Raw genomic sequence first — 57671 nt, forward strand, 5'->3', positions numbered from 1 at the left:
GTTCATGGCTCTGAGCGTATCGAGCGCGTGAAACAACGAAAAGAGCACCACGCCGCAGGGTGTGGAACCTGCGACATCAAGAGGCCCACGACCATCCAAGCCATCGTCAGAGCGTGTCGGCGGTCCCGCCATGGGGCTGACCGGAGCAGATCGAAGACCCGGCTGAATAGAATGACGGCGTCCCCATCGGTGCGTTGTTCTTGTGTCATCGCAGCTCAAGAATGCCCCGACGGGGGCATTCTCATCTGTTTTGTCAGTCCCTCAGCGGACTCGGCTTAATTACTGCGCACTCAGAAATTCACAGGTTGCATCTCCATATCGCAGATTCCGTATGACCTATGACAAAGAGTCGGAAGTGTTCCATTCCCGACTCTTTGTCTTTTTCGAGAATTGCTTCGCTCGATTCAACCCAATCTGAACTTTGACCGACTTAAATAGAGTAGTAGCTGCGGATCTTGCCGCGCAGGAAGTCCTGGGTGGGCAGCCAGATCAACGGATTGCGCTCCTCCACTTCGGGCGGCGGGCCGTAGCGCACCAACGCTTCCACCATCTCGAAAGGAACCCATTTGACGCCCACCACTTCGGGGTCGGTGGGATCGAGTTCGCCGTGAAACTCGGCGGTAAAACGGGCAAAGGTGGCGTAGCACTCGTTGCGCGTTCCCGTCAGCAGTTCACCTTCCAGCAGGCTGACGAACATCAGGTCGGTGACGGTCAGGCCCGTTTCCACCAGCACTTGACGCACGGCGGCAGCGGCCAACGTTTCGCCCGCCTGCGCCTTGCCGCCCGGAAGTCCGTAAAAGATACTGCCGTCGTCCATCCGTTCTTCGACCAGCAGCAATTGGCCTTCGCGCACCAGATAGACGTGTGCGGCGCGCTTGATCGGCAGGGTGCGCGAGAGGTGACTCATGTGCCGCGCAGTCTAGAGCATTGGCGTGTAGGTGGGTGGTCGAGGTGCTTGCTGCCTTCCTTACCCCCCTTGCAGGAGCTTCAGCACCTCATCCGGCAGACGCGCTGGGCGGTAGGCCTTGTCGGTAGCGATGTGCTGGGTTTCTCCGGTGGCGATCAGTTCGGCGGGCAGGTCGGCAGAGCCTCCAAGCACGGCCCGGTGCAGTTGATAGGTGAATTTCAGGGTGCGGCTCCTGACTTCCGACACGTGGGTGGTGAGGGTCAGGCGGTCGTCGTAGCGGGCGGCGCGGCGGTACTGCACGTTCAGGCCGCTGAGCATCAGGTAGTAGCCGCGTGCCTCCACTTCGGCATACGGCAGCCCCAGCGCGTGCATCAGGTCGGTGCGGCCCACCTCGAACCAGACCGGGTAATTGGCATGATGGGCCACCGCCATCGCGTCAGTTTCGGCGTACCGCACACGGATTTCGGTCTGGATGCTGGTGGTCTGGGAAGAATGCACGTCGGTCATCTCAGACCACCATCAGAGGGGCACGTCTGCCGCAGAATGAAATTCCAGCACGGGCGTCCGCCTCAGCTTGACCTGCGCCGTCACCTCGCGCTGAAGGTGGCCGCGTGCGTGGTTCAGTGCGTCCAGCAGGGCAGGCATGTCAGCATTCAGCGAACTGACGTAGATCCGGGCAATGCCGTAATCGGACGTGACCGCCACCCGCTCCACGGTCACGATCATGGGCACACGCGGGTCACGGAGCTGTGAAATGGCGTCGCTGAGCACGCGCAACAACTGAGACTGAACCTGTTCGGGCCTCATGGCTGCACCGGGCGGGAAAAAGAGAAAGCGGAAGAGATCATCTGGACATGGTACGGGATGCGTTACCGGGCGTAGCGCCGCCCCGTGTAATCGGTAAATACGCCGATGCCGTAGCTGACTTTGCGGGTGCTGTCAAAAATGGCCGTGCCGTTCCAGGCCACGCCCGTACTGCTGCCGCCGTCCAGGAGCAGGGCGTCGCGCACGCCCAGGCGGGCCATGACTTTGCCCATTTCGGTGGTGGTCAGGCGGGCGTGGGTAGACACGAACACCAGATCGCGGTTGCTGCTGAGGCCCACGGCACTCCTCGCGGCGCGGCCAAAGAGGGCGGGGTCGCGGAAGGCCACGTTATAGCGCGTCTGCACCCGGCCCCCCAGCAGGATGCGTGGCCCGGTGGCGATCACCGTTTCCATGCCGTTCCAGGTGGCGTCCAGCGGGCGGCCCAGAAGTCCGGTGGTGGTGACGGCGAAGGCGGCGCGGTTGTCGGGCGTGATCGCCAGGGCAGCGGGAATGCGGCCCCAGGTCAGCAGGCGGCCCTGCATCACCAGGTCTCCGGCGGGGGCGTAGGTCTGGGGGTGAAAATAGCTGCCGTTGATGACGGCCCGCGCTCCGCTCTGCTGGGCCAGCGTGCCCACCCGCGCTCCGTAACCCAGACCCGCACGCGGCAACACCGGGGCCACCAACACATCCCGGTGGCGCAGATCGACCCGGAACACCTGCACCGGAATATTCAGCGGCTTGAAGCGTTTGAAGGTCACAGCGGCCCCGCGTGCAGCGGGCGGAATCGGCACAGGTATCCGCTGAGGCACCAGCAACTTTTGCCCCGGCATCAGGCGCGTGCTCACGTTCAGGCGGTTCAGTTTCATCAGGGCGGGGCGCGTGGTGCGGTAGCGGGCAGCGAGGCTGTCGGCGGTGTCGCGCAGGGCAACCCGCACGTAGGTATAGATGATCCGGACCTCTGTGGTGGGACGAGGTGCAGGGCGGGCCGCTGCCGGGGCGGTGCCTATGCCCGTGCCCCGCGTCGGCACCCGCAGCCGCTGACCCGGTTTGATCACACTGCCGCGCAGCCCGTTGAATACCTGAAGCGACCCCACGCTGACGCCGTAGCGGGCGGCCACCTTGCTCAGAGAATCGCCGGATTTGACCGTGTACACGCCCTGACCGCCAGAAACTGAACTGCGCGGTGTGGGTGCGGGGCTGTTGCCAGACCCAGCCGCACTCAGGCGCAGCACCTGGCCGACCCGGATGGTATTCGTCGTCAGGCCGTTCAGGGTTTTGAGACGGGCCACGCTCAGGCCTGCACGGGTGGCGATCCTGAAGAGGGTATCTCCAGACTTGACCTTCACGGTAGCGGGCGCGGCCAGGCTCCCACCTAACAACATCAGGGCCAATACAGCAGCGGAACAGACACGGGGTACCATCGCCCCTAGCTGAGCATGCCAGCCCCGGCAGCGGGTGAGCCGAAGCTGACGCAGAGTGAGGAAGAAGGGCTGGGGGCGCTGGAACCTCCAGGCGGCGAAAACCTCAGGTACCCGGCGTGCTGCCCGGCAAGACCGCCACGCGGCCTACCATATACGCCACACCGTACAGAAATAACGTGACCACCGGCAAAAAGCGCAGCCCTACGCGGTGTTCGATCAGCTTGCCGCGCACCAGAATTTCCAGGACATACAGGCTCATCAGGGCAAACAGGCTGTACATCCAGTGTTCCCAGTTACGGCTAGGGTCGGGTTCAAAGCCGTATTTGGTGAGTCCTCCCGCAGCGGCAGTGGCGCTGGGAACCTTGAGGCCGTTCAGGGCCAGCAGTATCCCCGTGACCGCAGGCAGCAGCGTAAAGAACCAGGTCACCCGCAACCCGGCAGTGAAACTGGAATGCACCGCGCCTCTGATGGCCGGAAAGATACTCCAGACGAACAGCACCAACGTGACCAACGCGTAAGGCGTGGGCGTCAGCTTGGCCCACGCACCAAAGAACTGATATCCGTGAACCGCTTGCAGCAACTCCATGGCGCTAGCCTAACGCGCCTGGGTCGGGACATAGGGGCAGGGGGCCAAAGCGCCCTTGCCTCCCCTACTCCTCATCAATTTCTGTTCCTGGTCAGTCATTCGAAAACGTCAGTTCCGATGCCGGGGGCAGGTAGGTGCCGGGGCGCAGGGGGGCAGCGTCTTCGGAGCGGTGGAGCCTCAGGTGGCTGGGCACGTCGGCCAGCAGCACACGCGGGCCGCTGGAGCTGACGCGCACGCCCGCGAGGGCCGGAGCCTGAAACGCCGCCCCCAGATCGGTGATGCCTGCTCCCAGCGTAAACGCGTGGTCGCCGTATGGCCCGGTGACGTGCAGCGTGACGCCGTCGGCCAGCAGACGCAGGGGCAGACCCAACCCCACCAGCGACCCCAGCGGCGGATGGGGCGCACGCGAGAGCCGCGCGACGGCCACGCCCAGCAGGGTGCCAGGGCGCACCACGTCGCCCGCTTGCAACAGGCGTGCGCCCTGACTGACTTCTAGATCAGCAGGCACAGTGATGATGCTGAGGCCGTCGCGGTGCTGTTCGGCCCGGAATCCGCTGAGGTGCGGCACACTGGCAATCTGTCCCAGATCGAACGCACCCCCCAGCGGCATCTTCACGCTGCTCACGTCGCCTGTGGCGGTCACGAGGGCCAGCGTGCGGTCTTCGCGGTATTCCAGCCCCTCTACGGCAGGCGGTGGGGCCGACACGGGAGCGGCAGGCACCACGCGGCGGCCCCGCCTTCTGCGCCAGAACACGAACAGCAGACCCAGCAAGGCCGCCCCGCCCAACAACCCAGCGGCCAGAAGTCCAGCAGCGGAGCGCCCCGAGTCACCGGAGACAGGGCCACTGGAAACAGGGCTGGCAGGCGTGGCGGTGGCCGCAGACCCCACCGGGTTGACAGCAGCCACCACGCGTCCACCCTCATCCCCTGTGATAATGGGGAGGGCCAGCCGCCGCCCGCCTGCCAGGGCCAGACTGGGACTCAGGATTCGGCCCGGCTGTACCCCTCTGTTGGTGAGGCGCACCGTGAATTCCCGGCTGCCGGGTTGATGTTCCAACACGCCTTCCAACAGTGTGCCGTTCAGGCCCTCCACTGCCGCACCGTCCAGATTCAGGTCGGGGGCAGCCCGGTAGCGCAGGTTCACTGTTTCGCCTGCTGCGAGGGTGCGGTCAGCGGCAGGATTGAGCCAACTCAGCGCCGGATCAGTGCCGATATTCAGGCGCAGCAGCACGCGGCGGGCCGGAGCGTCGGCGCGGGCAGACGGGGCACACAACAGGGCCGCCGTGCCGTGCGGCAAACGCGGGGGCACACTCAGGCGGGTGAGGCCGCCCTGTGCGGTGGCCTGCGCCAAGGTCACGCCAGTGGTGCCGGAAGACAGGGCCAGCGGTGTGCCGTCCGGGTAGGGGGCCGACACCTTGCCCACGTCGGTCACGGTTCTCAGGCCGTCGCCTGCGGCAACCAGTGTCAGGTCGGGCACCTCTCCGACAGGCACGGTCTGGGTATCGGCATAGGCACTGGCCGCCAGAGCACGGGCAGCGTCGGCAGGCACGGTAGCCCCCAGCGCCACGTAATGCAGGGTATCCAGTTGGCCACGCCCGGTAAAAGCCGCCAACGCGCTCTGGGCTGTGGCGGCGCGGCTGCTGTCGTTGTCGATGCCATCGGTCAGCACGAACACGCGGGTCAGGTAGCGGTCCGCACCCGTCAGCGGGGTCAAGGCCGCCTGCAAACTGCGGTACAGATACGTATTGCGCCCATCGGCACGCAGGGCGGCCAGGTCGCCGTTGAAACGTCCGGCGGCTCCCGGCAGATCGTATCCGCGCTGCGTTCGCACACCACTGTCGAAGGTCACGAGGTCAACGTGGTCAGGCTGCTCGGCCCGCACATAGACATTGATACTGACCTTGACCCGCTCAAAAATATCGGCCTGACCGTCGCCGATACCGCGCATACTGCCGCTGGTATCCAGCAGAAACACGGCCCGCGTCTGGGTGGGCAGTGGCCCGGTGGGCAGGGCGCAGACAGGAGCGGCGGCGGGATTGGGCAGACTCGGCGTGGCTGCACGGGCCACAGACAGAGAACCGGTCAGGCAAAGGAGGGTGAGAGAAACGCGGCGCATCGCGTGCCCATTCTGACCCCTACAGAGGCCCAACATGCAACCCTGACCCCGGCACTGAAAATTAGAAGCAAGCAGAAGGGCGCTGGGACGGATTTTCTACCTGCGCCGCTGCTCAAGAAGACTGATCATATATTACGCTTATAACATAATTTATTTGACCCATTTCAGCAAAGGGAGTATACTGAGCAGACTGATGGGGGCGCATTGCGTGCCACCTCACTCCACTTCTCCACCCTACCTTTCCACCTCTGGCTCCCCCTGCTTTCTATATTCATCAGCCAGAACCAGCGAGACGCCCCACGTGGGCCGATCAGGAGGAACATGACGACCATTAAACCCAAAGCTATGGATGCCGTGCTAGACGACAGCGCCACCGAGAATGCCCAGCCTGAAACCCCCGCCTCCGAGGGCACCGTGTCCAAGAGCAACGTGTCCGAGAGCACCGTGGCGGGCGGCCCCAGCGGAAGCTACACCGCCGCCGATATCTCTATCCTCAAGGGCCTTGAAGCCGTTCGCAAACGCCCCGGCATGTACGTGCAGGGCGGCACGGGCATCGACGGCTACCACCAGTTGCTGACCGAAATCATCGACAACGCCATCGACGAAGGTCTGGCGGGTTTTGCCAATGAAGTTCACGTGATCATGCACGCCGACGGCAGCGCCACCGTGACCGACAACGGACGCGGCATTCCCGTGGACATCATGAAAAGTGAGGGCCGCTCGGCCATCGAAGTGATCTTTACGGAGCTGCACGCGGGAGGCAAGTTCGGGCAGGGCGCGTATAAGGTGTCCGGCGGGCTGCACGGCGTAGGCTCCAGCGTGGTGAACGCGCTCAGCTCCTACCTCGACGTGACCGTGAACAAGGACGGCCAACTGCACCACATCCGCTTTGAACGCGGCGACGTGGTGACTCCGCTGGAAGTGCTGGGCGACACCCCCGCCGACGTGACCTGGGCCACGCAGGTCAGCTTTCACCCCGACGCCGACGTGTTCAGCGAATTTGCCAACCTGTTCGACTATGACCGCATCCGCCGCCGCCTGCGCGAACTGGCCTACCTGACCGGCCTGAAAATCGTGATCCGCGACGAGCGCACCGAGCTGCACGCGGGCGACGTGAAGGAAGAAACCTTCTACGAGCAGGGCGGCATCGCCAATTTTGCCCGCGCCCTCGTGACCGACGACAGCAAGCTGCTGTACGACCAGCCCATCGTCATGCGCGGCACCCACAGCGATGTGGAAGTGGAGGTGGCGTTTATTCACGCCAATACCTACAACTCCGACAACATCCTGACCTACGCCAACATGATCCGCACCCGCGACGGCGGCACGCCCCTGACCGGACTGAAGACGGCCTACACGCGCATTCTGAACAAGTATGCCCGCGACAAGAACCTGATCAAGAACGGCAACCCGGTTCCCACCGGAGACGACCTGCTGGAAGGGATCTACTGCGTGGTCAGCGTCAAATTGGGCGAGCCTCAGTTCGAGTCTCAGGCCAAGGTGAAGTTGCTGAACAGCGAGGCCCAGACCGCCGTGAACGCCATCGTGGGCGAGAAGTTCGCAGAGTTCCTCGAAGAAAACCCCAAGATCGGCAAGACCATCGTGGAGAAGGCCGCCGAGGCTGCCCGCGCCCGTGAAGCCGCCCGCAAGGCCCGCGACATCGTGCGCCGCAGCAACCCGCTGGAAAACGACGACCTGCCCGGTAAGCTGGCCGACTGCTCCTCGCAGGACCCCGCCGAATCCGAGCTGTTTATCGTGGAAGGTAACTCGGCAGGCGGCAGCGCCAAGGGTGGCCGCGAGCGCCGCTTTCAAGCCATCTTGCCCCTGCGCGGCAAAATCCTGAACGTCGAGAAATCCGAACTGAACAAGATCCTGAAAAACGCCGAAATCCGGGCGCTGATCGGGGCCATCGGTGCGGGTGTGGAGGGCACGGGAGACCGGATGCACTTCGACCTCAGCAACCTGCGATACCACAAAGTCGTGATCATGACCGATGCCGACATGGACGGCGGGCACATCACCACGCTGCTGCTGACCTTCTTCTTCCGGTACATGCGCCCCGTGGTCGAACAGGGCCACCTGTACATTGCCCAGCCGCCCCTGTACCGCTTTACGCTGGGCCGCGAGAAGAAGGGCACGTACCTGTACGACGAAGAAACCTTGAAGCAGCATGTGGCCCGCGCCAACAAGGAAGGCAAGAAGTACGAGATTCAGCGATTCAAGGGACTGGGCGAGATGAACGCCGACCAGCTCTGGGAAACCACCATGAATCCCGAACTGCGCGTGCTGAAGCGCGTGAACATCGAGGACCTGATCGTTGCCAACGAAGTGTTCGATTCCCTGATGGGCACCGACGTTGCGCCCCGCAAGGAATTCATCCGCGAAAACGCAAGGTTTGCCGAAATCAGCGTGTAACCCCAGCAGCAGTGTTCAAACAAAATTAAACAAAGCCGCCCCTTGTGCATAGGGGCGGCTTTGTTGTGGGTGGGTTTCTTTTTCACTCTTGATTCTTGCGGAGAGTGGCAACACCTTGAAGGCTAAACCCCCCCGTTGCTGACGCAACGCCCCCCCTTAAGGGGAGGACAAGGGCTGTTGCGCTCTCCTTCAAGGAGGGTTGTACGGCCCCGGAACCTTGCTCAGCCCAACAGGAATCAGCAACAGGTTACGGGCAGCCTCCCAGTGCCGCCAGATTCAGCGGGGCCACGCCCGGCGTCAGCACCAGCGGCAAAAAGGGCACGCCAGGTTTGCACTGCTCCCAGAGGGCCAGCCCGCCTGCCACCACCGGAGCCGCGAAAGACGTGCCGAAATAGGGCTGCCCGCCAAACCAGAATTCGCCCGGAGCCTGCACGCTGGGCGGCGGCGCAGTCACTCCTTTGAGGCGCATGGCGCGGTTGTAGGTCGCCATCTCCTGAGTGCCGATGTCCCAGCCTGCCACGCTGAGGAGCATGGTGGGGCGGGGCTGCGCGACCAGACTGGGCAAACCGGGCACCGAGAATTCGGCGTGCCAGTCGGCGGGATAGTGCCAGCAGCGATCTCCGGGAATCAGACCTTCGCAGTCGTCGGTATTGCCGTAAGAGGCGGCAGTGGGCACGCCCAGGGAGGCCACTTCTTGCAGGGCCAGCCGTAACCCAACCAGCGGCACCGGGCCACCCAGGCTGAAATTGACCACATGCCGCCCGCCCTGCCGCGCCGCAGAAGCCACCGCACACAGCGCCTGCACGGTCTTGAGGGTCGAGCAGTTGCCCGCACCATCACACACCGCCTGATAACGCAGCGCCGCGCCGGGGGCCACCGTCTGCGCGATCTGACCCGCCACGCTGCCGTGACCCGACACGCCCGGATAGATCTGGTTGTAATAGTTGATCGGCTGGCCCATCACAAACGGGTCGGACACGCGGCTGCCTGCGCCGCTGGCCGTGTCGAGGATGTGAATAGTCACGCCTTTGCCCGTGCCTGCGCCTGCGCCGATCAGCTTTTCCAGCACCGTGCCCGGACGTTCGTTCTGGTAGGGGACGTCTGCCTGGGTCGGGTGAGAACCTGTGGCGGGATCGACTTGCAGATCATCTCCGAACAGAGCGCCCAGGAAGGCCAGCACGCGCCCGCTTGGTAAGCCGGAGGTTGGCAGGGTGGTGCCCAGCCAATTGCAAAAGCTGCTGCTGCGGGCAGCCACTACAGCGGCGCTGCTTAGGGGAGGAAGCGTCAGATTCTGGATTCTCAGTTGTTGGAGGTCGCGGGCAGGCACGCCCACAGTCACCGCACCCGGATTGATCCGCACCGGAGGCAGGGGCACTGCTGCGGGCGAGGGGCGCACCGTTCCGGCAGACTGCCCACCCAACGGCTGTAAGGCAGGCAAGGTCAGCGCCGACAACCGGCTCAGCGTATCGGTCAGTTCGGCGGGGCAAGCTCGCTGGCAGGCCACCTGAACACGCTTGAGGCGCTCATTGAAACCGCTACGAATCCCGTTCCCGGCGGCTGGATTGACATAGACCACCACGTCGCCCGCCGCCGCTTCAGCGGGCAAAACATTCAGAACAGCTCCGCCCTGCCGCGCCGGAGCATTTACACCCAGCCATTGGGGGCCACCCGCCGCCTCTTTGGGCACCTCAAAGGCCAGCCAGCCCGATACTGCATCGCGGCTCAGTGTGGCAGGACGCCCACCGACCCACAGCGTATCGCGCTCGGTCAGGCGGGTCGGCCTCGGAATCCACACGCGCTCGCCGGGGGCCGCCGTGCCGGGAAACACCGTGCCGATGCTGGGAATGGTGGCCGCCACCGTGTTCTGTGCGTGGGCCGCAGAAAGCAGAAGCAGGGCCAGCAGCACCAGCACGAGCATGAAGGCGTGCGACACGAACGAAATTGGGGCGGGAAGGGCTGCCGTGCCGATCTGCGTCTTGCTCTGAAGTTTGCGGTGGTATGGAGAAACAGGATTCATGGCCGAACCTCCTGAGTGCAGGGTGAATCTTGCGAGCCTGTGGAGACAACTCTGTACACAGTGTGAATCTCAACCCATGATCAGGGCATGACCGGGAAGCTGGATCACGGCTGCACCATCAGGACTGTAAAGAGCTGGGCGGAAAGCGCGAGACCACCTGTGCAGTGCGGCGAATAGAGGCCACGAGTTCATGCTGTCCGGCCCGCTCCAGCATCTCCATCACGTCCTCGAAGGCGCTGAGGTCGCCTTCTATTTCGCTGAGATTGCTGAGGGCCAACCCCAGTGTGCGGATGCTGCCGGTGCCCTTAAGACGCGTTATGGCCTGCTTGTACAGCTCAGCCGCCGCTTTCAGATTGCCCTGCAAATGTAACCTGACCCCCAGATTGATCAGTGTCTGAGCCAGACCCAGGGTATCTCCGGCAAGCGTCAGTTCTTCCACAGCTTCCCGCAAGGCTGCTTCGGCCTGTTCCCATTGGTCATGCTGCCCCAGCATCTGGGCGTAGTTCACCAGCATGGTGCCGCGCACGCTGGGTAGCCCTCTGGCACGTTCCAGCAGGGGGCCAAAGGCTTCGGCGGGGGCCGCGCCGAGGCGCACGCGGGCCAGTGCCACAAAGCCCAACTCACTGAGGTGCTTCTCTTCGTCGCCGTTCAGTTGCCACAGGTCGGCGGCGATGCGGCTATAGCGGCGGGCTTCTTCCCACTGTTCCCGGATACGGGCGGCGTGGGCCAGCACGCTGGCAGCCTGCGCTCCCTCTGCGCCCGTACCGGTGACGCGGCCCGCCAGCGCGGTGGCCTCGGCATGGCGGCCCATGCGAACCAGCGCGGTGGCGCGGGCGGCGAGGGTGGCAGGCGCGTCGGCGTAAGGCGTCGTGAGGGCGTCCAGCCGCTTCAGGGCATCGGCATACTGGCCCGCCCCCAGCAGCGCCCAGGCGTGCGGCACCCCCAGTTCGGGCCAGGCCGGAAGGCTGTCCAGCAGGGCGCGGGCTTCTCCGGGGTGGCCCCGCCGGATCAGCACTTCGGCACGGGCAGCGGCCACCGCAGCGATCCGCACTTCGTCGGCTCCTTCCCACAGGTCGCGGGCGGCGGCGTAGTGCGGCCAGGCCGTTTCGGGCGGCAGGGCACGGGCCAGACGCAAATGCAGCAACTGAGCCTGCACGTAGATGGCCGACAGATATTGCCGAATGGCGGCAGCGGCATACACCCGGCCCGTTTCGCTGGTCAGCCCTTCCACTGTCAGCGCCGAGAGGAGGCGGGCAAAAGCATCGGCGGGCAGGTTCAGGGCGGCGCGGGTGGCCCGCAGATCGGGATCGTCTTGCAGGGCCAGCAGCAAAAAGGTGTCGCGCAGTTCGGGGGGCAGGGCACGCACTTTGGCTCCCTGCCCCAGCTCCAGCGGTTGCCCACGCAGGGCCGCGCCCACCAGAGTCGGGTGGCCGTCGGTGAGGGCGTGTAGCCCCGGCTGCGCTATATCGGTGCTCTCCAGCAGCCCCAATCTCAGATGCGTCCGAACCTCGAAGGGGGGATGACGGCGCGACGTGACCACGATCACGGCCCCGCCCAGTTCCGGCGAAACGGCCTGCCGCGCTGCCACGGTCAGGACCTCGCGGGTGGCCGTGTCTACACTTTCCCAATCGTCGATGGCAACTTTGAGCCGAGCAGTTCTGAACACGCTCAGGGCCTCTTGAATCGTCCTGACCGGGTGCGGCAGCAGGGGCGCGAGCGTGGCGTAAGGCTCGGGGCTTCCCGACAGAATCTGCCAGCCCCCGGCCCGCCTCAGGGCGTCCAGCAGCGCGGTTTTGCCCATGCCGCCGGGGCCGCTGATCCAAGCAAAGCTGCCGGGGGGCAGGGCGGCCAGATGGCCCAGTTCGGCGGCGCGGCCCACAAACGGCGCGGCAACGCTCCACAGGCGAGAGTCTGGATTTCCCAGCGGAACTCCCAACGTCCGGGCGTCGCGCTCGACCTGTGCGGCCAGCGGGTGGGCACTCAGGTTCAGCAGGTGATACAGCCGGGGCAATTCGGTTTCGTCGGGTGGAGGCGCACCGGGCAGCATCAGGGCGCGGGCGGCCAAGGCTCCGGCTTCTGCGGAGTTGCCCCGCGCCGCCGCCTGCCCGCCCAAGGTCAACAGCGCTGAGCGCAGGTCCAGCGCCAGTGCCTCACGGGTATCGAAAACCCATTCTTCGAGGTCTGCCCCCAGCGGAATGGTCAGGCTGTCCAGGAAGGGGCCGCCGTACAGAGCCGCCGCCTGTTCCTGTTGACCGCTGGCGGCTGCCGCACGCATCAGCACGGCGTCGCAGGGCAGGGCCGCTTCCACGCGGCTGCCCTCCTCGTGCAGCGCCCCCGGCAACGTCCGCAGATGCACCAGATGTTGCGCGAGGCTGTTCATGGGGTTGGCGGCCTCGGGCCAAAATAAATCGGCCAGGCGGCGGCGAGGCTGCGGCCCTTCCAGACACAGATACGCCAGCAGCAGCAACACCTTTTCGCGTTTCAGGGCGGCTCCCTCCACGGCCAAGGTTCCCAGCGTCCGCAGTCTCATGTCAGCAGTCCCATGGGATCAGTCTCATGGGATCAGCGGTGGCCCAGGGGCATTGAAGTGAAGCGAATCCCTCTCATACGGGCATTCTTGACCAAGCCAGGAGAGGGCGCAAGCAGGACGCGAAAAAACTCATTGGTCAGCAGACCAGGGAGGGGGGCGGCGGAGCGTCTTCTGAGCTGAAACTCAGAGAAATGCCTACTGGCACGGGCTTTTTCTACCAGGACTCGTCGGCCGGGTCAGGCGACTGTCTGAACCCGGTGCAAATCAGGCTTCAGCGGCGCGGCTCCTCCACCCGGCCCCGGCGGTTTATGGTGAGGACATGTCCACTGTGCCCGCGCTTTTGCAAGACATCTCCCGCGCCCTGACCCCCGGCCATCCGAGCTGGCCCGGCGACCCCGAATTCATGCTCCATCCCCGCGCACGTATGGCCGCAGGCGACAGCGTGAACACGGGCGAACTGGCCCTGAGTACCCACACCGGAACCCACGTAGACGCGCCCTGGCACTATGCCGACCACGCCGAAAAGCTGGACGCCGTGCCGCTGAGCCGCTATGTGGGCCGTTGCCGCGTGATCCGGGTGCAGGGCGTGGGCAGTCCTGCGCGGGTGGGGCCAGAAGCCCTCACGGGACTGCCCGAGCAACTGCCGCCCCGCGTGCTGCTGCATACCGGGCAGCCTGCCCACTGGGACGCCTTTCCCGAGGATTTTACGGCGCTGCATCCCGACCTCATCGCGGAACTCGGGCGGCGCGGCGTGACGCTGATCGGCACCGACAGCCCCAGTGTGGACCCTCTGACCAGCAAGACGCTGGACGCCCACGCCGCCTGCTTTGCGGCGGGCATCCTGATTCTGGAGGGACTGAACCTCAGCAGCGTGCCGGACGGAGAATATGACCTGATGTGCCTGCCGATGCCGCTGGCAGGTGGCCCGGACGCCGCCGGAAATCACATCGGTGTAGACGGCGCACCCGCCCGCGCCGTGCTGCTGCCTGCCGGAACTCTGGCTGCGTTGGAACCGACGGAACTGGAGACTGCGGCGCTGGCTGGACTGGGAGAATGACCGTGCCGACAACCAAACAGAGCACCCCACCCGTTCACCTCAAACCTGCTCTTATGGAACTCCGATGAGACGCGAACTTTTTGCGATGCCCCCCGGCATCTACATGGACGGCAACAGCCTGGGCGTCATGCCCCACGCGGCGCGGGCAGCGGTATTACGCCGCCTGGACGACTGGCAACACGATTCTGTACATGGCTGGGAAAAGTGGTTTGGGCTGGCCGAAAGCCTGTCGCCGGGAGTGGCGCGGCTGGTGGGGGCGTTGCCACACGAGGTCATGGCGACGGGCAGCATCACCTCCAACCTGCATTCCCTGATGGCAACCCTGTACCACCCGCAGCCCTCCGACGTGCGGCGGCATCTGGTGGCAACGTCGCTGGATTTTCCTTCCGACGTGTACGCGATGCAGAGCTGGGCCGACATGCATGGCGCAGAACTCCGGCTGATTCCCAGCCATGACGGCAGGACACTGACCACCGAAGACATTCTGGCGACCCTGACCGACGATGTGGCCGTGGTGCTGCTGCCCACCGTGCTGTACCGCAGCGGCCAACTGCTGGATATTGCGGGCCTGACCGCAGCGGCGCAGGCACGCGGCATTCTGATCGGCTGGGACGCGGCGCACTCGGCAGGCAGCCTGCCGCATGACCTGCACGGCAGCGGCGCAGATTTTGCGGTGTGGTGCCATTACAAGTACGTGAATGCTGGCCCCGGCGCACCCGGCGGGCTGTTCCTGCACGAACGCCACCACCACCGCATGCCCGCCCTGCGCGGCTGGTGGGGCCACGACAAGACCACCCAGTTCGAGATGGCCCATGCCTTCCGGCCTGCGGCGGGCGCGGGCGCGTACCAGTTGGGCACGCCGCCTGTGCTGGCGCTGGCTGGGCTGGAAGGAGCGCTGGAAGTCTTCGCGGGCGTAGACATGGCAGATGTTCGTACCCGCAGCCTTGCCCTGACCGACCACCTGATCGCCCTTGCCGACCAGCATCTGCCCGAATTTCAGATGGTCACGCCCCGCGAGCATGCCCAGCGCGGTGGCCATGTGGCGCTGGCCCACCCCGACGCCCTCGCCCTCAGTGTGGCCCTGCGTGAACGCGGCATCATCCCCGATTTCCGCCAGCCGGACATTCTGCGTCTCGCACCCGTAGCCCTCTACACCACCGAAGCCGAGATAGAAGAAACCGTGCGCGTGCTGCGGGAGTTGCTGGATACAGGCAGCTATCAGGCGGTGCGGGAAGTGGGACTGATGACGTAGGGGGGCAAACATAAGAATGAAACCAGCCCACCTATTGATTCTTGTGGAGGTTGGCAACACCTTGAAGGCTGGGCCAGACAACCCCCCCGTTGCTGACGCAACGCCCCCCCTTAAAGGGGAGGACAAGGGCTGTTGCGCTCCCCTTTAAGGGGGGCTGGCGGCGAAGCCGACTGGGGGGTTGGGCGTTGCTGAGCCACACAAGAATCAATAAGTCCCCCTATTCCCGCTGCACCCCGCCATCGGCCAGCGCAATCAGCCAGGCAAACAACTGGATAAAGGCCAGCGCCAGGGCGGGCAGTCCGGCCAACATCATGATCCAGCCGCTGAGTTGCTGATTGTCCAGTGGGGTCAGATTCCAGAGGCACAGGGCATTGACGTAGGGCGTGTACAGCACCTCCGGCGAATACAGCCAGACCATGCCCACCGTCATCATGGGCAGGGCAGCCAGCAGGCCAAACCAGCCACGGGAACCGATGGTGGCGGGCTGCACGGCGGGCAGGGGCCGCAGCACCACGGCCCAGACCATCAGGCTGCTCAGGAGGTACAGTGCGGGCAGCAGGGCCGCCGCCGTATTGGTGACGACAGAAGCGTTGAATCCGGCGGGAACATTCCAGAAGATGATGACCGCCGCCCATACGCCCAGCGCCACCCACGGATCAAGCAGCACGCCCAGCACGCGGCCCAGGCCCCGGCGGGCGTCCAGTTTCACGTTCCACGGAATGCCCAGCATCAGCAGCGGCGGCACGACTTCGGCCAGCACCATCAGGCGGCCCATGTAGAGCGCCATGCTGCCCGAGGTCAGGCCAGCGGCGCGGCTCTGGGTGGTCAGCAGCAGCAGCACCATGCCGAGGCCAAACAAGATGGCCTTCCAGATCGGCCAGCGCTGACGGCCTTCCGGGGTGCGCCGCGCCTGCACGTACCGCCAGAAATACAGCGCCGCCACGATCAGCGCCGGAATCAGCATCAGCGGATCGGGGCGCAGGGCCAGCAGATCGGCCAGCGTGGGATTCAGGTTGGCAGCCACCTCGGAGGCGGGAAGGATGGGGGCGGTCATGGCTGTTCTCCGGTCTGGTGTGCTCCAGCTTGGGCCAACGGTTCAGCCCGGTTCGGCGTTCCGGCCTGAGCCGCACTGCCCAGCACGTAGCGCACGTCTGCGGCCACGCGCTCTATCTGCGGCAACTGGGTGTAATCCCAGATCACGCGCAGGCGGCCCGCCGCGTCGATCAGGTAGGTGGCGGTGGTGTGGTTGATCTGGTACTCGCTGGCACTCTTGATGTCGGCCTTCTCATAACTGGCCCCGTAGTCCCGTGCCACCCGGCTCAGGGCAGGTTCAGGAATCCGGACGCCCTGCGCCTTGCCGAAAAATGTGACGTACTCGCGCAGCCGCTCGGTGGTATCGCGGGCCGGGTCCACGCTGACCAGCAACACCCGGAAGCGGGCCTGCTCGGCGGGCGTGAGGCTCAGGCGCACTTTGTCGAGGTACGCCAGAGATAGCGGGCAGATGTTGGGGCAATGCGTGAAGCCGAAAAACAGCGCCGTGACCCGCCCGTCAGTGGCCGGACTGAAGGCGAAGGCGCGGCCATCCTGATCCGTTCCCGCAAAGGCGGCGGCCTGCACAGGTGTGTCGTAAGCCGTGCCGTAAAACGGAAACGGGCTGCGAATCCGCGCAAAGATCCACGCGCCGCCCAGCACCAGCGTGATGGCGCACACGGCCAGAATTGCAGATACATACCAGGGCCGTCCGGCAACATCTTTGGGGGATTCGGCGGTGCTGGCGGCGGGTTGGGCGCTTTGGTCGGTCATGGGCAGAGCCTCTGGAGTGAGCTTGGTGCAGCGTTCTGGCAATGGACAGACGGGATGGATCAGCCGTGAATGATCAGTGGAAACTCAGTAGAAAGCAGGGAGAACAGCGCGAACACAGCGAATAAGCGTGCTGAACGTGCCTGAGAAACTCCCTGGAAACCCTCTCTCAAGGCTTACGAACGACTGCCGTGACTTTCAGGCTACGCCCATCCGAGGTACGGAGCGTGAGGGGCAAGCGCTCACCGACTTTCAGCGGGCGCTTGAGGCCCATCAGCATCAGGTGATCTCCGGTGGCACTGAGGCTCAGGCTGCGTCCAGCGGGCACGGTCAGGGTGCGGGTTTCCGACATTCCGGTGCGGCCCTGCGCGTCGCGGCGGGTAACCATCAACATGCCGTGGGCCGCCACAGAGGACGTGACACCGCTGAGAATGACCGGTTTGCTGCCCGCATTTCGGAGGGTCATGAACACGCTGGTTTCGGTGATGCCCGGCGGTACGGCGACGATGGTGGCGTTCTGGGCCGTCAGGGGCAGGGCCGCCATACGTGTGGCAGTTGGGGGTGTGGCAACCGGAGCGGCAATCGGCACGCTCAGGGGGGTGGACATGGTATGGCCCGGCATATGGCCCTGTTGGGCAGCAGCCGTATTTTGCGCCAGGGCCACCGACAGCACGAACGCCACGGATGCAGCAGCCAGAGAAAGCGCGAGCGCCGTGGGCTGACGCACAGGTCGATTTGAGGGTTGAGAAGATGACATAAGGACTCCAGTGGGGGCCGGGAAGAGATGATGCACGGCAGGAAACAAGCCGCTCAGAGCCGCCACTACCAAACAGTTTAGGCGCTGAGGCGGGGCTAAATTGTCCCTGCATTGTCTCTGTACGCGGTCAGGACAGTATCTGGCAGGCCAGATCTTCTGCCCACTGTCCCGCTTGCTTAGACGACTCAGTATCCAGAAAACGGCGTGGCCTATGGAACCCGTTCCACGCTACGCGGTATGGTGGCCGGTATACCTATGCGTAAGCCCACCATTCAGGATGTCGCACGTCAGGCGGGTGTGGGAGTCGGCACCGTGTCACGCGTGCTGAACAACCACGCTGCCGTGCGCGGCGCGACCCGCGACACCGTGCTCAAGGCCATTGCCGACCTTGATTACACGCCCAACCCTCACGCCCGGCGCATTGCAGGCGGCAAGAGTTACACCATCAGCGTGCTGCTGCCTGTGGTCACCACTGAATTTTATGTGCGCCTGCTGGACGGCCTGGAAACGGCTTTTCAGGAAGCGCGGTACGACGTGGCAATTTTTCCGCTGCTGGATCGTTCGCGGCTGGAACGCTACCTGGGCTCACATACGCTGGCGTATCAGGCCGATGGGTTGGTCATGGCGACCTACAACCTCACGCAGATGTTCAATGAGCACCGCCTGCGAACGCAGCAGCCCACCGTGCTGGTGGATGCCTATGCCGAGGGCGTGGACTGCGCCTATATGGACAACGTGACGGGCGGGAAACTGGCCGGAGACTACGCCGCCACGCTGCCGGGAACGCTGCACGCCATCTGGGTCGAAACCGAGTTGGATCAGTTGTTCACCACCCGTGTCTTCGAGGATCGCCGCGCCGGATTCCTGAAGGCGGTGGCCGGGGCAGGGCGGGAAGTGACAAGCGAACACACCTCGTCGTTCGATCCGCTGGCAGCCCGCAACAGCGCCTGCACGCTTCTGGACGAGGTCGCGGCAGCAGGCAACCTGCCCTGCACCGTATTCGCCTCTGCCGATCTGCTGGCGGGAGCACTGCTGGACGAGGTACGGGCACGCGGCCTGACACCGGGACAGGACGTGCGGATCATCGGCTTCGACGATCAGCCCTGGGCCGCCGCACGCGGCCTGACCACCCTGCACCAACCCGTAGAAAATATGGGCTATGAGGCCGCCCAGTTGCTCCTCTCGCGCCTTGGAGGACACCGAGGCCCCGCCCGCGCCCGCCGCTTTGAACCCAAGCTGATGTTGCGCGACACCGCCTGATACGGACCTCGCTCAGCGGCCCCCTTCCTTCAGCCCCGCGCCCGCAGACCCACCAGCAGCGCCGCCGTGAACGCTCCCGCAAAAGGCAGATTGGCGGTCAACAGGCGCGAAAGCCACGCCGCACCCTGCTCGCCGCCCTGCCTGAGCCAGGGTTCACTGAGGGCCTGCACCCGTGTCCAGTGCACCGTGATCAGATCGAACCAGGACAGCACCTGCAACAGGATGAACGACAGGCCGACCAGCAGCAGCACGATGCGGCCCAGTTTTTTGAGGGCGTAGCCGGTGGCAAAGCCCAGCACCGCGCCCAGGCTCAGGTCGGGCAACAGGGAAGCCAGCAGGCCGCCAGTGAGGGCTGGCTCGGCAGACGTGGGATCAGGAACAGGCGCAGGCATGGATGGGGGCGCATGCTAGAGCATCTGGCCTGTCAGAGACCTGTCACGGCGGGCCGGAGTGTTGGGACAGGTCATGAAGATAGGCCAGGTCTCTGAGCCGGAATGAAAGAGGGGTCTTCGGGCGCGTTCCCAACGCTGAGTATTGTGGCCTATCCACCGATTCGCGTGCCAGAACGTGTGCCGGGGCAGTATGGTATAGGCAACGTGGAACCTGTCGCGCCCCCGCCCCCCACCCCCTCTGACCTGCTGTCTGCGGAACTGCTGGCACGACTCACGGCGGGCGAGGAAGCTGCGTGGCACGCCTTTGTTACCGAATACGAGGGCCGGATGTACGGCTACCTCTACCGGCTGGAAGGCAACAGTGAAGACGCCCTCGACCTGACGCAGGAAGTGTTTTACCGGGCGTGGCGCTCCATTCGCACCTTCCGGCCCGGCGAGCGCGTGTTGCCCTGGCTGTATCAGGTGGCCCGCAACACCCAGATCGAATCTCACCGACGACGCCAGTTGCAGCGCTTCAGCCTGGAAGAAGCCCGCGAGGACGTGGGTTTTGAGGTCACCAGCGCGGCACGCAGCCCCACCCAGGTGGCCGAGAGTGCACAGGCGCAGGACAGGGTGCAGCGTGCCCTCCTGCAACTGCCCGAGGATTACCGGGAGGCCGTCGTGCTGCGCTTTGTCGAAGACCTGCCCTACGATGAAATTGCCCGGATTCAGGGCGTGGCGGTGGGAACGGCCAAAAGCCGCGTGTTCCGGGCCAAAGAGCAGCTGGCCGCACTGCTGGCCGACGTTGCCGACGTGCATTGAAGGCAGGCATTGAGTCGGGAATCCGGCAAATGGGCCGAAGTCTGAAGGCTGGGAGCAGAGGGGAAATCTTCTGATGGCCTCTCCCATGCCTGGGACCCAATACCCCCACCGTACCCCCATTGGGGTGCGTGGATTCCTTCACGCTGTCTTAAGATTCACGCCTCTAAGCTGAATGGGTGACCGCAGGGAACAGGGGGAACATGAAGCCCAAGTGGGGCCGGGCCGCGCTGCTGGTGGGCCTCAGCTTGGTGTCGTGGACAGATGTAGGCCGTGGACTGTCGGCGGTAGCGCAGGCACTCCAGCCGCAGCGCCCCGTCAGCTATAGCGTGCGCCTGAGCGCAAGTGCGGAAGGCCGCGCCCCACTGGACGTGACCATGACAGCCACCGTTCCGGGCGGCTACCGCGTGGCCTGGGACTTTGGCGACGGACAGGAAGGCGCGGGCGCAGACGTGCAGCACACCTATTACCGCGCCGGAAGCTACACCGTCAGAACCCAGATTCTGGATGGGGAGGGCCGCCTGGTCAGTACGGCCACCGGGCGGCTGGACGTGCAGAGCAGCGGCGCAGAACGGGCCGAAGTCACCCTGCTGCTGGGTTCGGGCGAGGTGCGCGTAAGTGCGGCAGGCAGCGTGGTTTACGGCCCCGGCACGCCCCGTTTTCAGGTGGATGGACGCGAGGTGGCGGGACCAAAAGCAGTGGCGCTGGCCGCCGGACCCCACCGCGTCACGGTGCGCGTGCCGGGCAGCGCGGGCATGCTGGAACGCAGCCTCAACTTTACGATGGCTCCGCTGGGAGGCAGCGTGCCCTTCGATACCGAGGTGCTGCGCCTGACCAACCGCGCACGGCAACTCGGCTGGAACTGTGCCACACAGCGCGGAGGTGGCCCTGCCCTGCCGCCGCTGGCCCGCAATCCGCAGTTGGATCTGGCCGCCACCGCACAGTCGGCAGGCATGGCCCTGGGCGGATACTTCGATCATCAGAGCGCCCTGGACGGCAGCACCCCCTACCGCCGTGTGCAGGCCACCGGCATGAAACCCCGCAGTAGCGCCGAAAATATTGCCGCTGGGCAAACCTCACCCGAGGAAGTGGTGGACGGCTGGCTCCGCAGTCCGGGCCATTGCCACAACATCATGGGCAACTTCAGTTTCATCGGCCTGAGTTACGTGACCCGGCCCGGAACCAAATACAAGACGTACTGGACGCAGGTGTTTGCACAGCTCTAGAGCAGTTCTCCGAATTACGGCCTCGCCGCAACAGCACCGCCGACGCCTCCATTCTCCGTTCTGCTCGCCAAATTCACTCGCTCCGCTCGGTCAGAAAAATGGAGAACAACACGCCATTTTTCTGACAAATGCTCTAGGGCAGATTCAGAGGACGTGGGGTGTGGGAACGGCACTCTGAGTGGCTTTCCGGCTTGTTTTCCCAGTGCTACTGTGCTGTTAAATGCTTCAGAGCATTCCTAGGCCAGAAGTGCCCAGTCAAAAACCTCTGAATGACCGCGTTTTAAGATTTTTCTGTCCAACATCACAGCTCTGAGTTCCGGCGATCACCACTCACAAAATGCCGGCGTTATGCTCTCTGCTCGGCCAGGAGTGGCGTACCGAAACGCACCCGCACCAGCGTTCCTGGGCCGCTTTCGGGGGTGTGCAGGGTCACGTCGCCGCCGTGAGCGCGGGCGTAGCGGCGCACCAGAGACAGCCCCAGCCCATGCCCCTCGGTCAGCCCCCGCGGGCCGCGTTCGTAGGGTAAAAATACTCGCTCGCGCAGTTCTGAAGGAATGCCGGGGCCAAAATCGCGCACGACGATCTCTGGCTGGCCGCCCTGCTCCCGAAGGGTGAGATCGACTGGGCCGTCGGTATATTTCAGGGCATTTTCGACCAGATTTTCGATCACCTGCCGGGTACGGTTGGTATCGACCGGCCAGACCAAAGGCATGTCGGGGACATGAGCAGTGACGCGGCCCCCAGCTTCGGCAGCGCGGCGCACCAATGGCCGCAGATCCGTCCGCATGACTTTTAGCGTCACGTCCAGATACAGGTCGTTCAGGCGCGTCAGGTCAGCGCGGCTTGCCAGTTGGGTCGCGCTGTCTTCGATCAGGGTAAGGAGATGTTGACGCTGTTCAGGCGTTTCGGCATGCCGCAACAGATCGCTCGCCAGCATCAGGCTTTGCAGCGGGCGGCGCAGTTCATGGCTGGCTAAATTCAGGGCTTCGCGCTGGCGGGCTTCGCGTCTGCTGCGGCGCTCGCGCTCGGTGCGCCACAACCACAGCGCCCTGCCTGTCAGCAGCATACTCAGCAGTCCTGTGATGATGGCCGTGACGATCAGGGCGCGGCGCATATCCGAAAAGGCCTTGAAGTACTCGCCGCCCGTTTCCTGCCCAAAATTGTTGGCCTGAGAATTCAGCAACAGCGCTTCCTTCCCGGCGGCGGCCACCGATTCGGAGGTGTCTTGCCGAAGCAGGCGGTTCACCGTTTCCAGCCTCGCATCGCCGTAACTCTCGACCTTACGCAGCGCCGTGAATTGACCGGGATTCTGGGCGCTGGAGCGGGCGCGGTCACGAATATCAGGCAGGTCGGCAGCCGACTGGGCCGGATCAAGGCGGGCCACCTGATAACCCAGGATGTCCTGCACCAGCGCCTGATAGGCGTAGGGCGACCACCCGTTGTCGTTTTCCAGCAGCTTGGTATAGGCGGGCCGCGTGACCAGAGTCAGCAGCAGAACGGTCAGCAGGGCAGGCAGGGCCGCCAACATCACTTCCCGCGCAGTGACCGTCGGGGTCATTCGCTCTGGCCGGGCAACGTCTTTTTCTCTGCGTGCAGACCGGGTGCGGTTCATGGTGCAGGCGAAATTTTGACGGCGTACCACACCCAGTAGCGTGAATACAGCCGGGCCGGAAACTGCGTGGCATCTGGCGGAAGAACCACCGTCAGCGGGCCTTTGTCCAGCACGGAGATGGGTTTCCCGCCCGCCACGTAGGCCAGCATCATGGGGGTGCTCAGGTAGTCGCTGGCACGGATGACGGTCATGAAGCCGTTACTGGCATACACGCGCAAATCCTTGCCCACAAATCCACCCAACCGTGCCAGATCGCGCAGCGGCACCCCCTCATAGGTGAAGGTGCGGTGCAATTGGGGTTGCTCGGTGGTGTAGCGCATCGTGGGAAGCGCCAGCAGTTGCCCCCGCGTGAGCTTCAGGCTGTGGCCCGGACTCTCCAGCGTCAGCATAACCCGCTCACCGGGTTTGGGGGCAGGCAGAGCGGCCTTGCCAAAGCGCAGATACCGGAAGGGAAGTGGTGAGGAATTGGTACTTGGCAGCGCTGGAATGGACGCCGCCTGACGGGAGGCAGGCAACGAAGGAGCGTTCTGGGAAAAAGCCACCGACCCCACAGCAGACAGCCCCACCGTCATGATCAGCGCGGCAGCGGACCACCGCAGGAGCCTCCCTTTCGGTTTCACCACGGCAGAGGCCATCTGGCAAGGGGCGACTTTATGGCGGGTCACTTATGCAGTCTAGAGTATTGGAAGACTGGAAACGTTGGCTGAGTTACGCCACAACGAATGATCAGTCAGTTATAAGGCTGCTCCTGACGTTTGTATGAGAAGAGCGTCATGGTTGCCGCGCTGTACGGGTCAGGCCGGAGTCACGCGGGAGCGCCAAGATAGGCCCATGAAGAACAAGTTGACCCTCACTGCCGGAGTCACCCTCGGTGCACTCCTCACTGCCGCATCGTTGGGCAATGTCGAGGCCGCGCCTCAGATCAGCGCCCAGAGCATCATCGTGAACCCGGTGCCTACCACCGTGAATGTGCGCGTCTGGACTGACCGCGACGCCAGCGGCACCCAGACTCCCAACTACTACCCCGGCGAGAATATTCGCCTGTACACCAGCGTGTCTCAGGATTCGTACGTCTACCTGTTCAACGTGGATCCGCAGGGCCAGGTCGATCTGATCCTGCCCAACGGCTATGCAGGCGGAGCCAACTTCCTGAAGGCCAACACGGTCAAAGTGTTTCCCAGCAATGGTGATGCCTTCACCTTCACCATCGCCGCTCCTTACGGCCTGAACAAAGTGTTGGCCGTTGCCAGCCGCACTGCCCTGAACATCGATCAGATCGCCAAGGTGCGGGCAGGCCAGAACAGCTTCGCGCCCGTCAGCCCCACCGCGCAGGGACCGGAGCGTCTGGCGCAGGCCCTCAGCATCGTGGTGAACCCCGTGCCCCAGAACACCTGGGATTCGGCCACCGCCTTCTATAACGTGGCTCAGGGCAACGTGGCCCCCGTGCGCCCCGTTCCTGTTCAGCCCGTGCAGCCCGCTCCTGTGCGCCCCATTCCCGTCCAGCCTGTGCAGCCCGGCTACACCGTGGGCGTGACGCGCAGCAGCTTCAGCAGCAACCGCTCGCTGGCCGACGTGAACAACGAATACGTGAACCGCCTGCGCAATGAAGGCCTGACGCTGATCAGCAGCCGTCAGACCGGAAACCATATCCGCAGCGAATTTCAGGGCCGCCGGGGAACGGCCAGCCTTGAAGTGAAGCAGCGTGGCAACCGCTTCGACGTGACCATTACGCGCCGATAAGCCTTTAATCCACCTCACCGCCGCCTTCCTGAATTCAGGGGCGGCGGTTTTTTCGTTTGTGGGAGGTGGGGAAGTGATGGTGGACTGCACCGTCCCACCTCCCCAAACGGGCGTTAGGTGGGTCTGCTAGGCTGGGGGCCTCAAGCAGTCAGACAAGTCGCAGCCACATTCAGAAGGGAACACGGGTCGGGTGAGGGAATGACGGTTCATACACACAGCGTTCAGAGGCAGCACCTGACCGAATCGTCGGTGTGCGGCGGCAGCAACAGCGCCAGCACACGCCTGATGAACCAGCGCCGCGCTCCCTGACCCGTCCGATCCGGCCTGCCCCGCCAATTTCTGACCCCACCTTAGTTTCTGATCCCGTCTCCCCTTTCAGGAGTTCCTATGACTGATCTCGCCTCCGCGCCCACCAACTCTGCGCCCACGACTTCTGCGCCCCAGACGGCACTGCCGACTGCCGATTCTTCAGCCGATTTCCCCCGGCACGCGCCCGCCACCGACATTCCCTTTCAGTTGCTGGCCCCGGACGGCAATGCCCACGACCCAGCCGCCCTGCCCGACCCCCAGACCCGCCTGAGCCTCTACCGTCACATGCGCCGGATTCGCCACTTCGACGAGCGCGGTTGGGTGCTCTACCGCACCGGACGACTGGGCGTCTTTCCTCCGTTTAAGGGCATGGAAGCCAGCCAGGTGGGCACGGCGGCGGCCCTGACCTCCGACGATTGGCTGTTTCCGACCTACCGCGATACGGGCGCGGCCCTGACGCTGGGCCTGCCGATTGCCCGCACGCTGGCCTACTGGCGCACCAGCCCGCACGGGTGGCACATGCCCGAACACCTCAAGGTCTTGCCCTTCTACATTCCGATTGCCACCCAGTATCCGCACGCGGTGGGCGCGGCACTGGCCGAGCAGCGCAAGGGAACCAACAATGTGGCGATGGCCTACATCGGAGATGGGGGCAGCAGCGAGGGCGACTTTCACGAGGCGCTGAATTTTGCGGGCGCCCTGAACGCGCCGTGCATCTTTATTTTGCAGAACAACGGCTGGGCCATCAGCGTGCCCACCCGCACCCAGACCCGCGCCGTGAACCTGGCCCGCCGCGCCGATGGCTACGGCATTCCCGGTGTGCGCGTAGACGGCAATGATGTCCTGGCGACCTATCAGGTGACGGCGGAGGCAGTGGCCCGCGCCCGCGCCGGAGAGGGGCCGACCCTGATCGAAACCGTGACCTACCGGATTGCCGCGCACACGGTGGCCGACGACCCCACCCGCTACCGTACCGACGCCGACACCGCAGGCTGGGCCGAAAAAGACCCGATCACGCGCCTGCGCCTGCATCTGCTGGCCGAGGGAATCCTAACCGAGGAGAGCGACGCCGCCCTGCTGAAAGAGATTGCCGAGGAATTTGAAGCCGCGCTGAACGAGGCCGACACCTACCCGGAACCCGAACCCGCCGAGATTCTGGATCATGTGTTTGCCGAGCCGACCCCGCAACTGGTGGCCCAGCGGGCCGAGATCCTGCGCGAGGTTGGGGAATGAATCGGGAGTGTAGAGGGTGGATCGTGGATCGTAGAAACAGCGTTCAGACCATCCCCAGTCTTGCCCTTCAATCCACGATCTACCCCCCACGATCCACGTTCCCAACAGAGGTTCCCGCATGACTGCTCTGCAATCCCCGCCCAGCCAAACATCCACCACCCGCACGATGGTCGCTGCCATCAATGACGCCCTCGCCATCGCGCTAGAACGTGACCCGACCACCTATCTGTTTGGCGAGGACGTGGGCGTAATGGGCGGCGTGTTCCGGGCCTCGGACGGCTTGCAGGCGCGGTTCGGCACAGAGCGGGTGTTCGATACTCCGCTGGCCGAAGCGAGCATCGTGGGCATGGGCATCGGCATGGGCCTGGCCGGACTGCGGCCCATCGCAGAAATTCAATTCGCGGGGTTCATGTATCCGGCGCTGGATCAGATCCTGTCGCATCTGGGCCGCTACCGCCACCGCACCCGCAGCCGTTACCACCTGCCGATGGTGATTCGTGCGCCCTATGGCGGCGGCGTCCATACCCCAGAGCAGCACGCCGACAGCCCCGAGGCGATTCTGGCGCATGTACCGGGCGTCAAGGTGGTCATTCCCAGCACGCCCACCGACGCCAAGGGCCTACTCCTGGCCGCCATAGAAGACCCCGATCCGGTGTTTTTTCTGGAAGCCATCAAGCTGTACCGCAGCACCAAAGAAAGCGTTCCAGACGGCCATTACACCATTCCGCTGGGCAAGGCGAGGGTGGTCACGGAAGGCGACGATGTGACGGTCATCACTTACGGCGGCATGGTGGAGGTCAGCGTGAAAGCTGCCGAAGCCGCCCGCGCCCACGGCATCGGCGTGGAAGTCATCGACCTGCGAACATTGGTGCCGATGGATCTGGAAACGGTGCTGCACTCGGTGGCAAAAACGGGCCGCGCCGTGGTCGTGACCGAAGCCCCGCGCACGGGCGGCTTTCACTCTGAGATCAGCGCCAACATTGCCGAACACGCCATAGACAGCCTGCGTGCCCCGATCCTACGCGTGACCGGCTATGACGCACCCTACCCGCCGTTTACGGCCATTGAGGACGTATACCGCCCGAACCCAGTGCGGGTGGCGCGGGCCATTCGGACAGTGATGGGGTACTGAGGTGGGTGTGGGGAGTAGGAAGGGCGAAAAAGATTGAGTCCCCACCTCTAAGGGGGGGCGTTGCGCCAGCAACGGGGGGTTCACCTTCCAACTCAAATTAAAGCTGCGTGTAGACCCCCAGTCTGCTTCGCAGCCAGCCCCCCTTAAGGGGAGCGAAAGGGGGGGCGTTGCGCCAGCAATGGGGGGTTCACCTTCCAACTCCACTTCCCAGTCCTCATGAAGACCTGAAACGATAGAGAGCATGAGCCTGCGCTCTCTGTCGTTCGGTCTGTTCCTTGCGTGTTCCAGCCTTGCTGGGGCGGCTTCCTCTTTACCCCCTTCTGCCCAGGTGACCGGTATCCGGCACGAATATCAGCGCCTGAACAACTGCGGCCCGGTCACGGTGGGCATGGCCCTGAGCCGCTGGGGCGGCACGCTGACGCAGTATCAGATCGCGCCGGTGCTCAAGCCCAACAAGGGAGACGTGAACGTGACGCCGCCCGAACTGGCCGCCTATGCCCGCACACAGGGCATGCAGACACACCTGGGCGTCGGGGGCAGCCGCGCTCTGCTGAAGCGCCTGCTGGCCGCCGGATTTCCGGTGATCGTGGAAACGTGGTTCGTGACCGCCGACAGCGGAGGCATGGGCCATTACCGCATCCTGAATGGGTACGACGACGCCAAACAGAAGTTCACGGCGCTGGATTCCTATCTGGGCAAACTGAGCTTTACCTACGCCCAGTTGGACGAACTGTGGCGGGCCTTCGGGCGCACCTATCTGGTGGTGTCGCCGCCCGAACAGGAAGAAAAATTGCGCGGGCTGCTGGGCTTCCGGGCCGATCCGGTACTGGCAAAGCGGGAAGCCCTGCGCGTGGCGGTGGCTGAAGCAGGACGCAAAAGCGACGCCGTGGCGTGGATGAATGTGGGCAATGCGCGGCTTGCTCTGGGCGACTCACGCGGGGCGACCCGTGCCTACGATCAGGCGTTTGCCAGCGTTCCAGACGCCGCACTTGACCCCACCCGCCCTGCCCGCACGGTGGGAGGACTGCCCTGGCGAACCCTCTGGTATTCGTTTGGGCCGCTGGAAGCCTACACCCGCACGGGCCGCACCGCCGAGGTGCTGCGCCTCACCAACGCCGTGCTGCAAGACGCCCCCAACCACGAAGAAGCCCTGTATTGGCGGGGCCGCGCTCTGGCCGTGCAGGGTCAAACCGCCAAAGCAAAAGCCGCCTACCGCGAGGCGCTGAGGCTCCGGCCCGCATTCGCGGCGGCGCGGGTGGCTCTGGCAAAACTGCCGACAGGAACATAGAGCGTGAAGTGTGGTCTGGCTTTGTCCACGATCCACACTCCACGATCCAAAAAGCCGCCCCGACTCCTACAGTCGGGGCGGCTTTTTACTGTGTTCCTTTACTTCTTGACTCTGTTACTTTACTTCTTGGGTGCGTCTATCGTCTTGGCAACTTTTGCCGGACGCATCGGCGTTTTCTGCACAGTCGTGCCGATGCTGGCAGTTTCTTTCTCGACCTGCTTGTTGATCAGAATCTGCTGCCCGATGCCGATCAGGGTGCTGAAAATGATGTAGATGGTCACGCCTGCCGGGAAGGTCAGGGCGAAGTACAGGAAGATCAGGTAGATGAAAGCCTGCTGGCGGAACATATCCGGGTTCTTGCGGGTCATCACGTACAGCTGACCAATGTTCACGATCAGGTAGATCAGCGCCAGAATGTAGAACGGATCAGGAATGGCGAGGTCGGGCAGCCACAGGAACCCGCTGTCGAACTCGAAGTTACGGATGGTTGACCAGAGCGCGATCAACACTGGGAACGGCACAAAGGTACTGAAGCAGCCCGCCGGATTGAAGTTGTAATCGCGGTATACCTGCTGCATTTCGGCCTGCATGGCCCGCTGCGAGTCGGGGTCTTTGCGGTCTTTGTACTTGTCCTGCACTTCCTTGATCTTGGGCTGCATGACCTGCATCCGGGCGGTGGTGCGGCCCTGCGCCTGCATCAGCGGCCACATCACGAGGCGCAGCAGCACCGTCAACAGCACCAGCACGAGGCCCCAGTTACCGATGACCTTGTACATGGCTTCCATCAGCTTGACGATATACAGGCTGATCTGACCGAAAATATTGGGCTTGAACAGTCCCGGCAGGCTGGTATAGCCGCTCTGGTACAGGTGGATCAGTTCGTTTTTGCCGCCGTACACTTCCAGATTGCTGGCCGCAGGCAGGGCCACACTGATCAGGCCCTGCGTGCCGCCCGTTAGGGTTGCGCTAGCAGGAGTTCCGGCCTGGGGCCGCACGATCAGGGCGTGTGCCAACTGACTGGGGTTTTCCTGCAACGCCGCGTACTGAATGTTCTGGACGGTGGTGGTGCCAGTGCCCTGCACGCTGGCAGGCTGGCCGCCCACGGGCACAGCCTGTACCCGAGGATTGTCGGCCTTGCCCAGTCCAGGGAACAGCATGTTGACATTGTCCGGGCCGCCCGTTACGGCAGTTTTGACATCGATCTTGAAGTTGCGTGGGTGCAGCGTCACCGTTTTGGTCACGGTCGCGCCGCCCTGCGTATAGCGGAACACGGCTTCCTGACGGTTCTGCGGCAGGTTCAGGGTCAGTTGCGGCGTGGTGGTTTCGGCAGCAGTGGCTGGATCGAGGGGGCCGCCCTTGAGGGCAAACGCCCGGCGGTCTGCGGGGAACACCGGTGCGCCGCCGCCCTGCACAGCAGGCTGGCCCACCATGTTCACCAGACCCTTCTGGGTTCTCAGGGTGGTGAAGTCGTACCCGTTGGCACCCTTCTTGATGTACGGCGTGCCTGCATTTTGCTTGACGTACCAGCCGATAACCTCACCGCGTGCGTTGAACACCACGTCCTGAAGGTTACTGGTGGCAATAAATTCGTCGCCGGGTTGGCCGTCGAAGTCTGCGGTGATCCATTCGGGCGTGATGGCCTTGCCGAAGGTGGGAAGCGGGCCGGTCTGACCGCATCCAGTCAGGAGCAGCAAACCGAGGGCGGTCAGGGGAAGCAGATGTTTTGGTTTCATGGTTTGGGTTTTCCAGCGGTGGGGGGGGCCTTGCCGTCTGTAGTAGGGCGGCGAGCAGGGCCGAGGGAGGCCGGGAACTGGGCAGGAACCGGGTCGAAGCCGCCCGGCACGAGAGGATTGCAGCGCATGACCCGCCACGCGGCCAGCCAGCCACCCCGCACGGCCCCGAAGCGTTCTATGGCCTCGATAGCGTACTGCGAACAGGTCGGTACAAAACGGCAAGTGGGCACTGGCTTCAGCGGCGAGAGCCTGCGCTGATAGCCGCGCACCACCCGCACCAGTCCCCGCGCCGCCAAGCCCGCAGAAGGGGTGTGGGCAATGGGCGCAGCAGTGGGCACCGGCTGTTTCATGCGGAGGAATCGCCTTGAGTCACAGGAACAGATACGGGCTGAGAACGGCCAGAGTTCCCGCCCTTTGGCCCGCCAGCGCCCTTTTTCACGCGGCCCGGCGCTTTGGCGAGCGCCCGAATCAGGGCCGCCTGCAACGCTGGAAACGGCACCGTGAGAACGCCGGGGTTGGGCAGCAAAATAGCCCGGCAAGGCGGCAGGCCACCCGGCAGGGTTCGCAGCGCCTCACGCACCCGGCGGCGGGCACGGTTGCGGTCTACGGCGCGTTTTAAGGTTTTTTTGGAGATAACGACACCGATGATGGCGCGGGGCTGCCACGTCTCGCCGTAGCGCGGGCGGTATTCGGTGAGGCGCAGGGTAAACAGCGGGTCACGCACCACGGCCCCCTGCTGGCGCACCTTGCGAAACTCGCGGTCTCCACGCAAAGAATCCAGCGCCACCGGACGGCGGGGCCGTTCCTGCGTGACGCTGGACTGATCGGGCGTGGCGATAGACGCTTCCTGTCGGGGGAGGCGCTTACTCGTCTGCGACGGTGAGTTGCTGACGGCCCTTCGCACGGCGGCGTGCGAGGATGTTGCGGCCAGCTTTGGTCTTCATGCGGGCGCGGAAGCCGTGGGTTTTGGCCCGTTTGCGGACATTGGGTTGGTAGGTACGCTTCATGCTGCTCTCTCCTTCGTTCGCGGCGGACGGGAGGATTCACGCCCCCGCACCGCTGCTGGCTGTACCGCTGGTTTCCGGCTGGCCTGCTCCCAGGTTGCCCTGTTCCTAGGTCGTCCGGCTCCTGCGACCCTGCCCAGGCCTGTTCGGCCCGCGATCTTGCGCCCCCTTTTAGAGGGCAAACTCTGGGAGTGTAGCACGGCGGGCGGGGGGAGGAAAAGCGGTGGGTGGATCGTGGATTGTAGAGCGCGGAAAAGGCGCAGGTGGGCAGGAATTTCTAGATTTTTAGCTCTGAACTTTGGAAACACCCCTAAAGATTCATTTCACATCTCCACGATCCACGATCCACGATCCACGATCCACGATCCACGATCCACGATCCACACTCTTTTGCCTTTCCCACTTCCCACTACCGGCGCGTCAGCGCCTACCGCCTCAGCCAACCCGCCGCCCAACGCGTCACCACCGGCATCACCAGATAAGTCATGGCCGGAACCACCAGCACCATCTGCGGCAGGGCGCGTAACGGTGCGGGCCAGTGGCCGACGATGGGGGCAAGCAACAGGCCGAGGCTCACGCTGACCGGGTACAGGGCGGCCAGAGTCAGCAGCGCCATTTTCCAGCGGGGCGGCTGACGCAGATTGGGCGCGGCGGGCGGCGTGAACCAGAACTCCAGACCGGGCTGTTTTTCAAAGCTGACCTGACCGTCTACGAGGGCATTCACGCGGGTCAGCCACTCGGCGCGTTCGGGCGAGAGTTCCCACTCGGCGGCGGCATTCACGGTATCGAAGCGGGCAATCAGGGTGTATTCGCGCTCACCGGGGGGCGGCCTGATGATGCCCGTTCCCCGGTGTCCCGGCACCCGCGCCAGCAGCGCCCCGCCTTCGGTCAGCAGGGTTTCGTATTCGGCCTCGTGCCCCGGCAGAATGCGGCGGCGCACCACCAGACTCACGGGATCGGTGGGAGCCATCTCGCGCAGGGTCAGGCGGGCGGAATCGGGAGAGGCAGCCTCGGTCATAGAGCACTGACCTCCGGCACCTTCTTGGGCCACGCCACCAGAATCACACCCATAAGAATGACGCCCAGCGCCACCCAACCCAGCGTGCCCAGAGTTTCTGAGCCAAAGCCGACGCCCAGTAGCACGGCCACCACCGGATTCACGTAGGCATAACTGGTTGCCAGCGCGGGCCGCGTGTGGGCCACCAGATACATGTAGGCGCTGTAGGCCAGCAGGCTTCCAAACAGCACGAGGTACGCCAGCGCCCACAGGCTGGCCGGGGTCGGCGTGCCCCACTTTTCACCCATGATCGGGCTGAGGGCCAGCAGCAGCACGCCGCCCGTGACCATTTCGGCGGCGCTGCCCATCAGACCGGAAGGCAGGGGCAGGTGGCGCGACCACTGGCTGCCGAACGTCCAGCACAGCGGGGCCAGGATCAGCAGCAGGGCGGCCAGCGGCGTGGCGTGCAGCTCTCCGATATTCAGCAGGGCAATGCCCAGCAGCCCCACGCCGATGCCCAGCCATTCGCGCCCGCCGGTGCGCTCGCCCCACAACTGCGCGAACAGGGCTGCGAACAGGGGTGACACGGCAATGACCATCGCGGCCACGCTGGAACTGGCGTCGCGTTCGGCCAGCGTGACCAGACCTGTGCCGCCGCCCAGCAGCAACAATCCCACCACCGCGCTGGCCCTCCACTGCCGCGCCGTGGGCATCGGCGCACCCCGCAGGCGCAGCACAGCGAACAGAATCACGCCTGCCACAAAAAAGCGGATGCCCAACATCCCCAGCGGCGGCAGGCTACCAATGGCAACTTTGATGGCGAAATAGGTGCTGCCCCACACCACATACACGATGCCCAGCGCCACCAGCACGGCAGGAGTCAGGCGGGAAGCGGGGGCGGGGGCAGCGGCAGAAGACACGCGGAAAAGCATACGCCTGCGCGGGGGGCAGGGGTCTAGGGCTGCGGGACGGTGGGGTTTTGGGCAGCGTGGGAGAGGTCTAAAGGTCTGGGGTCTAAGGGTCTAAGAAAGGGCAGCCGTTACGCTCACTGCCCCATAGTTTCTGCAAATGGAGAGGGGAACACACACACGAAAACGCCGTGAATCTGCACCTTAGACTCTTTGACCCTCAGACTTCTTCCCCCACCAGCCTGCTCTCAATCGCCCGTGCGTGTGCTTCCAGCCCTTCTGCGCGGGCGAGCAGAGCGGCGGCGGGGCCGATGCGGTGCAGGGTGGCCTCGTTCACGCCGATCACGCTGATGATGTTCTGGAAATCGCGCACATTGACCGGACTCATGAAGCGGGCCGTGCCGCCCGTGGGCATGACGTGGCTGGGGCCTGCCACGTAGTCGCCCAGAGCTTCCATGCTGGCTTCTCCGATAAAGACGCCGCCCGCCCGCTGCACGCGTCCCAGCAGGCTCCACGGGTCGCGGGTCAGCAGACAGAGGTGTTCGGGGGCGTACAGGTTGGCAAGGTCGAGGGCTTCCCCGAGGTCGGCGGCCAGAATGACTTTCATGCGGGCCTGAACGCTATCCCGCGCCCAGGTGCGATTGGGTTCGGGCAGGGCTTCCAGTTGGCCGCCCAGTTCGGCCTGAACCCGAACCAACAGCTCGCGGCTGGTCGAGACCAACACGGGTTCCGCGCCGTTGTGTTCGGCCTGTGCCAGTAGATCGGCGGCCACGTAGCGGGCATCGGCGCTGTCATCGGCCACCACCAGCGTTTCGGTTGGCCCCGGCAGGCTTTCTATTCCGGTCTGGCCGTAGACCAGGCGCTTGGCGATCACCACAAACAGGTTGCCGGGGCCAGCAATCTTGTCCACGGCGGGCAGCGTGCCCGTGCCGTAGGCCAGCGCCGCGATTGCCTGAGCGCCGCCCACACGCACGATTCGGGTCAGGCCCAGTTCTCGGGCGGCCACCAGAATGGCGGGGTGAATCTGGCCGTCGCGGGCGGGCGGCGTGGCAATGATGATTTCGGGCACGCCTGCCACCTGCGCGGGCACGGCGGTATGAATCAGGGTGCTGATCAGGGGCGCGAGGCCCCCTGGCACATACACCCCGACCCGTCCCAGCGGGCGAATCAGTTGGCCCAGTGCGCCGCCCTCATCATGGTTCAGGAACCCGTGCGCGGGCTGCTGCATATAAAAGGCACGTACACGGGCAATTGCCAATCGGATGGCCGCGTGCAGATCGGCGTTTACATGGGCTTCGGCCAGTTCTTCGGCGCTGATTTCCAACTGCTGTGGGCGCACGCCGTCCAGCCGCTCGGTCCAGTCGCGCAGGGCGTCGTCGCCGCGTGCCCTTACATCGGCAATGATCCGCTCCACCACCTGCGTGGGCGTCAGCGCCTCGCCAAAAGTGGCTTCTATACGGGCCAGAACGCTGTCGGGCACAGGAATATCGTTAAAAGTACGGGTCAGGGCGGCGCGGGCATCGGGGCCTTGAAGAACTTGCATGGTTGCTCCTGCGGAGGGGTAGGGGTTGAGGGGTTAAAGGCAATCGCTGGCGCTCATTCACCCCCTCTCCTGCGTAGCTCTGCGAGTCCCAGCCTCCCCCCTCAAGGGAGAGGAGCCAAAAGCGCAAAGATGCAGATTGGCTTTCAACTTGAGAGAAAAGGTTTAAAGACAGCACTGGAGGGGAAGCAGGAAAGGTGGAATGGTAGGTGTTTGGTGTTTGACTCCTCCCCTACCCCGCCCGCCGCCGCCTGCGCTCTGGCTGGGCTTGCCGCCTCGCCTGGGGCAAATTGGCTTCCACCGGGCCGAAGTCGGTGGGCTGAATCAGGCGCAGCAGGCGGTGAGGGGCGTCTTGCTCTACATACACGTAAGCGTGGCCGGGGCGCAGCAGATACACATGGGTGGGCGTGCCGTTCACGTCGCTGCCCTGTGCCGGATGCAGGGTCTGCACATGCACCCGGCCCCCGGTCAGGCGTTGGGGCGGCAGGTCTTGCCCATGCTGGCCGCGCAGCCACAGCAGCAAACTCACGGGGTCGTGGTGGTCGCCCAGCAGGGGGGCGCTCACCTCGTCTTTGCCTTGCCTCAGCGTCAGCATGCCATTTTTGCGGTCAAAGGTCGTCTCGAAACTGGGCTTGCCGCGCCCGTCGCCCTCGCTGTAGCTGTGGCTGGCAAAGGTGCGGGCGTGCATCCGGCTGCTCTGCACGCGCCGCACTTCGGGCAGCACGCCGCCGAAGTTGGTTTCTACACGGGCAATCAGGGCGCTGCGTTCGGGGTGAACCGTCCACGTCTGCTCTCCGGCATAGCGTCCCCCCAGCGTCAGGGTCAGCGCAAACGATTCGGCCCCGAGCTGGAAGGCTTCCCGGCCCTGTTCATCGTCTGGAAGATGGGTCATGAAGAGACCTGCCCTGAGGACAGGGTTCTGTGAGTAGATCGTGGATCGTGGATCGTAGGCAAAGCATCGTGGTGACAGAACCTAAGCTTTAGGCCAGCAGAGGAACTTTTGAACCGCTGGACTGAGGGCAGTGTTCTTAGAGTCCCTAACTTGACCAGCACCGGAAACGGTACGGCCCCCACGCCTTTCCCACTCACCACTCACGGGTTTCCCTACCCGATCTGATTCCAAAAGCTCTCACCCGGCCCGTCCCAGTCCGCGCCCAGTGCGTGTGCGGCAGTGGCCCCCACATCAGCAAAGGTGGCCCGCTCGCCCAGATCAATTGCGCCGATGCCGGGGCGGTAGGCCAGCAGCATGCCGTGTTCGCGGGTGTGGTCGGTGCCGCGCCAGGTCGGGTCGTTGCCGTGATCCGAAATGATGATCAGTGCGCCGTCATCGGGCACGGCGGTCAGCAGGTCGGGCAGCGCGGCATCAAAGGCGGCGAGGCAGGCGCTATATCCGGCGGGGTCGCGGCGGTGGCCGTACTTGGCGTCGAAATCCACCAGATTGGTGAAAATCAGGCCAGAAGTGCCGTCCTGCGCGGCCTGCGTCATGCGGGCCAACGTCTTGCGAATGCCGTCGGGGTTGTCGTCGGTATGGATTTCTTCGGTAAAGCCCTGATGCGCGTAGATGTCGGGGATTTTGCCGATGCCGATCACGGCCTGCCCAGCGGCCTTGAGGCTGTCCAGCACGGTGGGCGGTGGCAACAGGCTAAAATCGCGGCGGTGTTCGCCTGCCCGCTCGAAGGGATGCTCTCCCCGGAAGGGCCGTGCAATCACGCGGGCCACCGCATACGGCCCCTGCAACAGTTCGCGGGCCGCGAGGCACCACTGGTACAGCGTTTCCAGCGGCACCACGTCTTCATGGGCGGCGATCTGAAACACGCTGTCGCCACTGGTGTACACGATGGGGTTTCCGGTGCGGCGGTGTTCCTCGCCGTAATCGCGGATCACGTCGGTGCCGCTGTAGGGCTTGTTGCACAGGTGCCCGCGCCCGGTGGCGGCGTCGAAGGCGTCCATCACGGCAGGCGGAAAGCCCTCAGGGAAAATCTGGAAGGCGTGTTCGAGCTGCACGCCCATGAATTCCCAGTGCCCGGTGCTGGTGTCTTTGCCGGGGCTGACCTCGCGCATCCGGCCAAAAGCTCCGTGTATCTCCGCGCCTTCGGGAAGGGTCTGGGGGCCAGTTTGGACGGTGGGAATGCGGCCCAGTCCCAGCCCCGCCAGATGGGGCAGGTGGGCAGGAGCGGCGGTCAGGGTGTGATTGAGGGTGTGAGAACCGACGTCGCCAAAGCTGGCAGCATCGGGCAGTTCACCGACACCCACGGAATCCAGAACGATGATGGTGAGGAGCATGGAGGCAGTGTAACGGCACAGCGGATCGTGGATCGTGAAATGTGAAAAAAGACCTGACCACGGTCCACGTTCCACACTCCAGCTCCCGCCTATCGTCACTCCTCTCACGGGCGGCGCAGAGGGCGCGTGGTACGCTTCCAGACGTGACCTCGCCCGCCTCCCCTGCCCCCGTCACGCCCAGCGTTCCCGCCGTCAATCCTCATGCGGGATTAGGGCGGCCAGAGTTGGTGGCTTCCGGGTTGTCCAAAAATTATGGACGGCGGGCGGTGGTACGCGGCGTGGATTTCCGGGTGCGGCCCGGTGAAATCGTGGCGCTGTTCGGCCCCAACGGTGCGGGCAAAACCACCACGTTTTACATGCTGGTGGGCTTTATTCGCCCCGGCGGTGGGCAGATTACCCTCGGAGAACGCGACGTGACGCGGCTGCCCATGCACGAGCGGGCGCGGCTGGGCCTCGGCTACCTGCCGCAGGAACCGAGCGCTTTTCGCAAGCTGACGGCCCGCGACAATCTGTTGGCAATTCTGGAATATGGCCCACTGCCCCGCGCCGAACAGGAAGCCCGCGCCGACTCGCTGCTGGCCGAATTTGGCCTCACGCATCTGGCGGGCAGTTTCGCCTATCAGCTCTCGGGCGGAGAAAGGCGGCGTCTGGAGCTGGCCCGCGCCCTCACCACCGACCCCGATTATCTGCTGCTGGACGAGCCTTTTACGGGTGTAGACCCCAAAAGCATCCGTGAGATTCAGCGCCTGATCCGCGAACTGCGAGACCGCCGGGGCATCGGCGTGTTTATTACCGATCACAATGTGCGCGAAACCATCGCCCTGACCGACCGGGTGTACCTGATGTTCGACGGAGAAGTGAAATTTGAGGGCACGCCGCAGGAATTCGCGCAAGATGAAGATGCACGCCGTCACTACCTCGGCGACGACTTCGAGTTGTAAGCGGAGACTGCGATGCTGTGGCTCTTTTTGCCCTTTGTGGTGATCCTGTCGGGTGTGGTGGCCTACGCTGCCGACACCATCGCCAAAAAAGCGGGGCGCAAGCATCTGCGCTGGTTCGGCCTGCGGCCAAAAACCACGGCCCTGATCGTGGCGGTGCTGTCGGGCATGGGCATCAGCGCGGCCAGCCTCGCGGCGTTTCTGGTGCTCAATTCCAGCGCCATCAATACCATTGCTCAGGCCGATCAACTGCGCCCGCAACTGGAAGCCCTGAGAACCGAAATCGTGGGCGTGCAGGTTGATCTCAAGACCGCCCAGAGTGGCCGCGACACGGCGCAGCGGGAGGCCGACGCCCTGCGCGAACAGCAGCAGGCGGCCCTGAGTGATCTTCAGACGGCCCGCAGCAACCTCAAGGATGCCCGCACCGCCCAGCAACGCCTTCAGGCAGAAGCAGACGCCCTACAGGACAAGGTGCAGGCACTCACCACCCTCCGTGAAGGGCTGGAAGCTCGGGCTGCGAGATCCCGCACGCTGCTCACGGCGTCCGAAGCCGCGCTGAACTCCAGTCAGGCCCGCGCCGAGGCCCTGGACAGTCAGGTCGTGGACCTGAATACCCGTTCGGCGCTGGCAGAACAGGAAGCCCAGTTGGCCCAGAGCCGTGCTGCCGCCGCCCAGGTTCAGACCGAGCAGGCACAGGCCGAGGCTGATGCCGCACAGGCCCAGGCCAGAGCAGCTCAGACGCTGGCAAAAACGGCGCAGGGGCAGGCGCGGGCAGCACAGGCGCAGGTTGTCGCGGTGGCGGTGCAGGTGCAGCAGGCTCAGGCACAGGTTCGGCAGGCGCAGGCCAAAGTGCAGCAGGCTCAGACTCAGGCCAAAACCGCGCAGCAACAGGCGCAGCAGGCACAGGCACAGGTGGAGCAGACCCGCGACCGCGCTGCACAGCTGGGATTGCAGGTGCGCCAACTGGAAGCAGACCGGGCCGCTGCCACCCGCGAGCGTGACGCCGCCGTGACCGCCCGCACGCAGGCTGAAACCCAGCGCGAGGCCACCCAGCGAGAAAGCACCCGCCTGATCGCCGAACGAGACAGAATTACCCTGGAGCGTGACCGCGTGGCCCAGGAACGCAACCGCGCCGCCGCAGAACTGGCTAAAGCGACCAAAGAACGCCAGCAGGCCACCCTGGAGCGTGACCGCGTGCGTGCTGACCTGACCACCCTCCGCAACCAGCAGACGCAGCTGAGAACGGCCAACGAAGCTCTGTCCAGAGACCTTGCCAGCGCCCGCGCCACGCTGGGACAACTGCAAGACGAATACTCCAGCGCCCGCAACGAACTGAGCGCCAGTCGCAACACCGACCTTGCCTTTCCGCGCAACGATCTGGTGTATGCGGGCGTGGTACCGGGCGTGAGGAATCTGGACGCCTTTTTGCTGGCCGCCGCCAATGCGGCCCAGAGCCGGGGCGCAAAAGGCAATCCCGCCGCCCGCCTCAATGCTGCCGCCCGCGCCGCACTGGAAACCAAATTGCGCGGCCTCAACGCCAGCACCTTCGTGCAGTGCCGCGCCGCCAGCAATACTGTGACGGGCTTTCCCGTGGACCTGACCTGCGACGCCCGGCCCAACAGCGTGCTGTACCGCAGCGGCGAAAGCATCCGCCGGGTCAACCTGACCCTCAGCGCCGATACGCGCAACCTTCAGGCCCAGATCAGCGACGCTGTGCAGGACGCAGTACTTGACCTGACCACCCGTGGCGTACCCAGCGAGTACATCAACAATCTGGGTCTGGATGTCAATGAATTCGTGGACCTGCTGACCCGTCTGAATGCCAGGACTGGCTCCACCGCTACCCTGACCATTGCCGCCCGCGACGACGTGCGCCCCGGCAGCCGCGTGGATCTCTACGCGATCGTGCCCTAGAACTGCATTTTTTCAGAGGGAAAAACTTTCAGGCCAGTGGGCAAAGGGGAGGGAGCAGCCGCACCGAAGCAGGCCGCCCCCTCCCCCGCTCTTGGCTTCAGCCTAGGTAGGCCACCAGCAGATCGATGCCCGCCCGCAGGTCATCTTCGTGGACAGCTTCTACGATGGTGTGGATGTAGCGGGTCGGCAGGCTGAGGGTCACGGTGGGCACGCCCGCCCGCGATTTCTGGATGGCTGCGCCGTCTGTGCCCCCCAGCGCCAGCACTTCCAACTGGTAGCGGATGCCCTCGCGCTCGGCCAGATCCACCAGTTCATCCACCAACCAGCGGGTCGAGATCATGGTGGAATCGAACACCTTGATGCCGATGCCGTCGCCGAGGCGGGTTACGGCTTCTTCGGGGGCCACGCCGGGGGTATCCACGGCCAACGTCACGTCCAGCCCGATGCCCAGCGTCGGCTCTATGCCGTAGGCGGCCACGATGGCCCCGCGCAGGCCCACCTCTTCCTGCACGCTGAACACGGCCACCAGATCATGACGGGGCCGCTTGTCCCGAAACTGGCGCAGCACTTCCAGTTGCATATAGACGCTGGCGCGGTCATCCATCGCCTTGCCCACCGTCAGTTTGCCCACCTGCCGCGCCGTCTGATCCAGCGTCACCATGTCACCAATTCGTACCCGGCGCTTCACCTCGTCGGCGTCCAGGCCCAAGTCCACAAAGAATTCCTTGACCTCTGGAATCTTCTTGCGTTCCTCGGCGCTGGCGATATGCACAGGCTTGCCGCCGGGGGTCAGAATGCCGGGCAGTGCCCCGCCCCGCGTCTGCACGGTCACGTTGCGGGCGAACAGGTTGCGGGTATCGAAGCCGCCGAGCGCCTGCACGCGCACAAAGCCCCGGTCATCTATAAAGCGCACCAGAAAGCCGATTTCGTCCATGTGGGCGCTGAGCATCACGCGGTGGCGCTCGCCGTCGGATTTTTTGGCTTTGCGTCCAGCACGCGTCGCGATGATGTTGCCCAGAGAGTCCACGCGCACGTCGTCGGCCAGCCCCTCCAGTTCACGCAGCACGAAGTCGCGCACGGCTTCCTCGTTGCCGGGCACGCCGTTCAGGTCAGAAAGCTGATGCAAAAGTTCCAGCCGCAATTGGGTTGTAGACACGCGGCCCAGCATAGTCGCTGCCCCCTACCCCATGTCTGTATCAGCGGGACACGGCAGCGGGCAGGCCGGAGCCAGAGCAAGCTCCAGACCAAAAAAATCAGCCCCACCATCTCTGGCAGGGCCGCTAAGACGCTGGGTCTTACTTCTTCTTGGCGGTGCGGTAGCTGTCACCGAAGCGCTTGTTGAACTTGTCAACGCGGCCTTCGGTATCCAGGAAGCGCTCTTCGCCCGTCCAGAAGGGGTGCACGCCGCTCCACACGTCTACGTGGATTTCGGGCTTGGTAGACAGGGTTTCCATGATGACTTTGCCCTGAAAAATGATTTTGGTGGGAACGGCCTTGGGGTGGATGTCTTTCTTCATGGGGTGCCTCCTCCGTTACGTCGAAGTGCGTAACGGGCAACCCTAAAACTGTAGCACAGACTGAGGGCGCTCAGGGCCAGATGAAGCTCTCCTGCCAAGTCTCACCCCGCCGAATGAATGGCAGGGGCGTTCCGGTCACGCGGGAGCCGCCTTTCACGGCAGCCCTGACGATCAGGCGCGGGTCGAGGTGCGGATACAGCGTGCGGGCAAAAGCCACATCGTCGCGCACATCGAGGCTGCCACCGCTGGCAACCGAATCGGTGCCGAGGGCGATTTCCACGCCCGCCGCCGCGAATCCGGCCCACGGAAACACGCCGCATTCCAGATGGGTATTGCTGCGGGGGCAAGACACCACGGCGCAGCCTGCGCGGGCAGTGCGGGCGATGTCGTCCGGCGTGACATTGACCATATGCACCAGCGTGGGGCGGGCGGTCAGCACCCCCAATTCATCGAGATAACGCACGGGCGTCAGGTCGGCTTCGGGGGCGCGTCCGATGACTTCGGCAAAGGTGGCGGGGTACGGAAAGCGGGTCATGCTGTCCCAGATGGGGCCGCCGCCTGTGCGGAACAGTTCCACCTCGCTGGGATGTTCGGCCACATGAATTTGCAACGGAATGCCCTCCCCTGCCGCGTAGTCGGTCAGCAGACGCATCAGGCGGGAGCTGACGGTAAACGGCGTATGGGGCGATAACCCGAGGCGGGGGCCGCCCGGACGCTCCAGCTTGCGGTGGGCATCCATGACCTGCCGCGCCGCGCTGAACACTTCGTCGGCCCGCTCTGGAAAAGGACTGAGCACCTCGAAATAAACGACGCCAGACAGGTCGGTGCGGGCCAGCAGCGGGGCCAGCATGTCCTGTCCGTGCGACCCGACAATATCGCCCACCGCACCCGCGCCCAAACCCCCTAGGGTCTCGGCCCCAGCCAGAGCGCCCGCCAGACCGCGTTTTTCCCGCTGGCCTACCGCCACTTCAGGAATCCAGCGAAAATACGGCAGGGCCTGGAAGTCGTAGGCGCTCATATCGAGGTGCGTGTGGGCATTCACGGGTGGCGGCGCGATGATGCTTCCGGCACGGCGCTCGCGGGCGTGCGGAAAATTGCCGCGCAGGGTGTCGGGGTGCCCCGTGGCCGCCACGATTCCGCCCGACACCACCACGCCCCCCGGCGACTGTGCGCCGCCCATGCCCGTATACAGGATGTCGCAGGTCAGCAGTTCGGGGGTGTGGGGGGCAAGATCAGGGGAGGCGACATCAGACATAGGAGACATTGTGCCGCCTGTCGGGCTGAACAACCGCAAACAAACAAAAGGCCGGACAGCCCGTAGACTCTCCGGCCCAGATAGACAATTTTCTCAGCTCAGGCGCTTGATCCGGCCCTCAAGCTCGTGGGCAACGGCGTCTGGTCCCTGCCGCAGCAGATGGCCGGGCACGTTCCAGCGGTCTTTGCTCTCAAATTCGCTGGTAAACAGGCTCGCCACCCCGGTTGCGCGGCGATCCACTTCCAGAATCACGTCCAGACCGTCACCGTTGGGAAACATCATCAATTCCAGTTCGGTCAGTTTGTACTGTCCGTGCGGAGGCCGGAAGCTGAGTTCCTGCGCAATACGCCCGTGATGATGCTCCACTTCGCTTTTGGCGAGGCTGAATCCCAGGCGTTGCGCCGCGTTGATCAGGGTCTCCATGCCCGCGCTGGGCAAGATGGTCAACTGATCGTTGTCGCCGGGGTCGGCGGCTCCGGCAATATCGGCGTCGGTGATCAGCCAGACCGCCGTGCCGGGAAGGGTCAGCGGCGTGCCTGCTGGAATCACCACACTGAAAGGAAATTCCTGAGTTTCGCCGGGGCGGATGACGAAATTACCCGTGACAGGCTGGGTAAACAGCGTGTGTGTCACGTATGAATCGTCGTGGCGATAGCGGGTGGCAATACCCAGATTGATGCGCTCGATGGTCTGTTCCACCGCGCCGCCCTTCACGACCACCACACCGTTCAGAGGGTCTCCGATTCGCACAGCCCGGTCGCGCAACTGTGCATCCACTTTTGCCGCACCCACACCCACCGATGCCATCATTTTCTTCAGGAATCCCATACTTCCTTCCTACGCAGCAGGGCCAGATAAAGTTTCCGTTCCGGCAAATTCAGTGTTCAAAGGTTCTGTCGCCGTTGGTCCGGTCCGCTGTTGGCCTGATTGCCGCCAGATCAGCTTCACCGGATCAGCCTAGGTTGTGGCCTCTCCACGGTGCGCTGCGATCATGGCCGCGCCCACGATTCCGGCGTCGTTCAGCAGGGCAGCGGGCAAGAACTTGCTTCGCTCCAACACCAGCGCCGATTGCCATTTGTCGGCCTTTTTGCTGATGCCGCCGCCGATAATAAACAGATCGGGCGAGAACAGCAGTTCCAGATGTTGCAGGTATTTGCTGGCGCGGGCCGCCCACTGCTTCCAGTTCAGGTCGTCGCGCTCGCGGGCACGGTCAGAGGCCCACGTTTCGGCATGCTTGTCTCGCAGCCACAGATGCCCCAGTTCGGTGTTGGGCACCAGTACGCCGTCATAGATCAGGGCGCTGCCGATGCCGGTGCCGAAGGTCAGCACCAAGACCGTGCCCGCCACGCCCGCACCCGCGCCGAATTTGGCCTCAGCCAGCCCTGCGGCGTCAGCATCGTTGATCAGGGTCACATTCTGGCCGGTGGCCTCGGTAAACAGCCTGTCGGCATCCAGCCCGATCCAGCCCTTATCCACGTTGGCCGCGCTGAGGGTCACGCCGTGCTGCACGATGCCGGGAAAGGTAACGCCCACCGCGCCCGTATGCCCGAAGTGCCGCACCAGTTCGGCCACCACGCCCTTCACATCGTCGGGCCGTGCGCCTTCGGGGGTGGCGATGCGGTGCCGCGCCGCCGTAAGTTTGCCGGTTGCCGTATCTACTGGAGCGCCCTTGATGCCGCTTCCGCCAATATCAATCCCGAGAATGACCGCCATACCACACAGGGTACAGGCTGGGCGGGGGCTGTGGGCCATGAAGCAGGACGGTGAGCAACACGGTTATCTTCCCGACAACACCAATGAGGCAGGGCCGCCTCTCCGTTAGGAAAGACGGCCCTGCCCAGTCCTGCTCTGGATTTACTTGTTGTTGCGGGCAGCCTGCGCCGCGTCGACCAGTGCCTTGAAGGCAGCGGGTTCGCGGGCGGCGATGTCGGCCAGGACCTTGCGGTTCAGGTCGATCCCGGCCAGTTTCAGGCCGTTGATGAAGTGCGAGTAGTTCATGCCGTGCAGACGTGCGCCTGCGTTGATACGCTGAATCCACAGGCGGCGGAAGTCGCGCTTCTTGTTGCGGCGATCGCGGAACTCGTAAGTTGCGGCGTTCAGCAGCGTTTGGAAGGCGTTACGGTAGGTCTTGGAGCGGCTGCCCCAGAAGCCCTTGGCCCGCTTGAGCACCTTTTTATGGCGGCGGCGGCGGACGATACCAGTCTTGACGCGTGGCAACTAAATCACTTCCCCTTCGGCAGCGCGAGCTTCATGCGTGCCCACTCGCTCTTGGCGAGAACGAAACCCTTGCCCTTGCCGCGAATGGTGTCGCCGCTCTTGCCAGTGTTCTGGTGGCGTTTACCACTCTTGAACGCCATGACCTTGCCCGTACCGGTGATCTTCACGCGGCGGGTGGCGCTTTTTTTGGTCTTCATCTTAGGCATTTTCTTGCTCCTGTAGCCCGGAAACTCCGCGCAGGTTCACTGCTGTCGGGTCGCCGTCTGGGGGCTAGGGCCGTTTCTCGCCGCTCACGTCGTGTACGGTCTGTACAGTCTGCTTGTGCCGGAAACAGTTGGCCGCCCTGTCCCACTTGGCCGACTTGAGAGTATACAGGGCAGCGGGGCAGCGGGGCAAGTGATACAGATTCCGGTTAGACAGTTATGAAATAACTGCGAAACCCGACTAACAGGAGTAGGAAAAAGGACGGATTCCAGAATGGAGTTAGCTTTTGGTGCGGTTCCAAAAGCTAACTCCATTCTGGAATCCGTCTGACGCTGCCCCGCTGCCCGCCTACGCCAACCTTACGCCGCCGTTTTCGGGCCTTCTCCACGGGTTTTCCAGAGGCTGACCAGAATGCCGCCTGCCAGAATGCTCAGCGTCACCGCGAGGCTGATGGCCGGGTCCATCTTGCCGTAAAACTGCGTGTAGAAGATTTTACCGCCGATAAAGACCAACACCAGCGCCAGCGCGGGCTTGAGGGCCTCGAAGCGGTGAACGAGGGCGGCGAGGGCAAAGTAGAGCGCCCGCAGGCCCAGAATGGCGAAAATGTTGCTGGTGTACACGAGGAACGGGTCCTGGGTGATGGCGAACACGGCGGGAATCGAGTCTACCGCGAAGACCACATCCGCCGTTTCGACGATCAGGAGGGCCAGCAACAGCGGCGTGGCGTGCAGGCGCAGGCGGCCAGCGGCGTCGGGCAGGCGGGTCAGGAACTTCTGGCCGTCCAGTTTGGGGCTGATGGGCACAAAGCGCCGCAGCACACGCACCATCATGTGGTTGGACAGGTCAGGGGCTTCCGATTCCTTTTCTTTGGTCAGCAGCAGTTTGATGCCCGTGAGCAGCAGGAACGCGCCGAAAATCCACATGATCCAGTCGAATTGCGTGACCAGCGCCGTGCCCAGTCCGATCATGATGCCGCGCAGCACGATAACGCCCAGAATGCCCCAGAACAGGACGCGGTGTTGCAGGTGACGCGGAATGGCGAGCGCTCCGAAAATCACGCTGATGACGAAGACGTTATCGAGGGCCAGTGCCTTTTCGACGGCAAAGGCGGTGAGGTACGAGATGCCGCTCTGTGCGCCCAGCGTGTACCAGACCCACCCGCCGAACACCAGCGCCACGCCGATATAGAACAGGCTGAGCTTGAGGCTGGCGCTGATGCTGATTTCCTGCGGATGCTCCGCGCCGTTTGCCACTGCTTTTTTCTCGCGGCGTTTGCCCAGCACCCCGAGGTCGAAGGCCAGAAGCGAGACCACCAGCGTCATAAAGACCAGCCACATCCAGGCGGGCTTGCCGAGCCACAACTCATACAAGAATTCCATCAGCGGTACTCCTTTGGGGGAGCGCCACACGGGGAAGCCGGACGAGGGGCCAACACGAATGCGGGCCAGACATCAACGGACAAGTCACCATGTGGCGATCCTGTCCGGGTCTGGCCCTTACTGCGCGTGACGGAGCAACTTTATTGCTCGTAATGACGTCCACACGCTCCCTATCTGCCTGAACAGACAGGGCGGTTACTCCCCCGGAGTTGAGAACAGTGAATCATCTGGGAGCGCGAATCTGTGTGGTCTGGACTACAGAGTCGGACGCGGCTCAAGAGCGAGTAAAGATGGCCGCAGATCATGAATCTCAAGGTGCGTACTGGACACATCAGCCACCAGACGCACCGAGGGCTGCGCCTTCACCACTGATCTGCCCCTATCAGCGTGGGCTGAGGAGCGCCGTAACGGTGAAATCATGCATTGGCCTTGCCGCCCACCAACGCCCGCTGCCAGCCGTGCAGCACCTCCAGCGCCTGCATGGGCGTCAGTCGGCTGAGATCCAGAGTTGCCAGTTCGCGGTTCAGCTTCTGATCGTCGCCCTGCGTGTTCAGCGCCGTGAGCAGGCGGGCGGCGCGGGCAGTGACGGGGGCGGGCAACCCGGCGAGGCGGGCCACCTCCACGCCGTAGCTCTGGCGGGCCGCACCGGGAATGACCTGATGGTAAAAGGTCAGGCTTCCGGCATCGGCGTCCTCCTCGGCGGCCACATGCAGGTTGATCAGGCCCGGAAGGTCGGTTTCCAGCCGCGTGAGTTCAAAGTAATGGGTGGCAAACAGCGTGTGGGCGCGGGTGGAATGCAGATGCTCCAGCGCTGCCTGCGCGATGGCGAGGCCGTCAAGGGTACTCGTGCCGCGCCCCACTTCATCCAGAATAATCAGGCTGCGGGGCGTGGCGGCGTGCAGGATGGCCGCGAGTTCGCTCATTTCGACCATGAATGTGGAGCGGCCCCCGGCAAGGTCGTCGCTGGCCCCGATGCGGGTATGAATGGCGTCGTACACGGGCAACTCGGCGCGGTCTGCGGGCACAAAGGAGCCGATCTGGTGCAGCAGCGCACACAGCGCCACCGTGCGGAGGTAGGTACTTTTGCCCGCCATGTTCGGCCCGGTCAGCAGCAGCGCAAAGCGCGAGTCGTCCAGCAGGGCGTCGTTGGGCACGAAGCGGCCCCGCGCACTCCGCTCGACCACCGGATGCCGTGCCTGCACGATCCGCGCAAAGCCCGACACCGTTTCCGGGCGCGTCCAACCCCGTTCCACCGCGATTTCCGCGAGGGCCGACAGCACATCGAGGTCAGCGGCGGCTCCGGCAGCTTCCAGCAGTGCGTCGGCGTGCATGGCGAGGCCGTCGCGCAGGCTGGTAAAGACTTCTTGCTCTAAGCGTCCGGCGGCTCCCTCCAGCCGCGCAATTTCGCGTTCATGGTCGCGCATGTCAGGGCGGGTAAAGCGGGCGCGGTCTTTGAGGGTGGCGATCTGGCGGTAATCGGGCGGCACTTTGCCGAGATGCGCCGACGTGACCTCCAGAAAGTACCCGAACACGTTGTTAAAGCCCACTTTCAGGCTGCCGATCCCCGTGCGCTCCCGCTCCGAAAGCTCCAGCGTGGCGATCCATTCGCGGTGGGCCAGGGCTTCGGCCTTCAGTTGATCGAGTTCGGGATGAAAGCCGCCCCGGATCAGGCCGCCGTCGCCTGCCCGCATCGGCGGGTCTTCGACGAGTGCGGCGCGAATCTGCAAGACGACTTCCGGCAGGCCGTTCACGCGGGCACGCACGCCGCCCAGCAGCCCCTCGTGACCCTCCAGCAAGCGGGCCGCCTCGGGCAACAGATCGAGGGTACGGGCCAGAGACGCCACCTCACGCGGGTTGGCGCGGCGGGTCGCCACACGGGCGGCGAGGCGTTCGAGGTCGTGGGCGCGGTACAGCAGGGCACGCACCGCCCCGCGCAGGTCGGCGGCCCGCGTCAGGGTTTCCACGGCGTCCAGACGCGCCCGCACGCTCAATTCATCCAGCAGAGGCGCACGCAGCCACGCCCGCAGCCTGCGCCGCCCGCCTGCCGTGCGCGTTTCGCTGAGTACGTCCATCAGGGTCATGCCCTGCGGAGCCTGCGGCGCGAAGATTTCCAGCGCCCGCGTCGCCGCATCGGGCAGGCGCATGTGTGCCCCCGGCTCAAATCTGAGTACCCGCCGCACCATCTCCAGACGGCCCTGCTGGGTGGCCCGCGCATAGCCCAGCACCGCGCCGCACGCCCGCACCAGCGCAGCATTGTTCAGGGTTCCGGGCACCTCGCCCAGCACGGTCTGCAACTCATGGCGGGCCGCGACTTCCTCAAAGTTGCCGGGAGACAGCATCGCCGGAAAGCGGGCCTGAAAATCGGCCATCAGCGCGGCGTTTCCGGCCAGTTCGGGGGCCAGCAGCACCTCCCGCGCCCGCCAGCGCCCCAGTTCGTCGTACAGCACCGAGCGGGTATGGAAAGCGGCGCAGCGAAACTCGCCCGTGGACACGTCCAGCAGGGCCAGCGCGTAGCCGTCTCCGGTGGCAACGGCAGCCAGATAATTCTCGTCGGCGGTCAGGTGCCGCTCTTCGGTGACGGTGCCGGGAGTCAGCAGTTGCGTGACCTTGCGGTCCACGAGTGCGCCGCCGGGTTCCTCGATCTGGTCGGCCACTGCCACGCGCACGCCTGCCTGCAACAGCCGTTCCACGTTGTTGTCCAGCGTCCGTAGAGGAATTCCGGCCATCGGCGTGGAAAAGTCGCGGCTGCTCTTGTGGGTCAGCGCAATCCCCAGCAGCCGCGACAGGCGTTCGGCATCTTCGCCAAAGGTTTCATAAAAATCGCCGCACTGAAACAGCAGCAGCGCGTTGGGAAGCTGGGTTTCCACCTCATCGCGCATCTGTACGTATTGCGTCAGCATCGGCGGCAACGGGCCGTGACCCGTGCCTTTCAACACGCCCTGCGGAACTTCTCTGGGACTCACCCGCTCAGTTTACGTGCCGAGCAGATTGAGACGGCGAGATGAGGCACGTTGGAGCATGAACCCGGTTATGCCGAAATCTCCACCCTTATCTGCCGCGCTGACAGAGGCGTGTCAGAGCGCGGCAGCCATGCTGAACGGTATATGGGACTGCTGATGACTTTGCTGGTGGTGGGTGCGGTGCTGGTGGTGCTGGCCGTCATCCTGGCTGCGCGTGCCGGGGGCATGGGCCGGACGCCCTCGGCCAGTTCCAAGCAGCGCTCTGCTTCTGCTCCACCCAGCCCTCTTCCGGCCAAACAGTTGCCGCAGGGTCAGGTTCGCTTTTCTACCGCCGAGACCGAACGCCAGCAGCGTCTGCGCGAGCAGGAAGAAGCCGCCAGCGTTCACCCCTCGCATGTACCCGGCGGCATTCCCGAATCGCTGCCCATCAAGCTCAAGGGGTACTTTTTCAGCAAGAGCGAACTTGCTTTTTTCCAGACGCTGGAAGGTGCATTGCCGCAGGGCTTCCGGGTGTTTCCGAACGTGCGCCTGAACGACCTGTTCCTGATCACCGCGCCGCCACATCAGCGGCAGGGCACCTACGCCCGCTTGCGCGACAAGCACGTGGATTTTCTGATCGTGGCCCTGCCCGATTTCCGGCCCGTGTGCGCCATAGAACTGGACGGGGCCAGCCATGACCAGCCCCAGCAGCAGTACCGCGACGCCGTGAAAGACGTGGCCTTCCGCAGCGCGGGCCTGCCCCTTTTGCGCCTGCGGGCCGAGAGCAACCACACGCGCCAGAGCGTGCAAAAGCTGCTGGAAGGGTATGTGAGGCAGCGCACGGTGGCCTAGGGGCAATCTATCTGAAGTCGGTCTGACCGCGTGGCCCGCCCAATTCTGAGGCGGGTCTTTTCTGGTCTACCGCTGCCTACCCCGAGCCTGGCAGATTCCAGACTCCCTGAAATGCAGGGCTGAACTACAGTAGAGATGAACCCAGCTTTCACCCTCTCTCCCCCACCCTGTCGAGGTTTCTCATGACCGTATCCAGCGACCCACACGCCGTTCTCAGCATCAGCGCTCTGGAGGATCTGTACCCGGCCCCCAATGCCAGCGTTTCCCTGAAAGTGATAGACCACATCGATGACGGCCTGCGCGAAAGCTTGGGCCTGTCACCGCTCTGCTTTCTGGCGACGGCCAATGCCACAGGCCACCTCGACTGCTCGCCGCGTGGCGACCCTGCCGGAACCGTGCAGATCCCCGATCCACACACGCTGCTCCTCCCAGACCGCCCCGGCAACAACCGCCTCGACAGCCTGCGCAATATCGTGGAGAACCCGGAAGTGGGCCTGATTTTTCTGCTGCCCGGTGTGAATGAAGTGGTCAGGGTGAATGGGCGTGCCCACCTCAGCACCGATCCCGAGTTGCTGGGGCGCTTCGAGGTGGCGGGCAAGTTGCCCCGTTTGGTCATCTCCGTCGCTGTGCGCGAGGCGTTTATGCACTGCCCAAGGGCATTTTCGGCAGCAGAACTGTGGAATCCGGAGCGCCACCTGACGCCAGAGCAGCGGCCTGACTTTGTCGCCATTTTTAAGGGGCATGTGGCGCGGAATACAGCGGCACAGGGACAAACTCTTTAACCATCGGAAGGAAACAGAACAGGTTCATCAAACCCTTGAACAGCGTGTTCGGCTCTGTGCGGGGCAGGGATCAGACAGTAGGCTGAGGCTGGCCTTCCCCTGCACCGCTGTTTTCCTCACCGGGAAGCCAGAGGAGACCGACTCCAGATGGCCGCATCTTCAGACCGACAAGCTGAACGAAAACGCAGTAAGTCCAGAACCAAAAAGCAGTCCAAGACACCCAGCGAACGCCTGAGCAAGCTGCTGCCCGGCGTGCAGGAAGGTGACCCCAAGGCCGTTCACGAGGCCCGTAAACTGACGCGCAAGGTGGCCGCAGAGCTGGCCCTTACGGACGCCCCCAAAAAGGTGCGGCGTGCCTGGCGGGATCTGCGCCGCGCCGTGGCTCCCATCCGTGACCGGGATGCGGCGGGCGAGCATCTGCGGGTGGCTCTGGAGGAATTACAGGCACCGGCCACAGAGGTCGCGGCGTTCGAGGAGGGCTGGCAACACCTGCGGGCCGAAGCGTTGGCGGCCCTTCATCTGTCCAAACTGACTTCCAATCTCAGCAAGGATGTACCGCGCCCAAAACACTTCAAGCGCAAAGTAAGGGCTGCATTGGCCGATCAGGGTGCACAGATTCTGGAAGCTGCCCCCAGAGTCCTGCGGGCCAGGAAGCTGGGGACCTGGCACGAATGGCGCAAGGCCCTGAAGCAGTACCGTTACACGCTGGAGCTGCTGGAACCTGCTCCCACCGCCCTGACCGACGTGCTGGATGGATTGGGCCGGTTGCAGGATGCCGAGGTGGTGCTGGACATCCTGGCCTCAGAAACGTGGTTGCCTCATTCCAGAGATGCCCTGATAGCCCGTGAGAAGGAGGCACGGAAAGACGCACAGCGGAAGGTCAGACAGGCCTGGCCCGCACTGGAGGCACAGTTGCAGAACAAGCTTCTGGCAGAAAAAACGACCTGACAGAACAGCGAACTGAGCAGGCCCGCCTCCTCTTCAGAAGCGGGCCTGTTGGCGGTATAATTCTCTGTTATTCGGCCTGTTATTCGTCGCAACCCAGGGCACGCAGCAGGTCCAGTTCGGTAATGGGAGGCCATACTTTCTTGACAGGGGCGGGACGAGGGCGGCGACCAAATAGGCGGGAAAAGAATGCAGTCATAAGCACCTCGTTGACGACGAGAGAAGCGGTGGGGTGCACGATCACGGATAATCTGATGAACGTCTTATCTTAGCCTAAGGTTTCTTCATGATAATCGGATCCATGACTGGCTGGTGTGACTTAATTAACATTGGCAGCTTGAACCGTGTTTCAAAACCGCCGGAGAGGAGACGCCGCGCTCTACCATGCCTGGTATGGCCTACGACCCCCGAATGGCGTTTGATCCTGAACGCAAAATGACTGATGGAGATGTGCAGGACCTGAAACCCGACGGTTGGTGGGGCGGCGAGGGCACCCTGTTCCGTGATGTTGCCTTTGACAGCTATCAGGAGGGTGTGGATTTCGCCGTACAGGTGGCGGCACTGGCTGAAGCGCAGGGTCATCACCCAGACATCACCATCCATTACCGCCGCGTGAAACTGAGTTACTTCACGCATGATGCGGGAGGCGTCACGATGGCCGACATCGAGGGCGCACGGGCCGTCAACGAACTGATTGCGGCGCTGGGTCAGGCCGACCAGAACAGCGCTGATCCAAGCAAGGGTGCCACCGCCGGGTGAAGCTCTCTATTCCTGATGCCGACGTGCTGTGGGACAGCTTGCCCGGCTCACGCAAACATGCATTGATCGTCACCGTTGCGCCGGGTGATCTGGACGACCTTTCGCACGTCAACAACACGGTGTATCTGGCGTGGTGCGAGCAGGCAGCCCGCGCTCACGCCCTGTCTCTCGGCATGGGCACCGACGCCCTGATGGCGCTGGGGGCCGTTCCAGTGGCCCGCCAACACGTCATCGATTACCACAAGCCTGCCCTGCTGGGTGACCGCGTACGCGTTCGCACCGCCCTGACCACCTCTGTGGGCGTGCGGAGCGTGCGGGCCTATACCCTTGACCGCCTGAACGACGGCGATTCGGAAGAAGCGAACGGCGTGCGCTTGGCGGAATGTCAGACCACGTGGGTATGGGTTGACCCCGTGAGCGGCAGGCCCAAGCGCACGCCGCCGGAAGTGATAGAGCGGTTCGGATTCTAGGCAGGCTGGTGTGCCAAGGCTCAAGCCCCGCCCAACAACACCTCTTAGACGCTCCTGCCCCCGACGCTTAGACTGCTCCCCATGACTGACAACGCTCCCAACAACACCTCAGACAAAACCATTGACGCCAATGACCGCGCCCGTCTGGACCAGATTTTTATGCAGGTCATTCTGGATGTGCAGGCACAGGCACAGCAAACGCAACCCGCACAGGCCAGCAACTTGGCGGCCATGTTCCACAAGGAACTCGTGACCGACGCGCTTCAGGGCTGCGCCATGCTGATCGCTGGATGGAATCAGGGCGTCATTGATGAGGCGGGACTGACGCGAAGTGCCAAAGCCCTGCGCGGGCTGGAATTGCCCGAACTGGCGGCACGGCTGGAGCGGCTGCGGCAGATAGACGAGGCCTGAGCTTAGGCCTGAGGCATCGCGCCCCAAACGACATTCCTGTCTGCCGCCGCGCCCTAGACTGCTCCTGATCATGACCATTCGCGTGCTGCCTCCCCATATTGCCCGCCTGATCGCGGCGGGTGAGGTGGTGTCACGCCCGCTGGACGTGGTGCGCGAACTGATCGAGAACGCGCTGGACGCCGGAGCCAGCCGACTGGAAATAGAGATCGAGGGCGGTGGGCTGGGGCTGGTGCGGGTGCGAGACAACGGCGCGGGCATCGCGGCAGACGGGGTCGCGCTGGCAACGGTGCGGCACGCGACCAGCAAGCTGGAACCCGATGCCGCCGCCGTGGATCGCGTCACGACCCTGGGATTTCGCGGAGAGGCGCTGTGGGCGGCGGCGCAGGCGGGCGAACTGCATCTGGTGTCGCGTCCGGCGGCGCAGGTGGGGGCAGCCGAGGTGCAGGCGCACGGCGACGATGTGACGGTGAGCCGAACGTCGGCCCCGGCAGGCACCACCATCACGGTGCGCCGACTGTTCGCCCAACTTCCTGCCCGCCTCAGAACTCAGGCCCCCGCCGCCACCGAAGCGCGTGAAATTACCGTGCTTGTGGGCCGCTATGTGCTGCATCATCCCGGCCTGCACTGGCGGCTGACCGTGGACGAGGAAGCCCGCCTGATCCACGCGCCCAGCGATCATCGGGGGGCGGTAGCCAGCGTGTACGGCCCGCTGAACGCCAACCGCGTGCTGAAAGTGAGTGCCGAAGGGGTATCAGGCGTGATTTCCGGACCCGAGCTGACCCGCGCCCGCCGTGACCGGATGCATTTTTCGGTGAACGGAAGGCCGATCATTGCTCCGCCGGAACTGGAAAAAGCCGTGCTGGAAGGCTACGCCGAATTGCTGCCCGCCGGTGTGGCTCCGCTGACGGTGCTGAATGTGCAGGTGGCCCCCGAAGACCACAATCCCAACGTGCATCCGGCCAAACAGGTGGTGGCCCTGGCCGACCTCGCAGGTGTGGCGGTGCGGGTTCGGGAAGCGGTGCGAACCGCGCTGGCGGCGCATCCTCTGGCGCAGGCCCGCCTTGCTCCGGCCCTCAGTTTGCCCACACCGCCCCACACCCCCCGCGAACGGGCCAACTTTCCGGCGCTGCGATTGTCGGGGGTGTTTCAGGGGCTGTACCTGCTGGCCGAGGGAGAAGGCGACCTCTGGATCATCGATGCCCACGCCGCCCACGAACGCGCCCTGTACGAACAATTTGCCCGCGAACTGGGAGCCGCGCCGCCGCTGGAATTGCCGGAACCCGAACTGCTGCACCTGACGCCCGAACAGACCGCCCGACTGGCCGAGCGCGGCGCAGAACTGCGCGGCTGGGGCCTGACCATCGAGGATTTTGGCGCGGGGTTGGCCCGTCTGCGGACTCTGCCCGCCAGCCTTGCAGCGCTGCCTGTGCCCCGGCTGCATCAGCAGATCATCGACAGTGCGCTGGGCGACCACCCCGACCCCCGGCGCGACGTGCTGGCGCGGTTGGCCTGCGCCCCGGCCCTGAAAGCCGGAATGCTGACACTGGAGCGCGGAGAGGCAGTCTTGGCCGCCCTGAACGCCTGCGAACAGCCGTGGAGTTGCCCGCACGGACGCCCAACCACCCTCAGGATGTCGGAGCGGGAATTATCCCACGCCTTCGGGCGGCGCGGAATGCGGGACGTGGCGCGGGGCCGGGATGAAGCGGAACGGGTGGGGCGCTAATACGGATTCCGATTAAACACCGTGCTTTTCGGTGTTTAATCCGAGTGAAGCGAGTAGGAAAAGATACGGATTCCGGGAGATGGACGGACAGGCGGTGGGGTTCCGACTGTACGGGAATCATACGGAATCCGTACAATTCAGCCCACAACAGCAGGCAGCCGCCCCACTTCCCGCGCAGCCAGACCCAGAGAATAGGGCACGTATTGGGGCCGCCAGCCCGGAACCGTGCCCTGCCAGTGGCGGAAGCGGGCATCGTACAGCACGGCGCGGTGAAGCAGGGCCAGCGGGATGCTGTGGGCCAACAGTGCCGACGCTTCCGGGCAGCCCAGCGCCTCCAGATAAGCCGCACTCAGCCGGGATTCCAGATCTGGATAAGCCATTCTGATGGGGAGATTGGCCCGCGCTGGGTGCAGGGCAAAGGCCAGAAACCAGCCCACGTCCATAAAAGGATGGACTGCACACGCCGTCTCGCTCCAGTCAAACCACAGGCTCTTCCCTGCTCCGGCGAGTGCGTTGCGGGGGTGGGCGTCGCCGTGTGCGGGCAGATCGGGGAGGCCGTGCGCGACCAAGGCCCCAAAACTGGCGCGGATGGCGGGCCGCGCCGCTTGCAGGGCCGCGATGTGGGCGGGCTTCAGACCCCAAGCGGTGAGGGTGGCCGTCTCCGACAGGAAGGCGTCCACGCGCTGCGCCATCTCTGGCAAAGGCCAAGCGGGACAGCCCAGCGCCGCCAGAGCCGGGGCGTCGGCAGTGCGCTGAAAGTGGGCCAGTTGGCGCAGGGCCGCCGTCCATGCCTCCGGGTCTTCCACACTGTCCAGCAGAGTGCCGCCCGAACGCGTGATCAGGGTGCCCGTGGCGGTGTCGGTGTGCAGCACAGGTGGCAGCAGGGCCGGGAATCTCTGGGCCAGATAGGACGTGACGGCCACTTCACGCGGATGGGCCGTGATTTTGAGAAAGACAGAATCGCCCGACACCGCCGCCTGTATCACCGTACCCAGATCATTGCTGGACAGCAGTTGCAGGGGATCGGCGCACAGACCTTGCGCAGCCAAGCCACTTTCCAACCGGGCATTCAGCACAGGAACCCAGCCCGGACGCTGCCATTCCCACGCTCCGGGCAAGGCAGGTACGGCGGCTATTTCCCATGTCAGAACATCGGGCACACTTTCAGACAACGCCTGCAAGCGGGGCGTGCCTTCCCTGCCCAGGCTGAGGCCGCCGTCGTGCAGCAACCACGTTTCCAGGTTCCAGGCGGTGCGGATCAGGGCGGGCAGGTCAGCTTGCGCGGAAGCCTCCAGCACCGGCCACTCGCCCGCCTGCCGCAGCACCCGCACGCCGTCAGGATGCCAGATGATCAGGGGGAAAATAGACACCGGGTCATCGTAAACGACCAACCTCCGACGTGTTGCCGCATTTGCATGACCTCATCTGTATCGCCTCACCTGTATTGCCTTATCTGCGCCGTCCATCAGGAGGCCGTATCCTGAACATATGTCTGACCAGCCTTCCCCTGCACCCACACGCCCCGTCGTGACCCGAATCGCGCCCAGTCCTACGGGTGATCCGCATGTCGGCACGGCTTATATCGGGTTGTTCAATCACACGTTGGCCCACCAATCGGGCGGCAAATTTATCCTGCGAATAGAAGACACAGACCGCAACCGCCTCATGTCCGGCAGCGAACAGCGGATTTTTACGATGATGCAGTGGCTGAAGCTCACGCCCGACGAAAGCCCCTTGCAGGGCGGCCCCAACGGTCCCTACCGCCAGTCCGAGCGCTTTGACTTGTACGGCGACTATGCGCGGCAACTCGTGGCGTCGGGGGCGGCGTACTACGCCTTTGAAACGGCAGAAGAACTGACGGCCCTGCGAGACGCGGCGCAGGCGGAAGGCCACGTCATCGCCGTGCCTTCCCGCGACCTTGACCCGCAGGAAGCCCAGCGGCGCGTGGACGCCGGAGCCGAAGCCGTGATCCGCCTGAAAGTGCCCCGCGACGGCGAAACGGTGGTCAATGACCTGCTGAGAAAGCCGATTGCCTTTCAGAACCGCGAAATCGACGACAAGGTGCTGCTGAAGGCCGACGGCTACCCCACCTACCACCTCGCCAACGTGGTCGATGACCGCCTGATGGGCGTGACTCACGTGGTGCGGGCCGAAGAATGGATCACGTCCACGCCCATTCATGTGCTGCTCTACCGCGCCTTCGGCTGGCCGGAACCTGTGTTTGCCCATATGCCCCTGCTCCGAAACGC

The 57671-nt window shown here is 64.2% G+C and carries 53 protein-coding genes (1 of these 53 running past the window's edge); 20 read left to right on the forward strand and 33 right to left on the reverse strand.

Annotation, left to right across the window (positions count from 1 at the left end; translation table 11 throughout):
• Positions 1–430 precede the first annotated feature (430 nt).
• The 6 genes from F561_RS0115025 to F561_RS0115050 form a co-directional block, all read right to left on the reverse strand.
• On the reverse strand, positions 431–907 hold the full coding sequence (locus F561_RS0115025) for an NUDIX hydrolase (RefSeq protein ID WP_019010786.1): 477 nt from the start codon (positions 905–907) through the stop codon (positions 431–433).
• Between the two features lie 60 nt (positions 908–967).
• Positions 968–1414: an acyl-CoA thioesterase gene (locus F561_RS0115030; RefSeq protein ID WP_019010787.1), complete on the reverse strand. Its 447-nt coding sequence runs from the start codon at positions 1412–1414 to the stop codon at positions 968–970.
• A 12-nt stretch (positions 1415–1426) separates the two neighbouring features.
• Complete coding sequence (rbfA, locus tag F561_RS0115035; RefSeq protein ID WP_019010788.1) at positions 1427–1714, reverse strand: 30S ribosome-binding factor RbfA; 288 nt, start codon at positions 1712–1714, stop codon at positions 1427–1429.
• Positions 1715–1776: 62 nt separating this feature from the next.
• Positions 1777–3093 (reverse strand): LysM peptidoglycan-binding domain-containing protein, encoded by a 1317-nt coding sequence (locus F561_RS0115040; RefSeq protein WP_245556536.1) that lies wholly within the window; start codon positions 3091–3093, stop codon positions 1777–1779.
• A 142-nt stretch (positions 3094–3235) separates the two neighbouring features.
• Positions 3236–3718, reverse strand: coding sequence for a hypothetical protein (locus F561_RS0115045; protein ID WP_019010790.1), 483 nt, complete (start codon positions 3716–3718; stop codon positions 3236–3238).
• Positions 3719–3809: 91 nt separating this feature from the next.
• On the reverse strand, positions 3810–5834 hold the full coding sequence (locus F561_RS0115050) for a vWA domain-containing protein (RefSeq protein WP_019010791.1): 2025 nt from the start codon (positions 5832–5834) through the stop codon (positions 3810–3812).
• A gap of 321 nt (positions 5835–6155) precedes the next feature.
• Here F561_RS0115050 and F561_RS0115055 point away from each other — a divergent pair, with 321 nt between their 5' ends.
• On the forward strand, positions 6156–8249 hold the full coding sequence (locus F561_RS0115055) for a DNA topoisomerase subunit B (protein WP_245556537.1): 2094 nt from the start codon (positions 6156–6158) through the stop codon (positions 8247–8249).
• Positions 8250–8496: 247 nt separating this feature from the next.
• Here the strand turns inward: F561_RS0115055 and F561_RS0115060 are convergent, their stop codons facing one another.
• Together F561_RS0115060 and F561_RS27270 are read right to left on the reverse strand one after the other, a co-directional pair.
• Positions 8497–10266, reverse strand: a complete 1770-nt coding sequence (locus F561_RS0115060) for a S8 family serine peptidase (protein WP_019010793.1) — start codon at positions 10264–10266, stop codon at positions 8497–8499.
• A 118-nt stretch (positions 10267–10384) separates the two neighbouring features.
• Positions 10385–12796, reverse strand: coding sequence for a tetratricopeptide repeat protein (locus F561_RS27270; RefSeq protein ID WP_019010794.1), 2412 nt, complete (start codon positions 12794–12796; stop codon positions 10385–10387).
• A 319-nt stretch (positions 12797–13115) separates the two neighbouring features.
• Between F561_RS27270 and F561_RS25590 the strand changes: the two genes are divergently transcribed.
• Both F561_RS25590 and kynU read left to right on the forward strand, forming a co-directional pair.
• Complete coding sequence (locus F561_RS25590; RefSeq protein ID WP_019010795.1) at positions 13116–13853, forward strand: cyclase family protein; 738 nt, start codon at positions 13116–13118, stop codon at positions 13851–13853.
• Between the two features lie 64 nt (positions 13854–13917).
• The gene (gene kynU / locus F561_RS0115075) at positions 13918–15105 is read left to right on the forward strand and encodes a kynureninase (RefSeq protein ID WP_019010796.1); all 1188 of its coding nucleotides are present in this window, start codon (positions 13918–13920) and stop codon (positions 15103–15105) included.
• A 217-nt stretch (positions 15106–15322) separates the two neighbouring features.
• Here the strand turns inward: kynU and F561_RS0115080 are convergent, their stop codons facing one another.
• From F561_RS0115080 to F561_RS0115090, 3 genes are all read right to left on the reverse strand, one after another.
• Complete coding sequence (locus F561_RS0115080) at positions 15323–16159, reverse strand: cytochrome c oxidase assembly protein (RefSeq protein WP_019010797.1); 837 nt, start codon at positions 16157–16159, stop codon at positions 15323–15325.
• A complete protein-coding gene (locus F561_RS0115085; RefSeq protein ID WP_019010798.1) occupies positions 16156–16908 on the reverse strand; it encodes an SCO family protein in 753 nt (250 codons plus the stop codon). The genes F561_RS0115080 and F561_RS0115085 overlap by 4 nt, the downstream gene beginning before the upstream one ends.
• A 166-nt stretch (positions 16909–17074) precedes the next feature.
• Positions 17075–17632, reverse strand: coding sequence for a copper chaperone PCu(A)C (locus F561_RS0115090; protein ID WP_245556538.1), 558 nt, complete (start codon positions 17630–17632; stop codon positions 17075–17077).
• A 285-nt stretch (positions 17633–17917) separates the two neighbouring features.
• Here F561_RS0115090 and F561_RS0115095 point away from each other — a divergent pair, with 285 nt between their 5' ends.
• The gene (locus F561_RS0115095) at positions 17918–18922 is read left to right on the forward strand and encodes a LacI family DNA-binding transcriptional regulator (RefSeq protein WP_019010800.1); all 1005 of its coding nucleotides are present in this window, start codon (positions 17918–17920) and stop codon (positions 18920–18922) included.
• A 29-nt stretch (positions 18923–18951) separates the two neighbouring features.
• On the opposite strand, the gene F561_RS0115100 is transcribed toward F561_RS0115095, so the two are convergent.
• Positions 18952–19314, reverse strand: a complete 363-nt coding sequence (locus tag F561_RS0115100; protein ID WP_019010801.1) for an FUN14 domain-containing protein — start codon at positions 19312–19314, stop codon at positions 18952–18954.
• A 102-nt stretch (positions 19315–19416) separates the two neighbouring features.
• Here F561_RS0115100 and F561_RS0115105 point away from each other — a divergent pair, with 102 nt between their 5' ends.
• Positions 19417–20115 (forward strand): RNA polymerase sigma factor, encoded by a 699-nt coding sequence (locus F561_RS0115105; protein ID WP_019010802.1) that lies wholly within the window; start codon positions 19417–19419, stop codon positions 20113–20115.
• Positions 20116–20315: 200 nt separating this feature from the next.
• Positions 20316–21338, forward strand: coding sequence for a CAP domain-containing protein (locus F561_RS0115110; RefSeq protein ID WP_019010803.1), 1023 nt, complete (start codon positions 20316–20318; stop codon positions 21336–21338).
• Between the two features lie 346 nt (positions 21339–21684).
• Here the strand turns inward: F561_RS0115110 and F561_RS0115115 are convergent, their stop codons facing one another.
• Together F561_RS0115115 and F561_RS25595 are read right to left on the reverse strand one after the other, a co-directional pair.
• Positions 21685–22980, reverse strand: a complete 1296-nt coding sequence (locus F561_RS0115115) for a sensor histidine kinase (RefSeq protein ID WP_245556539.1) — start codon at positions 22978–22980, stop codon at positions 21685–21687.
• Positions 22947–23615 (reverse strand): hypothetical protein, encoded by a 669-nt coding sequence (locus F561_RS25595; RefSeq protein WP_245556540.1) that lies wholly within the window; start codon positions 23613–23615, stop codon positions 22947–22949. The genes F561_RS0115115 and F561_RS25595 overlap by 34 nt, the downstream gene beginning before the upstream one ends.
• 166 nt (positions 23616–23781) lie before the next feature.
• Here F561_RS25595 and F561_RS0115125 point away from each other — a divergent pair, with 166 nt between their 5' ends.
• The 4 genes from F561_RS0115125 to F561_RS0115145 all read left to right on the forward strand — a co-directional run bounded on the left by F561_RS0115125 (position 23782) and on the right by F561_RS0115145 (position 28652).
• The gene (locus tag F561_RS0115125) at positions 23782–24690 is read left to right on the forward strand and encodes a DUF4384 domain-containing protein (RefSeq protein WP_019010806.1); all 909 of its coding nucleotides are present in this window, start codon (positions 23782–23784) and stop codon (positions 24688–24690) included.
• 387 nt (positions 24691–25077) lie between these two features.
• Positions 25078–26232: a pyruvate dehydrogenase (acetyl-transferring) E1 component subunit alpha gene (gene pdhA / locus F561_RS0115135; RefSeq protein WP_019010808.1), complete on the forward strand. Its 1155-nt coding sequence runs from the start codon at positions 25078–25080 to the stop codon at positions 26230–26232.
• Positions 26233–26350: 118 nt separating this feature from the next.
• Positions 26351–27364: an alpha-ketoacid dehydrogenase subunit beta gene (locus F561_RS0115140; protein ID WP_026298947.1), complete on the forward strand. Its 1014-nt coding sequence runs from the start codon at positions 26351–26353 to the stop codon at positions 27362–27364.
• 241 nt (positions 27365–27605) lie between these two features.
• Complete coding sequence (locus F561_RS0115145; protein ID WP_051096947.1) at positions 27606–28652, forward strand: C39 family peptidase; 1047 nt, start codon at positions 27606–27608, stop codon at positions 28650–28652.
• 119 nt (positions 28653–28771) lie between these two features.
• Here F561_RS0115145 and yidC read toward each other — a convergent pair whose 3' ends face one another.
• The 9 genes from yidC to F561_RS0115190 all read right to left on the reverse strand — a co-directional run bounded on the left by yidC (position 28772) and on the right by F561_RS0115190 (position 37117).
• On the reverse strand, positions 28772–30385 hold the full coding sequence (yidC, locus tag F561_RS0115150; RefSeq protein ID WP_019010811.1) for a membrane protein insertase YidC: 1614 nt from the start codon (positions 30383–30385) through the stop codon (positions 28772–28774).
• Positions 30382–30735 (reverse strand): membrane protein insertion efficiency factor YidD, encoded by a 354-nt coding sequence (gene yidD, locus F561_RS0115155; protein WP_019010812.1) that lies wholly within the window; start codon positions 30733–30735, stop codon positions 30382–30384. Before yidD ends, yidC begins: the two co-directional genes overlap by 4 nt.
• Positions 30732–31157 carry a ribonuclease P protein component gene (gene rnpA, locus F561_RS0115160; RefSeq protein ID WP_026298950.1) on the reverse strand — a complete coding sequence of 142 codons (426 nt, stop codon included), beginning with the start codon at positions 31155–31157 and terminating at the stop codon, positions 30732–30734. The genes yidD and rnpA overlap by 4 nt, the downstream gene beginning before the upstream one ends.
• A gap of 91 nt (positions 31158–31248) precedes the next feature.
• Positions 31249–31392: a 50S ribosomal protein L34 gene (gene rpmH, locus F561_RS0115165; RefSeq protein ID WP_019010814.1), complete on the reverse strand. Its 144-nt coding sequence runs from the start codon at positions 31390–31392 to the stop codon at positions 31249–31251.
• A 424-nt stretch (positions 31393–31816) separates the two neighbouring features.
• Positions 31817–32407 (reverse strand): antibiotic biosynthesis monooxygenase, encoded by a 591-nt coding sequence (locus F561_RS0115170; protein ID WP_019010815.1) that lies wholly within the window; start codon positions 32405–32407, stop codon positions 31817–31819.
• Positions 32404–33318, reverse strand: coding sequence for a drug/metabolite exporter YedA (gene yedA, locus F561_RS0115175; RefSeq protein ID WP_019010816.1), 915 nt, complete (start codon positions 33316–33318; stop codon positions 32404–32406). The genes F561_RS0115170 and yedA overlap by 4 nt, the downstream gene beginning before the upstream one ends.
• Before the next feature lie 196 nt (positions 33319–33514).
• Positions 33515–34837, reverse strand: coding sequence for a histidinol dehydrogenase (gene hisD, locus F561_RS0115180; RefSeq protein WP_019010817.1), 1323 nt, complete (start codon positions 34835–34837; stop codon positions 33515–33517).
• A gap of 229 nt (positions 34838–35066) precedes the next feature.
• Positions 35067–35726 carry a DUF3108 domain-containing protein gene (locus tag F561_RS0115185; protein ID WP_019010818.1) on the reverse strand — a complete coding sequence of 220 codons (660 nt, stop codon included), beginning with the start codon at positions 35724–35726 and terminating at the stop codon, positions 35067–35069.
• Between the two features lie 212 nt (positions 35727–35938).
• A complete protein-coding gene (locus F561_RS0115190; RefSeq protein ID WP_019010819.1) occupies positions 35939–37117 on the reverse strand; it encodes a phosphopentomutase in 1179 nt (392 codons plus the stop codon).
• Between the two features lie 143 nt (positions 37118–37260).
• Between F561_RS0115190 and lptB the strand changes: the two genes are divergently transcribed.
• Together lptB and F561_RS0115200 are read left to right on the forward strand one after the other, a co-directional pair.
• Positions 37261–38058 carry an LPS export ABC transporter ATP-binding protein gene (lptB, locus tag F561_RS0115195; protein WP_026298952.1) on the forward strand — a complete coding sequence of 266 codons (798 nt, stop codon included), beginning with the start codon at positions 37261–37263 and terminating at the stop codon, positions 38056–38058.
• Between the two features lie 12 nt (positions 38059–38070).
• Complete coding sequence (locus F561_RS0115200; protein WP_019010821.1) at positions 38071–39969, forward strand: DUF3084 domain-containing protein; 1899 nt, start codon at positions 38071–38073, stop codon at positions 39967–39969.
• A 97-nt stretch (positions 39970–40066) separates the two neighbouring features.
• Here the strand turns inward: F561_RS0115200 and F561_RS0115205 are convergent, their stop codons facing one another.
• The 9 genes from F561_RS0115205 to mutS form a co-directional block, all read right to left on the reverse strand.
• A complete protein-coding gene (locus F561_RS0115205) occupies positions 40067–41125 on the reverse strand; it encodes a M42 family metallopeptidase (protein ID WP_245556542.1) in 1059 nt (352 codons plus the stop codon).
• A 139-nt stretch (positions 41126–41264) separates the two neighbouring features.
• On the reverse strand, positions 41265–41486 hold the full coding sequence (rpmE, locus tag F561_RS0115210; RefSeq protein ID WP_019010823.1) for a 50S ribosomal protein L31: 222 nt from the start codon (positions 41484–41486) through the stop codon (positions 41265–41267).
• 70 nt (positions 41487–41556) lie between these two features.
• On the reverse strand, positions 41557–42741 hold the full coding sequence (locus tag F561_RS0115215) for an amidohydrolase family protein (protein ID WP_019010824.1): 1185 nt from the start codon (positions 42739–42741) through the stop codon (positions 41557–41559).
• 93 nt (positions 42742–42834) lie between these two features.
• Positions 42835–43569 carry a sporulation protein gene (locus tag F561_RS0115220; protein ID WP_019010825.1) on the reverse strand — a complete coding sequence of 245 codons (735 nt, stop codon included), beginning with the start codon at positions 43567–43569 and terminating at the stop codon, positions 42835–42837.
• A gap of 129 nt (positions 43570–43698) precedes the next feature.
• On the reverse strand, positions 43699–44454 hold the full coding sequence (gene ppgK, locus F561_RS0115225; RefSeq protein ID WP_019010826.1) for a polyphosphate--glucose phosphotransferase: 756 nt from the start codon (positions 44452–44454) through the stop codon (positions 43699–43701).
• Positions 44455–44595: 141 nt separating this feature from the next.
• Positions 44596–44958: a 50S ribosomal protein L20 gene (gene rplT, locus F561_RS0115230; protein WP_026298954.1), complete on the reverse strand. Its 363-nt coding sequence runs from the start codon at positions 44956–44958 to the stop codon at positions 44596–44598.
• 5 nt (positions 44959–44963) lie between these two features.
• The gene (gene rpmI, locus F561_RS0115235; RefSeq protein ID WP_019010828.1) at positions 44964–45164 is read right to left on the reverse strand and encodes a 50S ribosomal protein L35; all 201 of its coding nucleotides are present in this window, start codon (positions 45162–45164) and stop codon (positions 44964–44966) included.
• A 357-nt stretch (positions 45165–45521) separates the two neighbouring features.
• A complete protein-coding gene (locus tag F561_RS0115240) occupies positions 45522–46541 on the reverse strand; it encodes a TerC family protein (RefSeq protein ID WP_019010829.1) in 1020 nt (339 codons plus the stop codon).
• A gap of 416 nt (positions 46542–46957) precedes the next feature.
• On the reverse strand, positions 46958–49441 hold the full coding sequence (mutS, locus tag F561_RS0115245) for a DNA mismatch repair protein MutS (protein ID WP_051096951.1): 2484 nt from the start codon (positions 49439–49441) through the stop codon (positions 46958–46960).
• Between the two features lie 204 nt (positions 49442–49645).
• Between mutS and F561_RS27925 the strand changes: the two genes are divergently transcribed.
• The 7 genes from F561_RS27925 (at position 49646) to mutL (ending at position 55422) form a co-directional block, all read left to right on the forward strand.
• Entirely contained in the window at positions 49646–50332 is a 687-nt protein-coding gene (locus F561_RS27925; RefSeq protein ID WP_019010831.1) for a DUF2726 domain-containing protein, read from the forward strand.
• Between the two features lie 182 nt (positions 50333–50514).
• Positions 50515–51114, forward strand: coding sequence for an MSMEG_1061 family FMN-dependent PPOX-type flavoprotein (locus F561_RS0115255; RefSeq protein WP_019010832.1), 600 nt, complete (start codon positions 50515–50517; stop codon positions 51112–51114).
• 147 nt (positions 51115–51261) lie between these two features.
• Positions 51262–52062, forward strand: coding sequence for a CHAD domain-containing protein (locus F561_RS0115260; RefSeq protein ID WP_019010833.1), 801 nt, complete (start codon positions 51262–51264; stop codon positions 52060–52062).
• A 390-nt stretch (positions 52063–52452) separates the two neighbouring features.
• Positions 52453–52818: a 4a-hydroxytetrahydrobiopterin dehydratase gene (locus tag F561_RS25605; protein ID WP_019010835.1), complete on the forward strand. Its 366-nt coding sequence runs from the start codon at positions 52453–52455 to the stop codon at positions 52816–52818.
• Complete coding sequence (locus F561_RS0115275) at positions 52815–53288, forward strand: acyl-CoA thioesterase (protein WP_019010836.1); 474 nt, start codon at positions 52815–52817, stop codon at positions 53286–53288. The genes F561_RS25605 and F561_RS0115275 overlap by 4 nt, the downstream gene beginning before the upstream one ends.
• An 81-nt stretch (positions 53289–53369) precedes the next feature.
• Positions 53370–53699, forward strand: a complete 330-nt coding sequence (locus F561_RS0115280; protein ID WP_019010837.1) for a hypothetical protein — start codon at positions 53370–53372, stop codon at positions 53697–53699.
• Positions 53700–53769: 70 nt separating this feature from the next.
• On the forward strand, positions 53770–55422 hold the full coding sequence (gene mutL / locus F561_RS0115285; protein WP_019010838.1) for a DNA mismatch repair endonuclease MutL: 1653 nt from the start codon (positions 53770–53772) through the stop codon (positions 55420–55422).
• Between the two features lie 137 nt (positions 55423–55559).
• Here the strand turns inward: mutL and F561_RS0115290 are convergent, their stop codons facing one another.
• Complete coding sequence (locus F561_RS0115290) at positions 55560–56792, reverse strand: phosphotransferase (protein WP_169389520.1); 1233 nt, start codon at positions 56790–56792, stop codon at positions 55560–55562.
• A 118-nt stretch (positions 56793–56910) separates the two neighbouring features.
• Here F561_RS0115290 and gltX point away from each other — a divergent pair, with 118 nt between their 5' ends.
• On the forward strand, positions 56911–57671 hold the 5' portion of the coding sequence (gene gltX, locus F561_RS0115295; protein ID WP_019010840.1) for a glutamate--tRNA ligase. It continues 712 nt past the right edge of the window; only the first 761 of its 1473 coding nucleotides appear in the window; it begins with the start codon at positions 56911–56913; its stop codon lies off the right edge, out of view.

It is taken from the genome of Deinococcus aquatilis DSM 23025, assembly GCF_000378445.1.
Taxonomy (GTDB): Bacteria; Deinococcota; Deinococci; order Deinococcales; family Deinococcaceae; genus Deinococcus; species Deinococcus aquatilis.

Bases quoted from the DNA above. Each gene is read 5' to 3' on its own strand.
- F561_RS0115025 (WP_019010786.1), bottom strand. From the start codon at position 907: ATGAGTCACCTCTCGCGCACCCTGCCGATCAAGCGCGCCGCACACGTC.
- F561_RS0115030 (WP_019010787.1), bottom strand. From the start codon at position 1,414: ATGACCGACGTGCATTCTTCCCAGACCACCAGCATCCAGACCGAAATC.
- rbfA (WP_019010788.1), bottom strand. From the start codon at position 1,714: ATGAGGCCCGAACAGGTTCAGTCTCAGTTGTTGCGCGTGCTCAGCGAC.
- F561_RS0115040 (WP_245556536.1), bottom strand. From the start codon at position 3,093: ATGTTGTTAGGTGGGAGCCTGGCCGCGCCCGCTACCGTGAAGGTCAAG.
- F561_RS0115045 (WP_019010790.1), bottom strand. From the start codon at position 3,718: ATGGAGTTGCTGCAAGCGGTTCACGGATATCAGTTCTTTGGTGCGTGG.
- F561_RS0115050 (WP_019010791.1), bottom strand. From the start codon at position 5,834: ATGCGCCGCGTTTCTCTCACCCTCCTTTGCCTGACCGGTTCTCTGTCT.
- F561_RS0115055 (WP_245556537.1), top strand. From the start codon at position 6,156: ATGACGACCATTAAACCCAAAGCTATGGATGCCGTGCTAGACGACAGC.
- F561_RS0115060 (WP_019010793.1), bottom strand. From the start codon at position 10,266: ATGAATCCTGTTTCTCCATACCACCGCAAACTTCAGAGCAAGACGCAG.
- F561_RS27270 (WP_019010794.1), bottom strand. From the start codon at position 12,796: ATGAGACTGCGGACGCTGGGAACCTTGGCCGTGGAGGGAGCCGCCCTG.
- F561_RS25590 (WP_019010795.1), top strand. From the start codon at position 13,116: ATGTCCACTGTGCCCGCGCTTTTGCAAGACATCTCCCGCGCCCTGACC.
- kynU (WP_019010796.1), top strand. From the start codon at position 13,918: ATGAGACGCGAACTTTTTGCGATGCCCCCCGGCATCTACATGGACGGC.
- F561_RS0115080 (WP_019010797.1), bottom strand. From the start codon at position 16,159: ATGACCGCCCCCATCCTTCCCGCCTCCGAGGTGGCTGCCAACCTGAAT.
- F561_RS0115085 (WP_019010798.1), bottom strand. From the start codon at position 16,908: ATGACCGACCAAAGCGCCCAACCCGCCGCCAGCACCGCCGAATCCCCC.
- F561_RS0115095 (WP_019010800.1), top strand. From the start codon at position 17,918: ATGCGTAAGCCCACCATTCAGGATGTCGCACGTCAGGCGGGTGTGGGA.
- F561_RS0115100 (WP_019010801.1), bottom strand. From the start codon at position 19,314: ATGCCTGCGCCTGTTCCTGATCCCACGTCTGCCGAGCCAGCCCTCACT.
- F561_RS0115105 (WP_019010802.1), top strand. From the start codon at position 19,417: ATGAAAGAGGGGTCTTCGGGCGCGTTCCCAACGCTGAGTATTGTGGCC.
- F561_RS0115110 (WP_019010803.1), top strand. From the start codon at position 20,316: ATGAAGCCCAAGTGGGGCCGGGCCGCGCTGCTGGTGGGCCTCAGCTTG.
- F561_RS0115125 (WP_019010806.1), top strand. From the start codon at position 23,782: ATGAAGAACAAGTTGACCCTCACTGCCGGAGTCACCCTCGGTGCACTC.
- pdhA (WP_019010808.1), top strand. From the start codon at position 25,078: ATGACTGATCTCGCCTCCGCGCCCACCAACTCTGCGCCCACGACTTCT.
- F561_RS0115140 (WP_026298947.1), top strand. From the start codon at position 26,351: ATGACTGCTCTGCAATCCCCGCCCAGCCAAACATCCACCACCCGCACG.
- F561_RS0115145 (WP_051096947.1), top strand. From the start codon at position 27,606: ATGAGCCTGCGCTCTCTGTCGTTCGGTCTGTTCCTTGCGTGTTCCAGC.
- yidC (WP_019010811.1), bottom strand. From the start codon at position 30,385: ATGAAACCAAAACATCTGCTTCCCCTGACCGCCCTCGGTTTGCTGCTC.
- yidD (WP_019010812.1), bottom strand. From the start codon at position 30,735: ATGAAACAGCCGGTGCCCACTGCTGCGCCCATTGCCCACACCCCTTCT.
- rpmH (WP_019010814.1), bottom strand. From the start codon at position 31,392: ATGAAGCGTACCTACCAACCCAATGTCCGCAAACGGGCCAAAACCCAC.
- F561_RS0115170 (WP_019010815.1), bottom strand. From the start codon at position 32,407: ATGACCGAGGCTGCCTCTCCCGATTCCGCCCGCCTGACCCTGCGCGAG.
- yedA (WP_019010816.1), bottom strand. From the start codon at position 33,318: ATGCTTTTCCGCGTGTCTTCTGCCGCTGCCCCCGCCCCCGCTTCCCGC.
- hisD (WP_019010817.1), bottom strand. From the start codon at position 34,837: ATGCAAGTTCTTCAAGGCCCCGATGCCCGCGCCGCCCTGACCCGTACT.
- F561_RS0115185 (WP_019010818.1), bottom strand. From the start codon at position 35,726: ATGACCCATCTTCCAGACGATGAACAGGGCCGGGAAGCCTTCCAGCTC.
- F561_RS0115190 (WP_019010819.1), bottom strand. From the start codon at position 37,117: ATGCTCCTCACCATCATCGTTCTGGATTCCGTGGGTGTCGGTGAACTG.
- F561_RS0115200 (WP_019010821.1), top strand. From the start codon at position 38,071: ATGCTGTGGCTCTTTTTGCCCTTTGTGGTGATCCTGTCGGGTGTGGTG.
- rpmE (WP_019010823.1), bottom strand. From the start codon at position 41,486: ATGAAGAAAGACATCCACCCCAAGGCCGTTCCCACCAAAATCATTTTT.
- F561_RS0115215 (WP_019010824.1), bottom strand. From the start codon at position 42,741: ATGTCTGATGTCGCCTCCCCTGATCTTGCCCCCCACACCCCCGAACTG.
- F561_RS0115220 (WP_019010825.1), bottom strand. From the start codon at position 43,569: ATGGGATTCCTGAAGAAAATGATGGCATCGGTGGGTGTGGGTGCGGCA.
- ppgK (WP_019010826.1), bottom strand. From the start codon at position 44,454: ATGGCGGTCATTCTCGGGATTGATATTGGCGGAAGCGGCATCAAGGGC.
- rpmI (WP_019010828.1), bottom strand. From the start codon at position 45,164: ATGCCTAAGATGAAGACCAAAAAAAGCGCCACCCGCCGCGTGAAGATC.
- F561_RS0115240 (WP_019010829.1), bottom strand. From the start codon at position 46,541: ATGGAATTCTTGTATGAGTTGTGGCTCGGCAAGCCCGCCTGGATGTGG.
- mutS (WP_051096951.1), bottom strand. From the start codon at position 49,441: ATGCTGACGCAATACGTACAGATGCGCGATGAGGTGGAAACCCAGCTT.
- F561_RS27925 (WP_019010831.1), top strand. From the start codon at position 49,646: ATGGGACTGCTGATGACTTTGCTGGTGGTGGGTGCGGTGCTGGTGGTG.
- F561_RS0115255 (WP_019010832.1), top strand. From the start codon at position 50,515: ATGACCGTATCCAGCGACCCACACGCCGTTCTCAGCATCAGCGCTCTG.
- F561_RS0115260 (WP_019010833.1), top strand. From the start codon at position 51,262: ATGGCCGCATCTTCAGACCGACAAGCTGAACGAAAACGCAGTAAGTCC.
- F561_RS25605 (WP_019010835.1), top strand. From the start codon at position 52,453: ATGGCCTACGACCCCCGAATGGCGTTTGATCCTGAACGCAAAATGACT.
- F561_RS0115280 (WP_019010837.1), top strand. From the start codon at position 53,370: ATGACTGACAACGCTCCCAACAACACCTCAGACAAAACCATTGACGCC.
- mutL (WP_019010838.1), top strand. From the start codon at position 53,770: ATGACCATTCGCGTGCTGCCTCCCCATATTGCCCGCCTGATCGCGGCG.